The 57,671-nt window shown below is 48.1% G+C and carries 49 protein-coding genes and 1 pseudogene (2 of these 50 cut by a window edge); 27 read left to right on the forward strand and 23 right to left on the reverse strand.

The features are described from left to right. On the forward strand, positions 1 to 83 hold the end of the coding sequence (locus A8O23_RS07560) for a GNAT family N-acetyltransferase (RefSeq protein ID WP_066618971.1). It extends 181 nt beyond the left edge of the window; 83 of the gene's 264 nt are visible here — the last part of the coding sequence; its start codon lies beyond the left edge, outside the window; it ends in the stop codon at positions 81 to 83. A gap of 247 nt (positions 84 to 330) precedes the next feature. Here the strand turns inward: A8O23_RS07560 and A8O23_RS07565 are convergent, their stop codons facing one another. After that, the gene (locus tag A8O23_RS07565) at positions 331 to 681 is read right to left on the reverse strand and encodes a LysM peptidoglycan-binding domain-containing protein (protein ID WP_239693362.1); all 351 of its coding nucleotides are present in this window, start codon (positions 679 to 681) and stop codon (positions 331 to 333) included. A gap of 116 nt (positions 682 to 797) precedes the next feature. On the opposite strand from A8O23_RS07565, the gene A8O23_RS07570 reads away from it, so the two are divergent. The 4 genes from A8O23_RS07570 (at position 798) to A8O23_RS07585 (ending at position 3,850) form a co-directional block, all read left to right on the forward strand. Further along, the gene (locus tag A8O23_RS07570; protein ID WP_066619544.1) at positions 798 to 1,223 is read left to right on the forward strand and encodes a lipocalin-like domain-containing protein; all 426 of its coding nucleotides are present in this window, start codon (positions 798 to 800) and stop codon (positions 1,221 to 1,223) included. A gap of 120 nt (positions 1,224 to 1,343) precedes the next feature. Next, positions 1,344 to 2,126, forward strand: coding sequence for a hypothetical protein (locus tag A8O23_RS07575; RefSeq protein WP_066618973.1), 783 nt, complete (start codon positions 1,344 to 1,346; stop codon positions 2,124 to 2,126). A gap of 8 nt (positions 2,127 to 2,134) precedes the next feature. Then, positions 2,135 to 3,013, forward strand: coding sequence for a UbiA family prenyltransferase (locus tag A8O23_RS07580; RefSeq protein ID WP_066618976.1), 879 nt, complete (start codon positions 2,135 to 2,137; stop codon positions 3,011 to 3,013). A gap of 231 nt (positions 3,014 to 3,244) precedes the next feature. Next, complete coding sequence (locus A8O23_RS07585; protein ID WP_153042114.1) at positions 3,245 to 3,850, forward strand: hypothetical protein; 606 nt, start codon at positions 3,245 to 3,247, stop codon at positions 3,848 to 3,850. 270 nt (positions 3,851 to 4,120) lie between these two features. On the opposite strand, the gene rho is transcribed toward A8O23_RS07585, so the two are convergent. Beyond that, on the reverse strand, positions 4,121 to 6,031 hold the full coding sequence (gene rho, locus A8O23_RS07590) for a transcription termination factor Rho (protein ID WP_066618982.1): 1,911 nt from the start codon (positions 6,029 to 6,031) through the stop codon (positions 4,121 to 4,123). A gap of 276 nt (positions 6,032 to 6,307) precedes the next feature. Between rho and serS the strand changes: the two genes are divergently transcribed. Continuing rightward, positions 6,308 to 7,585, forward strand: coding sequence for a serine--tRNA ligase (gene serS / locus A8O23_RS07595; protein ID WP_066618985.1), 1,278 nt, complete (start codon positions 6,308 to 6,310; stop codon positions 7,583 to 7,585). Positions 7,586 to 8,373: 788 nt separating this feature from the next. On the opposite strand, the gene A8O23_RS07600 is transcribed toward serS, so the two are convergent. The 4 genes from A8O23_RS07600 to A8O23_RS07620 form a co-directional block, all read right to left on the reverse strand. Then, on the reverse strand, positions 8,374 to 8,622 hold the full coding sequence (locus tag A8O23_RS07600) for a glutaredoxin family protein (RefSeq protein ID WP_066618991.1): 249 nt from the start codon (positions 8,620 to 8,622) through the stop codon (positions 8,374 to 8,376). A gap of 76 nt (positions 8,623 to 8,698) precedes the next feature. After that, entirely contained in the window at positions 8,699 to 9,721 is a 1,023-nt protein-coding gene (locus A8O23_RS07605) for a glycosyltransferase family 9 protein (protein ID WP_066618994.1), read from the reverse strand. Between the two features lie 83 nt (positions 9,722 to 9,804). After that, complete coding sequence (locus A8O23_RS07610) at positions 9,805 to 10,482, reverse strand: hypothetical protein (RefSeq protein WP_066618996.1); 678 nt, start codon at positions 10,480 to 10,482, stop codon at positions 9,805 to 9,807. A gap of 298 nt (positions 10,483 to 10,780) precedes the next feature. Then, positions 10,781 to 12,166, reverse strand: a complete 1,386-nt coding sequence (locus A8O23_RS07620) for a M20/M25/M40 family metallo-hydrolase (protein WP_066619553.1) — start codon at positions 12,164 to 12,166, stop codon at positions 10,781 to 10,783. Between the two features lie 349 nt (positions 12,167 to 12,515). Between A8O23_RS07620 and A8O23_RS07625 the strand changes: the two genes are divergently transcribed. Then, positions 12,516 to 12,776, forward strand: coding sequence for a hypothetical protein (locus tag A8O23_RS07625; protein ID WP_239693363.1), 261 nt, complete (start codon positions 12,516 to 12,518; stop codon positions 12,774 to 12,776). Between the two features lie 208 nt (positions 12,777 to 12,984). Then, the gene (locus tag A8O23_RS07630) at positions 12,985 to 13,626 is read left to right on the forward strand and encodes a hypothetical protein (protein ID WP_153042115.1); all 642 of its coding nucleotides are present in this window, start codon (positions 12,985 to 12,987) and stop codon (positions 13,624 to 13,626) included. A gap of 503 nt (positions 13,627 to 14,129) precedes the next feature. Here A8O23_RS07630 and A8O23_RS07635 read toward each other — a convergent pair. Together A8O23_RS07635 and surE are read right to left on the reverse strand one after the other, a co-directional pair. Then, complete coding sequence (locus A8O23_RS07635) at positions 14,130 to 15,713, reverse strand: glycoside hydrolase family 10 protein (protein ID WP_066619555.1); 1,584 nt, start codon at positions 15,711 to 15,713, stop codon at positions 14,130 to 14,132. Positions 15,714 to 15,984: 271 nt separating this feature from the next. Further along, a complete protein-coding gene (surE, locus tag A8O23_RS07640) occupies positions 15,985 to 16,821 on the reverse strand; it encodes a 5'/3'-nucleotidase SurE (RefSeq protein ID WP_066619008.1) in 837 nt (278 codons plus the stop codon). Positions 16,822 to 16,953: 132 nt separating this feature from the next. Here surE and A8O23_RS07645 point away from each other — a divergent pair, with 132 nt between their 5' ends. The 9 genes from A8O23_RS07645 (at position 16,954) to A8O23_RS07685 (ending at position 25,687) form a co-directional block, all read left to right on the forward strand. Next, positions 16,954 to 17,670, forward strand: a complete 717-nt coding sequence (locus A8O23_RS07645; RefSeq protein ID WP_066619013.1) for a membrane lipoprotein lipid attachment site-containing protein — start codon at positions 16,954 to 16,956, stop codon at positions 17,668 to 17,670. 104 nt (positions 17,671 to 17,774) lie between these two features. Next, entirely contained in the window at positions 17,775 to 18,212 is a 438-nt protein-coding gene (locus A8O23_RS07650; protein ID WP_066619016.1) for a DoxX family protein, read from the forward strand. Positions 18,213 to 18,314: 102 nt separating this feature from the next. Beyond that, positions 18,315 to 18,800, forward strand: a complete 486-nt coding sequence (locus A8O23_RS07655; RefSeq protein WP_161486705.1) for a hypothetical protein — start codon at positions 18,315 to 18,317, stop codon at positions 18,798 to 18,800. 394 nt (positions 18,801 to 19,194) lie between these two features. Next, complete coding sequence (locus A8O23_RS07660; protein WP_066619023.1) at positions 19,195 to 20,946, forward strand: M14 family metallopeptidase; 1,752 nt, start codon at positions 19,195 to 19,197, stop codon at positions 20,944 to 20,946. A gap of 31 nt (positions 20,947 to 20,977) precedes the next feature. Continuing rightward, positions 20,978 to 21,727 carry an MBL fold metallo-hydrolase gene (locus A8O23_RS07665; protein ID WP_082882947.1) on the forward strand — a complete coding sequence of 250 codons (750 nt, stop codon included), beginning with the start codon at positions 20,978 to 20,980 and terminating at the stop codon, positions 21,725 to 21,727. Positions 21,728 to 21,924: 197 nt separating this feature from the next. After that, positions 21,925 to 22,299: a BlaI/MecI/CopY family transcriptional regulator gene (locus tag A8O23_RS07670; protein WP_066619031.1), complete on the forward strand. Its 375-nt coding sequence runs from the start codon at positions 21,925 to 21,927 to the stop codon at positions 22,297 to 22,299. Beyond that, complete coding sequence (locus A8O23_RS07675) at positions 22,292 to 23,878, forward strand: M56 family metallopeptidase (protein WP_066619034.1); 1,587 nt, start codon at positions 22,292 to 22,294, stop codon at positions 23,876 to 23,878. The genes A8O23_RS07670 and A8O23_RS07675 overlap by 8 nt, the downstream gene beginning before the upstream one ends. 133 nt (positions 23,879 to 24,011) lie before the next feature. Then, the gene (locus A8O23_RS07680; RefSeq protein WP_066619037.1) at positions 24,012 to 24,914 is read left to right on the forward strand and encodes an ABC transporter ATP-binding protein; all 903 of its coding nucleotides are present in this window, start codon (positions 24,012 to 24,014) and stop codon (positions 24,912 to 24,914) included. Next, positions 24,911 to 25,687, forward strand: coding sequence for an ABC transporter permease subunit (locus A8O23_RS07685; RefSeq protein ID WP_066619040.1), 777 nt, complete (start codon positions 24,911 to 24,913; stop codon positions 25,685 to 25,687). Before A8O23_RS07680 ends, A8O23_RS07685 begins: the two co-directional genes overlap by 4 nt. 130 nt (positions 25,688 to 25,817) lie before the next feature. Here A8O23_RS07685 and A8O23_RS07690 read toward each other — a convergent pair whose 3' ends face one another. Next, positions 25,818 to 26,498 carry a hypothetical protein gene (locus A8O23_RS07690; RefSeq protein WP_153042116.1) on the reverse strand — a complete coding sequence of 227 codons (681 nt, stop codon included), beginning with the start codon at positions 26,496 to 26,498 and terminating at the stop codon, positions 25,818 to 25,820. 281 nt (positions 26,499 to 26,779) lie between these two features. Here A8O23_RS07690 and A8O23_RS07695 point away from each other — a divergent pair, with 281 nt between their 5' ends. After that, a complete protein-coding gene (locus tag A8O23_RS07695) occupies positions 26,780 to 27,301 on the forward strand; it encodes a hypothetical protein (RefSeq protein WP_066619046.1) in 522 nt (173 codons plus the stop codon). Positions 27,302 to 27,356: 55 nt separating this feature from the next. Here the strand turns inward: A8O23_RS07695 and A8O23_RS07700 are convergent, their stop codons facing one another. The 6 genes from A8O23_RS07700 to A8O23_RS07725 all read right to left on the reverse strand — a co-directional run bounded on the left by A8O23_RS07700 (position 27,357) and on the right by A8O23_RS07725 (position 35,299). Further along, positions 27,357 to 28,559 (reverse strand): bifunctional 3,4-dihydroxy-2-butanone-4-phosphate synthase/GTP cyclohydrolase II, encoded by a 1,203-nt coding sequence (locus tag A8O23_RS07700; RefSeq protein ID WP_066619049.1) that lies wholly within the window; start codon positions 28,557 to 28,559, stop codon positions 27,357 to 27,359. Positions 28,560 to 28,784: 225 nt separating this feature from the next. Continuing rightward, positions 28,785 to 29,912 (reverse strand): porin, encoded by a 1,128-nt coding sequence (locus A8O23_RS07705; RefSeq protein WP_066619052.1) that lies wholly within the window; start codon positions 29,910 to 29,912, stop codon positions 28,785 to 28,787. A gap of 303 nt (positions 29,913 to 30,215) precedes the next feature. Further along, the gene (locus A8O23_RS07710) at positions 30,216 to 31,520 is read right to left on the reverse strand and encodes an ammonium transporter (protein WP_082882948.1); all 1,305 of its coding nucleotides are present in this window, start codon (positions 31,518 to 31,520) and stop codon (positions 30,216 to 30,218) included. A gap of 75 nt (positions 31,521 to 31,595) precedes the next feature. Beyond that, complete coding sequence (locus A8O23_RS07715) at positions 31,596 to 31,934, reverse strand: P-II family nitrogen regulator (protein WP_066619055.1); 339 nt, start codon at positions 31,932 to 31,934, stop codon at positions 31,596 to 31,598. Between the two features lie 709 nt (positions 31,935 to 32,643). Next, the gene (gene dnaG, locus A8O23_RS07720; RefSeq protein WP_066619058.1) at positions 32,644 to 34,611 is read right to left on the reverse strand and encodes a DNA primase; all 1,968 of its coding nucleotides are present in this window, start codon (positions 34,609 to 34,611) and stop codon (positions 32,644 to 32,646) included. Between the two features lie 313 nt (positions 34,612 to 34,924). After that, positions 34,925 to 35,299: an META domain-containing protein gene (locus A8O23_RS07725; RefSeq protein WP_066619064.1), complete on the reverse strand. Its 375-nt coding sequence runs from the start codon at positions 35,297 to 35,299 to the stop codon at positions 34,925 to 34,927. 300 nt (positions 35,300 to 35,599) lie between these two features. On the opposite strand from A8O23_RS07725, the gene A8O23_RS07730 reads away from it, so the two are divergent. From A8O23_RS07730 to A8O23_RS07745, 4 genes are all read left to right on the forward strand, one after another. Beyond that, positions 35,600 to 36,703 carry an Mrp/NBP35 family ATP-binding protein gene (locus A8O23_RS07730; protein WP_066619068.1) on the forward strand — a complete coding sequence of 368 codons (1,104 nt, stop codon included), beginning with the start codon at positions 35,600 to 35,602 and terminating at the stop codon, positions 36,701 to 36,703. A 4-nt stretch (positions 36,704 to 36,707) separates the two neighbouring features. Further along, positions 36,708 to 36,977, forward strand: a complete 270-nt coding sequence (locus A8O23_RS07735; RefSeq protein WP_066619073.1) for a NifU family protein — start codon at positions 36,708 to 36,710, stop codon at positions 36,975 to 36,977. 864 nt (positions 36,978 to 37,841) lie between these two features. Continuing rightward, a complete protein-coding gene (fahA, locus tag A8O23_RS07740) occupies positions 37,842 to 39,116 on the forward strand; it encodes a fumarylacetoacetase (RefSeq protein WP_192849037.1) in 1,275 nt (424 codons plus the stop codon). Positions 39,117 to 39,323: 207 nt separating this feature from the next. Beyond that, a complete protein-coding gene (locus A8O23_RS07745) occupies positions 39,324 to 40,235 on the forward strand; it encodes a flavin reductase family protein (RefSeq protein WP_066619082.1) in 912 nt (303 codons plus the stop codon). A gap of 95 nt (positions 40,236 to 40,330) precedes the next feature. Here the strand turns inward: A8O23_RS07745 and A8O23_RS07750 are convergent, their stop codons facing one another. The 4 genes and pseudogenes from A8O23_RS07750 to porX all read right to left on the reverse strand — a co-directional run bounded on the left by A8O23_RS07750 (position 40,331) and on the right by porX (position 44,401). Further along, a complete protein-coding gene (locus A8O23_RS07750; protein WP_066619085.1) occupies positions 40,331 to 40,822 on the reverse strand; it encodes a hypothetical protein in 492 nt (163 codons plus the stop codon). 341 nt (positions 40,823 to 41,163) lie between these two features. Beyond that, entirely contained in the window at positions 41,164 to 42,393 is a 1,230-nt protein-coding gene (locus tag A8O23_RS07755) for an alanine dehydrogenase (protein ID WP_066619559.1), read from the reverse strand. Continuing rightward, positions 42,368 to 42,846, reverse strand: a pseudogene (gene tsaE, locus A8O23_RS22090) (tRNA (adenosine(37)-N6)-threonylcarbamoyltransferase complex ATPase subunit type 1 TsaE). The gene A8O23_RS07755 and the pseudogene tsaE overlap by 26 nt, the downstream one beginning before the upstream one ends. After that, positions 42,839 to 44,401, reverse strand: a complete 1,563-nt coding sequence (gene porX / locus A8O23_RS07765; protein ID WP_066619088.1) for a T9SS response regulator signal transducer PorX — start codon at positions 44,399 to 44,401, stop codon at positions 42,839 to 42,841. Before porX ends, tsaE begins: the two are co-directional and overlap by 8 nt. A 135-nt stretch (positions 44,402 to 44,536) precedes the next feature. Here porX and A8O23_RS07770 point away from each other — a divergent pair, with 135 nt between their 5' ends. Together A8O23_RS07770 and A8O23_RS07775 are read left to right on the forward strand one after the other, a co-directional pair. Beyond that, the gene (locus A8O23_RS07770) at positions 44,537 to 45,775 is read left to right on the forward strand and encodes an HD domain-containing protein (RefSeq protein ID WP_066619090.1); all 1,239 of its coding nucleotides are present in this window, start codon (positions 44,537 to 44,539) and stop codon (positions 45,773 to 45,775) included. A gap of 147 nt (positions 45,776 to 45,922) precedes the next feature. Then, positions 45,923 to 46,336: an STAS/SEC14 domain-containing protein gene (locus tag A8O23_RS07775; protein ID WP_066619098.1), complete on the forward strand. Its 414-nt coding sequence runs from the start codon at positions 45,923 to 45,925 to the stop codon at positions 46,334 to 46,336. A 348-nt stretch (positions 46,337 to 46,684) separates the two neighbouring features. Here the strand turns inward: A8O23_RS07775 and A8O23_RS07780 are convergent, their stop codons facing one another. From A8O23_RS07780 to A8O23_RS07795, 4 genes are all read right to left on the reverse strand, one after another. Beyond that, positions 46,685 to 49,105: a glycosyl hydrolase family 95 catalytic domain-containing protein gene (locus A8O23_RS07780; RefSeq protein WP_074988340.1), complete on the reverse strand. Its 2,421-nt coding sequence runs from the start codon at positions 49,103 to 49,105 to the stop codon at positions 46,685 to 46,687. Between the two features lie 124 nt (positions 49,106 to 49,229). Next, positions 49,230 to 49,901: a GDSL-type esterase/lipase family protein gene (locus tag A8O23_RS07785; protein ID WP_066619113.1), complete on the reverse strand. Its 672-nt coding sequence runs from the start codon at positions 49,899 to 49,901 to the stop codon at positions 49,230 to 49,232. Between the two features lie 90 nt (positions 49,902 to 49,991). Further along, complete coding sequence (gene galB, locus A8O23_RS07790; RefSeq protein ID WP_066619561.1) at positions 49,992 to 52,418, reverse strand: beta-galactosidase GalB; 2,427 nt, start codon at positions 52,416 to 52,418, stop codon at positions 49,992 to 49,994. A 211-nt stretch (positions 52,419 to 52,629) separates the two neighbouring features. Continuing rightward, positions 52,630 to 55,503 (reverse strand): TIM-barrel domain-containing protein, encoded by a 2,874-nt coding sequence (locus A8O23_RS07795; RefSeq protein ID WP_066619115.1) that lies wholly within the window; start codon positions 55,501 to 55,503, stop codon positions 52,630 to 52,632. Positions 55,504 to 55,566: 63 nt separating this feature from the next. Between A8O23_RS07795 and A8O23_RS07800 the strand changes: the two genes are divergently transcribed. The 3 genes in view from A8O23_RS07800 to A8O23_RS07810 are tightly spaced (at most 31 nt apart) and all read left to right on the forward strand, a layout consistent with a single transcriptional unit that may run on beyond the window. Then, positions 55,567 to 55,860, forward strand: coding sequence for a hypothetical protein (locus A8O23_RS07800; protein WP_153042117.1), 294 nt, complete (start codon positions 55,567 to 55,569; stop codon positions 55,858 to 55,860). A gap of 9 nt (positions 55,861 to 55,869) precedes the next feature. Further along, positions 55,870 to 56,892, forward strand: a complete 1,023-nt coding sequence (gene lpxD / locus A8O23_RS07805; protein WP_066619118.1) for a UDP-3-O-(3-hydroxymyristoyl)glucosamine N-acyltransferase — start codon at positions 55,870 to 55,872, stop codon at positions 56,890 to 56,892. Between the two features lie 31 nt (positions 56,893 to 56,923). Continuing rightward, positions 56,924 to 57,671 carry the 5' portion of a bifunctional UDP-3-O-[3-hydroxymyristoyl] N-acetylglucosamine deacetylase/3-hydroxyacyl-ACP dehydratase gene (locus A8O23_RS07810; RefSeq protein ID WP_066619120.1) on the forward strand. Its footprint extends 647 nt past the window's final position, so 748 of the gene's 1,395 nt are visible here — the first part of the coding sequence; the start codon lies at positions 56,924 to 56,926; its stop codon lies off the right edge, out of view.

Raw genomic sequence — 57,671 nt, forward strand, 5'->3', positions numbered from 1 at the left:
TAGATTATGCATCTGAGCAGGGTCTGCAGGTAAAAGCCACTTGCCGGGCAGTAGCCAGTTATCTGGAAAGATACCCACAGTAAATTCAGGTCGATAACGAAACAGAAAGCCGTTCAATTAACTGCCACAACAGCTTGAACGGCTTACTGTTTTCAGGCTTTTTTTCGGGAAACAGCTTGAAAGCAGAACTGTATCCCCGGCAAATTCTTTCTTCGTTCAACTACTAAATATAGTTCAGAATCAAAACACGCCATTACGTAAAGGCTCTAATAGAAAAAGAGCCCTGACTCAGGCGCCAAGACTCTTTTCTCTACAAACAAACCAAAAAGTTTACCCTCTCGGGATAATGATCTGTTGGCCCGGGTGAATCAGATTAGGATCTTTAATCTGGTCTTTATTGGCCTCGTGTATTTTGTGCCATTGCTGTGCGTCTCCGTAGAAATTCTTCGCAATTTTTGAGAGCGAATCACCACTCTTAATGGTGTAGGTGTCATGCGCAGCCGGAGCAGCCGGAGCAGCCGGAGCAGCCTGCGCTGCAGGTGCGGTGGTAGTATGTGCCGTTGGTTTGGCAGCAGGTTGTTGCACCGGCTTCTCCTCCCCTTTCTTCAAAAAATCAAATAGTCCCATAGTTTCGTAAGGTTTCAGCGTCTGGCGCTGTTTTAGCCCATTGTCTTTATTCATACGCCCGTTACTTCAGTAGGTTTATATTTTTTCTTATAACAGTGCGAGAAAAATGGCGTATGAAAAACGGGTTTGCCTACAGGCATTCTGCGTTCACCATACCAAAAACTAGAACTATGAAAGTGATTTTTGAATCCGGAACTAACCGGTTGTTGACCTTTTTACTTATGACCTTGCTAAGCATTGGTTCTTTTAGCTGTGGCAACAAGAGCAATGAAGGGGGAAATGCCCAAATGATCTCCGGCTCTACGAGCAAAGTCTGGAAAGCCAATAAAGAAACCAACTCCGTCGGTGATAAAGAAAAACTGTCTAAGGCCGAAAAGCAGGAGCAAATTCAATTCTTTTCCAACGGAAACTTTACCCAAACTTCTGCTACGCAGTCAGATAATGGCACCTGGACCTATGATCCGCAGACCAAAACGCTGAGCCTTACCTATGCCAACAACTCTGTAAGTGAAAACTTCTCTGTTACAGAACTAGACGAGGACAACCTGAAACTACAGGCACCTGATGGTTCTACCTTAGAACTAGAGGCTCAATAAAATTTTGTATATTGAATAAAAACCCGTGCTGCCAGACCCTGCACGGGTTTTCTATTACTGTTGCCATTGGTATCGAGCTCCAGATGGCACAATCTTATTCAATCAAACGACTTACTAAACATGAAATTCCGTTGGCACCTGTTTGAGCTGGAAGACCAGACTTGGTTTCCGCATGTGGTGCGGCAGGGCATGATGGATGTGCTACGGTTCATGATTACTAAGTTAGGCATCTACAAACCAACAGTACCATTGCTGGCGCAAGCCTTACAGCAGCAAAAGCAGCAGCATGTAATTGACTTATGTTCAGGCTCAGGAGGTGGCATCTTGCAAGTATGGCGGGAGCTACAAAAATTTAGTGACCAGCCCGTTCAGATTACCCTCACTGATAAATTCCCAAACATAAGTTCATACCAATACCTTCACGAAACATCAGGCGGAGCACTTCTTTATGAAAAAGATTCTGTAGACGCCACCGCCGTACCAACTAGTTTAGCTGGCTTTAGAACTATTTTCTCTGCGTTTCACCACTTCAAGCCTATCACTGCTCAAGCCATTCTGAAAGATGCCGTGAACCAAGGCCAGGGAGTGGGCATTTTTGAGGGGGCCGGTAAAAGCTGGCATGAGTTGTTGTTGGTGTGGCTGATCTTTCCTTGGGTGATTCTGCTCATTACTCCATTCATAAGACCATTCCGTTGGAGCCGTCTGTTTTTCACGTATGTAGTACCACTTATTCCTTTGGGTACTGTGTGGGACGGCACCGTTTCCTTGCTCCGAATGTACACGCCCCAGCATCTTCGGCAAATGGTACAACAGCTAGACGCTCCCCACTACACCTGGCACATTGGTAGAGCCCGGCACTGGAGCGGAACCGGAGTGTTGTATTTAATCGGATATCCTTCGTAAACTGCGGCATGAATTCTTCCTGGTCTTCGGCCTGGCGCCTGCTCCGTATTCCTTTTTCGCTCTACTTGATGCCCATCTTCTGGTTCGCGCTTAGTGCCACGCCAGAAATAGAGATATGGAAAGCCGCAGCTGTTTTCTTTATCCTGCACATATTGGTGTACCCAGCCAGCAACGGCTACAACTCTTACTATGACCGTGACGAAGGCAGCATTGGTGGCCTCAAAAACCCACCTAAAGTAACTGAGGCGCTGTATTGGCTGGTTCTCACATTTGATATTCTGGCGGTGGTGCTAGCTGCTTTTTTGTCTTGGAGTTTTGCAGGCCTGGTGCTCCTGTACCTGCTAATTTCTAAGGCCTATAGTTATGAAGGAATCAGGCTGAAGAAATTCCCAATCATCAGCACGTTGGTGGTGGTGGTATTTCAAGGGGCGTTTACTTTTCTGATGGTACAAGTAGGCATAGGCACAGAAGAGGCAGGTATATCAGAAAAAACGAACCTGCTTTTGGCTATGGTCAGCACCCTCTTTCTGTGTGGCTCCTACCCGCTTACCCAGGTGTACCAGCACAAAGAAGATGCGCAGCGGGGCGACCAGACCCTTAGCCTCACACTTGGCCTCTGGGGTACATTTTTATTTGCGGGCATCAGTTTGCTTTTGGGCACTGCGGTGTTACTATATACCTACTGGCTCAGAAATGAACTCACTTATGCCGCTGTTTTTCTGGTTGCCACGCTACCGGTGGTGATCGTCTTTAGCTTATGGGTTTGGCAGGTGAAGAAAAGTGCAGCTGCCGCCAATTTTGACAATACCATGCGCATGAACAAAGTCTCCTCACTCAGTCTCAGCTTTGCGTTCATTCTCATGTGCCTGCTCCGTTTCTGGAGCTAAAGCTTCTATCTGAAGAACATCATCCTTTGGTACCCGTACTTGTTTATGAGCACGTTTAAACTTTTGGTTTGCAGGCGAAACTTTTCCAGAATGAGGTTCTGACGAAGCAGTTTTTGAGCCTCGTAGCAGCGCTACGAAGGCGATAAAAGTGCGAAGGCAGGTTCTCGTTATGGAAAGTTGCAGCGCAAAATCAGAAGTTTAAACATGCTCACAGGCTACTTTTCTAAAAACATGCTTAAAACAAGAATACTCTGGCTACTTGTGCTTTTGATAGGGTGCAAGCAGTCTACTGATACTACCACTACTGTTCAGGACGAACCAAACTTTACGACCACTTCTCCTACCACTACCGGAGAGAAAGTGTCTACGAAGCGGCTTCTTCACGTGGTGCAACGCACCCATCCGTTCTCAAAGCCTGAGCAACCTGACTACTTCCGGCTTTTGCTACGCGGCGATTCCATAACTGCCGGACAAGTGCAATTCACCATTACCACCCGCGAAGGTACCGTTATACATAATGAAGTTTTTCAGGCTGCTGACTTGGAGGCTGCTTTGGTGAATGAAATGGAGAAGCCCGCTGCGACTACCCGTGAACGTGAAGCTTTTATCATCAAGCGCATGGAAGAGTTTGTGCAACCTGCCGATTTTGTCACACCAGCCATTGCCGCTAATATGCCTCCAGATACTGCTTTTGTCACTCTCTCCTACTGGAACCAACTTCAGGAGCGGGAAAATACTATTGGCTTCAAATATCTATTAGGCAAAGAAGACGGACGGCTGCTGGTATTTGACCCGGAAAAGAAGAAAGCAGTTAGATATGGTAGTTTTGGCGGGTGATTTTTTTCGTTGATCGTTATCCATTGTTAGTTACTCTATTTTCATTTTAGATAAACAAACGAGCTACGCTGGCGCGAGCTGAGCAATTTTTAAGGCACGGAAGTAACTTCCGCACCATAGAGGAAAAGCCAGTTTGTTTTAGGCTTCTTTTATGAAAAACAGCCCAAAAACGACTTCCTCAAAAACAGAAAAATCCCCAACAGTTACCTGCTGGGGATTTTCTTATTGTTCTCATTAAATAACGAACAACGAATAACTATCAACAGCAACCTAGCTGTTCATTGAGATCAGGAACTCGTCATTGTCTTTGGTGCCTTTCATGCGGTCTTTCAGGAATTCCATGGCTTCCACGGAATTCATGTCAGACATAAACTTGCGCAGAATCCAAACGCGGCTGAGTTCGTCGCGGTCCATGAGCAGGTCTTCGCGGCGGGTGCCTGAGGCCGGAACATCAATGGCTGGGTACACGCGCTTGTTGGCCAGTTTTCTATCCAGCTGAAGCTCCATGTTACCGGTACCTTTGAATTCTTCAAAGATTACCTCATCCATTTTAGAACCAGTTTCTATCAAGGCGGTGGCGATAATGGTCAAGGAACCACCGTTCTCAACATTACGGGCCGCTCCGAAGAAACGTTTCGGTTTGTGCAAGGCATTGGCGTCAACCCCACCCGATAGGATTTTACCGGAAGACGGAACCACGGTGTTATAAGCACGGGCCAGACGAGTGATAGAATCTAACAGAATTACCACATCGTGACCACACTCCACCATGCGCTTGGCTTTGTCTAACACAATGCTCGAGATTTTTACGTGACGCTCGGCTTGCTCATCAAAAGTAGAAGCAATTACCTCAGCGTTTACGCTACGGGCCATATCAGTCACCTCTTCAGGGCGCTCATCAATGAGCAGAATCATGAGGTATACCTCTGGGTGGTTTTCAGTGATAGCGTTGGCTATCTCTTTCAACAACACCGTTTTACCAGTCTTCGGCTGAGCCACAATCAAACCACGCTGTCCTTTACCAATTGGCGCGAACAGATCCATGATACGGGTAGAGTATTGGCTTGACTTGGTAGTCAGTTTCAGGCGCTCCTCTGGAAACAAAGGAGTTAAATGCTGGAACGGAATCCGGTCACGTATCTCCTCAGTGGTACGGCCATTCACAGAATCTACCTTCAACAAGGCAAAATACTTCTCACCTTCTTTGGGCGCGCGCACGGTACCTTTCACGGTATCACCGGTCTTCAGGCCAAATAATTTTATCTGCGAAGGAGAAACATAAATATCGTCAGGGCTGGCCAGGTAATGGTAATGTGCTGAACGCAGGAAACCATAACCGTCTTGCATTAACTCTAATACGCCTTCGTTAGCAATTACACCATCAAACTCTCTGAAGTTAAAGCTATTGGCATTGGCTTGCTGTTGCGGACGGTTTTGCTGCTGTTGACCTTGGTTTTGGTCGCGGCGGTTTTGCCAGTTAGGATTATTCTCTCTTTGCTCGCGGTTATTATTATTGTTGTTGTTGTTCTCGCGCTGTTCACGAGGGGCATTGTCACGGGGCTGGTTTTCACGCTGCTGTGGCTCACGCTGCTCACGAGTGGTATTCTCACGTGGCTCTCTGTTCTGAAACTCACGCTGTTGCGGACGGTTGTCGCCACGCTGCTCGCGGTTTTGGTTCTCGTCACGGTTAGGGCGTGGGCGCTGCTCTCTGTCTTTGGCATCGCGGTTGTCGGTGCGCACTTCGCGAACCTCGGCACGGGCGGCGGCTTTGGCTTCCTGCAGGTCCAGAGGCTGTTGTGCCGGGTCTGCTGCCTCACGAGTGGTGCGGGCACGCGGTCCCTTGGCCTCGCGGGCAGGGGCAGGTGCGCGCTCTGCACGAGCCGGACGGGCAGTGCGTTCTGCTCTTTCTGCCGGAGCTGCTTCCGGAGCCGATGTTTCCGCTAATGCCTCTGGGGCAGGCGTTTCGGCTGGGGCATCTTCCGTTTCCTGTGAATCTTTCGCCTTAGGTGAACTTTTATATTTTTTGGGGAGCTTTTCTTCGGGGGTGATAGCTTGCTGGTCAAGAATCTTGTAAATAAGGTCTTGCTTACTTAGCTTCTTGAAGTTGGTGACGCCGAGGTTCTCAGCAATTTCTTTGAGCTCTGAAAGAAGAGAATCTTTCAACTCGTCAATGTTGTACATAAATAGAAATAATTAACTATTCGGTTTTAAAGCTTAGCGGTTGCAGAACGCAACAGACAGACGAATAATACAGGAAAATAGTGAGTATGGTAAAATTGAAGAACCAGGATGGCGGTCGTTCTGAAAATGTACTGCAATGTTAGACAGCCGAGTTCTAATTTACAAGTAATACGAATCTTTTTAGATAAAAAGTTACACTATTTTTTATAAAAAAGTTGGCGTTGCTGCGGCCTGTCCAAAATATTCTATTTTTGCGGTACATTTAACACATGCATCATGTTACAGATACCCGTTTTACGTGAACAGACTGAGCTGGTCATTGCCGGCCTGGAGAAGAGGAATTTCCGCGACGCCGCCCAACAAATACAGTCCATTTTAGACCTGGACCAGAAACGCCGCTCGCTGCAAACGGAACGTGATGAACTGCAGTCCCGCGCCAACAACCTGGCCAAAGAAATAGGCGGCCTCATGAAAAGCGGCCAAAAAGAGCAGGCCGAGCAGCTAAAGTCTGAAACATCTGACCTGAAGCAGCGCACCAAAACCCTTGACGAGGAAGTACAGCAACTAGAGTCTCAACTGCAGGAAGCGCTATACAAAATACCGAATATTCCGCACGAGAGCGTACCTGCCGGTAAGTCTTCTGAAGACAACGAAGTTGTGTTAGAGCACGGCGCGGTGCCGCAATTGCCAGAGAACGCCCAACCGCACTGGGAACTGATAAAGCAGTATAACATTATTGACTTTGAACTGGGCATTAAAATTACCGGTGCCGGTTTTCCGGTTTATAAAGGAAAGGGAGCCCGCCTGCAGCGCGCGCTCATCAACTTCTTTTTAGATGAAGCCCTGAAAGCCGGATATGATGAAGTTCAGCCACCTATTCTGGTAAACGAAGCCTCTGGCATAGGCACTGGTCAGCTTCCAGACAAAGAAGGCCAGATGTATCACGATGCCGCCGATAACCTGTACCTCATCCCTACCGCTGAGGTACCTATTACTAACCTGTACCGCGACGAGATTGTCTCTGCCGATAAACTGCCTATCAAGAATGTGGGGTACACACCATGTTTCAGAAGAGAAGCAGGCTCTTGGGGTGCCGATGTGCGTGGCCTGAACCGCCTGCATCAGTTTGACAAGGTAGAGATTGTGCAGATTCAGACGCCGGAGAATTCTTATGCCGCACTGGAGGAAATGAGCCAGCACATTCAAGGTCTACTGCAGAAGCTGGAACTGCCTTACCGCGTGCTTCGCCTCTGCGGCGGAGACATGGGCTTCACCTCTGCCCTCACCTATGACATGGAAGTGTACTCAGCCGCCCAAGGCCGCTGGCTGGAGGTAAGCTCCGTTTCCAACTTTGAGACGTATCAGGCAAATAGACTGAAGCTTCGTCAGCGTACGGAAGGTGGTAAGCCACAGCTGTTGCACACTTTGAATGGTAGCGCTTTGGCGTTGCCGCGTATTGTAGCTGCTTTGCTGGAGAACAACCAGACGCCAGAGGGAATTAAGTTGCCAAAGGTGCTGCACAGCTACAGCGGGTTTGAAATGATCACAAAGTAGATTAAGGTTTTACCTTTAGGTTGAGCGTTTTGGAGCTGATTTTCATGAATCAGCTCCAAAACGCTTTTTTTCTTCCATAGAATTAGCCTTTGCCGAATAGCTACCACAGTTTACTCATTGTTGATACTCCCCCTTTTAAGGGGGCGAAGGGGGATGTTTACACCTGCCGGTCCAAGCCTTCCTGATCCTACTACTCCTTTACAGTCATCCCGAGCATCGCCGAGGGATCTAACGAAGACGCATTTCTTCTACCAGAAAAATAACGCCTGCCTCCGCTTTACCCTCTGCCGTTGTTGTGTGTTCTCACCAACAACTTCAATGCTGTTTCTCCCACAACTGCTTTTGCCTTATTTCTACCTGCCTCGCTCCCTGCTGAGGTTTGTCACTTTTCTCCTTGATGAGAAAAATAACCAAAAGAATCAAGAAGCCCTTAAACTCGCTGCCGCTCAAACAGTAAGGGCTTCAGTTAAATTACCACCTAGCAGATGTGCGCTGTTTCATTGTTTCGGCGGCTACTGCTGGCTTGAACCTGCGTCTCGTGCTCCCGCTAAGCGCTGCGTGCCCTTGGCACTGCGTTGCCCGCTCCCGCAGGAACAGCTAAGGAGGGTATAGAGCCTGTTTACTAAATTATTGTGGACTCATTACTTATTAGAGCGGGGGTGGGTTCGGGAGGGTTCTCTTCACATTAGCGCCTGCTCAAATGCCCTTGCAGCGTTTTTTATGCCAGCGAGCAGCTGTAACATTTGCTTCGTTACTCAAACATCAATAATCATTAAGGCAATGCCACCTTAGTGATGCTGGCCCAGTGCGTCATCTAACTCTTCCGGCGAGGGGTTCTTCATGGGCTTTTGTTCTCCTACCACCACCATCGGGAAACGGACGCGGCCCCGGTTCATGTCTTTGATGGCTTGCATGGCTTCTTCGCTTTCGTCTACATTAATATAGTCGTAGTCCACTTGGCGGGATTTGAAGTAGTCTTGAATGGCGATGGTTTTCTTGCACCAATCGGCGCCGTATAGAATGGGTTTTGAAGCCATAGTAGAGGTAGATGGTTCTGCCGTTTTGTACGTCTTTTCTGAAAAACAGGCCGAAAACGCAGCCTCCTGAAAATGGCTACTTCACCTCTTGCCCCACCACCGGCAGTTTAAACTCGAACTTAATTTCGCGGGTGCAGCGGAAGTGTTTTTCGGGGCACTTGGGATAGCCAATCTTTGAACAGGGGCGACAGTAAAGATCTTTTACTTCCATTACTTCAAAATCCTGGGTGTAAGGGTACATACCAAACTCGGGTACCGTATTGCCCCAGATGCTGAAAATCTTCTTCTTAAACGCCGCAGCAATGTGCATGAGGCCAGTGTCATGGCTGAAGATGGCTTTGGCTTGGCGTACCAACGAAGCCGAGCCGTTCAGGTTATATTTCCCACAGGCGTTGTAAATAGCCAAGTTCTGGTGCGTGGTGGCTCCCTTGTCACCTAAAAAAGGCTCTACCTGAAAGTACTTTTCTATCATAGTGCCCACCTCCACATCTTCTTTGCCGCCTAGCAGTATAATTGGGGCATTTATTTTCTCGCACAGTTCTATGAGGCGGTCAATGGGCAGACGTTTGGTGTAATGCTGCGCACCAATAGCCATGGCGTAATAGCCGTTGCGGTGGGCTTCCGGCAGGGTGTTTACGTCCACCTCGTCTTTCTCCGGTATGAAATAATCTAGCCCTTGCCCATCGTTCTGCACACCCAGCGTGGAAGCGGTTTCTAAGTAACGGTCAACTATGTGCACATCGGGCATGCGGTTAATCTTGAACTTCACCAGCAGCCATTTGCGGTAGTTCAGCTTATTGAAGCTTCGGGCTGGTTTTCCCAACCGCGCCTTTAATATACGGGTGCGGAGGTTGTTGTGCAGGTCCAGCACCAAGTCATAGTTCTCCGCTTTCAGCTGCTGCAGCAGGTCACCCAGCGACTTCTCCAGCGTAAAAACCTTGTCCACATAAGGGTTGCTGGCGATGATGTTCCGGAAGGCGGCCTTGGTACAGAAATGAACCTCGGCGTCCGGCTCCTGCTGTTTCACACAACGGATTACTGGTGTGGTGAGCACAATGTCGCCAATAGACGAGAACCGAATGATGAGGATTTTTTTCAAGCTTCTACCGTTTTACCGTTGCAAAGGTACTGCTCTTAACGGGAGTTTCCCAGCGGGAAATGCGGCAGCTATGAGTTAGCGTTTTAGCGCTGTTTTCTGAAAAAGGCAATGAAAACGGCTATGATGGAAAGTGCTAGGGCGAGGTAAGAGAGGTAATTCTTGTTATCTGGTTCTGCTGGCTCAGAACTGAGATGGTTGTTGCGGTAGGCGTTAAGTAGGGCGTATTCATTTATCCAATTTTTGACTAATTGAATTTTCCGGTTCTGTAAATCAATTATATACTCATTTTGGTAATCTTTATACCTCTTCTTATCCTTTTCATTTGAAGATGGCAGAGGCGGAGGTGGTAAATCAGGGGGAATAACACCAGGATAAAGTGAGGAAAGATCCCTTGACATTCCACAACTGGAGTTAATTAAGAGCTCTACATAAACGTTATTCAAAATTTCCTTGATATAAAATATCCTTATACCTATTTCCCATTGTTCCAACTTTCTATCACTTATACCACTGATAAAATCTGGTTCAAAAAGAATGGTGTCCTTTGGATTGCCTTTAAAAACATCTACAACCTTTACTACCAAAAACTCTTCTTTCTTTCCTATTACTTCACCAATAAATATCGAATGACTTTTCTCTATATAATCTTGAACTACAGGAATCCAATTGTTTTCATCTGCTGGACGGCAACTGGTGGCTTTTACATTTTGACTACAAACCAAAGAATAAAGTAATAGGAAAAAGAAAAGAGCTTGTTTCATAGTTTTAAAATATTAGCCACTTTTTGAATTTGTAAAAAGCCTTCCCTATCCCCCTTTTTGTCATCCTGAAAGGATCTCGGTTGCGAACGGAAGCAGTTAAGAACAAACCCTTTTCTAGTTCGCCCACAAGATCCTTTCAGGATGACAGGAGAGTGGTTTTTCAATTTGGTAGACACTGGAAAGCTATTGTAGTTCTTTAGGTTTATTACCAAAAAACTGAAAAGGAAAAGACCAGCACCTCCAGCCTCTCTTCAACCAAATACCTAAACACGAATAACGAGCAACGAACAACTAACCCCTACAGCCCATATTTATCAATCAAATACACCAAGGCCGCCATAGAGGCACCGCCTAACTCCAACTCGCGCTTGTTTACTTTGTCAAAGGTGTCGTTGGCGGTGTGGTGGATGTCGAAGTAGCGCTGGGAGTCGGGGCGGAAGCCAATGAGGGCTACGCGATCGTCTTTCAGTGGACCAATGTCAGCTCCGCCGCCGCCGCGCTCGATGTCGTGCAGGCCATATGGGGCCAGCAGCGGTTTCCAGGCGAACAGCTTCTGGAAGGTGGGTTCATTGGGTGCGGTGATTCCGAAACCGCGAGGGGTAAAACCTCCGGCATCAGATTCAATGGCAGCAATGTGTTTCTCGCCACGCTGCTTGGCTACCTCGGCGTATTTGGTGCCGCCGCGAAGGCCGTTTTCTTCGTTCATGAACATGACGGCTCTTATAGTGCGCTTAGGTTTATAGCCCATTTGCTTGAGCAGGCGCAACACTTCCATAGATTGCACCACTCCGGTACCGTCATCATGGGCACCCTCGCCAATGTCCCAGCTGTCTAAGTGACCACCCACCACAATAATTTCATCTGGTTTCTCAGAACCCTTTATTTCGCCAATAACGTTATAACTCAGCACATCGGGTAGCCACTGCGGGTTCAGGCGCATATGGAACCGTAACTTCTCATCCTCTTTTAAAAGACTGCTCAACAGGTCGGCGCCCTTGGTGCTAATGGCCACGGCTGGTATGCGTGGAGCATCATCGGCGTAGCGCAAGCCGCCGGTGTGCGGGAAATCATCTGTGTTGGAGGCCATGGAACGAACCACCACGCCCACTGCACCCAATTTACCAGCCTCAGATGGTCCGCTGGAGCGTTGGTCTACTGCGCCGCCGTAGGCCCGGCCGGTAACAATATGCGTTTGATCGAAAGGTCTGTTGAAGAATACAATCTTGCCCTGCACCTTTTTCTTGCCCAGTTTCTTGAGTTCGTCAATGCCCTGCACCTCTACCACTTCGGCAGTAAGGCCATTGGCCGGAGTAGCTACTGAACCACCTAAGGCCAATACATTTACTTCACGGGCTGGGGTTATTCTTGAGTTGACAATAGCCGCGTATTCTTTGTCGCCGCGCACCCAGTGGGGCACCATTACCTCTTGCAGGTACACGCGGTCTAAGCCCATTTTCTCCATTTCCTGCCGGCTCCATTCTACGGCTGCCGCAGCTTGCGGAGAGCCGCTCAGGCGGGCACCAATGTTTTGGGTGAGGTAACGGAGCTGCTCATAGCTGTTGCCTTGTGTAAGCGCTATGTTGTATAGTTTCCTGATGAAAAGGGAGTCTTGGTTTTGGGCTAGTGCTCCTAATGGTAAAGCCAAAGCAGCTGCCAGGGCCACATGTTTAAGTTTAGTCAGCATGAAGTGTGAGATTTTAGCCGAAGGCTGATACGTAAACCAAATGTAAGCACTGGCCGCGGCATATGCCAAGTCTACAGATCATCTATAGAATGTTGTTGCTGCTTTTGACCTATTTTTAGAAAATCAGCCAAAAAATGATGACTATGGTTAGAAGAGCAGTGTTTCACACAAAGACTGCTAACCCCCTGACACTTACCTATCTGCGGCATTTTTAGTATGAAATAATAAATTTTTAAGAACTAGCGTAACGTAACAAAATTAAGGCTAACTTTGGATTCAGACGAAATAAACCCTTTCCCAATATTATTATTTAATGAAACGTTTGTTAAAAAAAGCAATTAAGCCTTTTTTGCCTTCTTACGAGGTTGTGTGCACTACTTACCAGATCATTCCTGGCCTGCCTATCACCAAAAACTTTTCACGGCACTCTTTTGAAAAAGGTGCCTCTAAAGATGCCAAAGAATTCTACGGCAAAGTGATTACCTCAGAGTTTACCAAAAAATTAGCTCCGGTAGAAGTACATTTAAAAGTGGCCGGCATTACCATCAAAAAAGCGCATTTTGGCCCGGTAGAAAACCTGAACAAGAAAAAGATAACTGCCGTAGGTTAATCTTTCACCATAAGCTAAAGAATACTCCCTCATTGAAAAGTGTGGGAGTATTTTTTTGCCCTTTGCAGAACAACCTTCCGTTGAAATAAGTAAGCCTTAAGGTGACAAGGCAAACTCTAAAATCGAATAGACGCAACGTAGCTGCCCGTAGAAATTGCAGAGGCCATTCCAATTTCAAAGTGCCAATAAACCTCCCGACTTCATGCGCATGAAATCTCCCTTTAAACAAGAGATAAATTTTTCGGTGCACCTAACCGTACCGGAAGTCATTATGCGCTTGCAAGACCTCATTGAAACGCAGAATAGCACTTACTACGGCTCCGTGAAAGAGCAGCTAGACCGGGTAAAAAAAGCGTTCAACGGAATTCCGTCAGTCTATACTTACCCCTCCCACCACGAAACCCTGCTTACCGGCGGTCACCGTAAATGGTACGGAGGCAGCGTGCACGAGACTACTTTCAATATGTACATGCTGTACAGAACGTACTACCGGCTGGTTGAAGGCAAAAAAATAAAATCAAGAGCTCCGCTTACCCCTGCAGAGTCTATTTTTCCGGTACAGGGGAAATTAATAGAAGATCCGAACGGCACTAAGTTAGTGGCTAGCGCCCGTATGCCTTTCTATCATATTGCGTTTGTACTGTTCTTTTACCTGCTGTGTGGCATAGGCATAATTGGTACGTTAATGTTTGCTACACGTGAAGGCTTTACCCAAAGTACCTTGGTAGCGTTTGCCTTTCTGGCTGGCTTCATGTCCCTTCCCTATTTTATGGTTTTCCGGAGCTTTAAAGCCAATGTTAAAAATATAGAAGAAGACCTAAAGCGGCTCTTTGCTGATAAGCTGGTGTAGATTTATTTGAAGTTGGTAGGAGTGTCTACTCTGTAAAAAGCATCTCAATAAAAGTAAGAGTGGCATGCGTAGCCCAGCAGGCGTAAACACTCCTATTCACTCCTTATAAGAGCTAATCCTACACCATATTATTATGCACGCGTCCGTCCCCCTTTGAAGGGGGTAGGGGGATAACAAGGGCGCTGAAGTCATAGATAGCTTCGCAAAATGTAGATATAACGACAATGAAAGCAACCAAAAAGAGCTAGGGAACGCCATCATCAACACGAGTAATCATCCACCTACCCCTTCAAAGGGGGACGAAAAAGTTGCATCAGTCCCTAATAAATTGAGCCTTAAGGGGAGAATCTGCCTAAAAACTCAAGGGCTGATTTTCTATTTATCCTTGTCACTCTTTCAATTAAAACATCTTTTGTTTTAGGCTTCCTTTTCCAAAAAGAGGCCTAAAACGCAAAGCCTCGGCAGAATCTGCCGAGGCTTTGCGTCTAAAATGCTTGGTGAGGCTACCTCTTTATTTCCTCTTCCTTCCGAGGCCCTTCATTGCCGGTACGGTCTACTGCCGCTACGGCTACTCTAGTTAACGGAATAGGCGCAGGTTGAACTGCTGTGCTGTCTGAATCATTTCTTTGCCTTAGCGGGCCTGTGGCTCTACCCAGTGGAAACACAATTTCGCGGTCTTTGCGGTTCAAGATTTTGTAGTTCCAGACATTACCGTATTGGTAATACACCACCCACCTGAAGGTATCTTTTTCATCGTTGGCTACCCAGCTAACTTTTACTGAATCCCCTAAAAGCAAAGTGGTAACCTCAGGGGCTTTAGGCGCTTCGTTGTCTAGCCAAGGGCTGGTAGGCACCAAGGCGGGCTGGCGGTACGGTCCCTGCAACAACGCTTTGGCCATTGGCGGGTTTTTGGTTACCTGCGAAATGCTCCAATGCACCACACCCGGGCTCTGAGGCAACATACCGCGGCTAATCATAATCTGGCTTTTAATTTCATTGATGTTGATAGCGCTGCTGTCGCGCCCAATGCTGATGCCCGGCCACAGGTGGCGTTTCATCAGGTTCTGCTCTTCCCACCAGCCCAGCAACACCGGATAACTTTGCGGGATCTGATTGATTTTCCAATACAGCTGCGGCGAGAAATAATCTACCCAGCCCTTATTCAGCCACAGCTTAGCGTCGGCATACAAGGCATTGTACTGGTCCAGACCTTGAATAGACTCTGGATGGCCCGGCCGCCAAATTCCGAAGGGGCTCAGTCCGAACTTCACGTACGGCTTCTCTTTTTTGATGCCCGTGTACAATCTTTCAATAAACTGGTTCACTGCCTGCCGCCGCCAATCATCGCGCGACAACTGCCCACCCGACTGCTGGTAAGCCGCCCAGGTAGCATCATCCGGAAAATCTTCTTCGTTGTTGTAAGAAGAGTACGGGTAGAAATAATCATCGAAGTGCACCCCGTCAAGGTCATAGCGTTTCACGAGGTCCATCACCACCTCATAAGAATGGTCTTGGGTGCCTTGGTGCGCAGGGTCTAGCCAATAATAGCCCTGCTTTAGTTTCACTACCAGTTCTGGCTTTTTATTTACAATAGACTGCTCACTGATGGGCCCGCCGCTGGTGTGGTGGGCGCGGTACGGGTTCAACCACACGTGCAGCTCCAGACCGCGGTCATGGGCTTCCTCAATCCAGAATTCCAACGGGTCATAATACGGCTCGGGGGCTTTGCCTTGTTCACCGGTCAGGTAATAAGACCATGGCTCCAAATCGCTTTTGTATAGAGCATCGGTAGCGGGACGTACCTGAAAAATAACAGCGTTGTAGTTGTGCTGCTGAAGAAAGTCCAGCAGAGCGATAGCTTCTTTCTGCTGCTCCTCGGTGCTAAGGCCGGGCTTGCTGGGCCAGTTGATATTGGCAACGGTAGCCACCCAAGCCGCTCTGAATTCTTTGGCTGCCTTGGGGCCTTTCACTTCTTCGGTTACGGCTGTGGGGGCGGCAGAAGCTGCGGTAGTGGACTCCTGAGTTTTGCAGCTCTGCAACCCAATTGCCACGAACAGGCTCGCCGCCGCCAAAATTTTTCTGTACATGTATTTTTTCTGATTATGGTTACTCTTCAACCCTTCTTCCATTGCCAGACCAATATGCAGCAATAAGTGCAGAAAGTAAATGTTTAGCACTTGACTTTTGAATTTTTATTACAGACAATATTATTCATCTTAAATTTTTTACAGCAACTATTCCTGCTGTTTTGCCTCAGCATGACCATACATTTGGTTAAAATAGCCAACTGAAAGGCACAAAAAAAGCAGCCCGGAAAGCTGTTTCCGGGCTGCTTTTCTGAAACAAGGGCTAAAACAGTTATCCTAGTCCCTCGCCTGCATTCTCATAATTCTTAGAACCCAAAACTGGCTCTGAAGAGGGGTTCAAGTTCCAGTCGTTGTTGAGGGTAGTGATGGTGTGGTGGGCGGTCATGTCAAACTGGCAGGGCACAACACTCACGTAATTTTGGGCAAGTGCGGCTTCATCGGTATCATCGCCTTGGTCGTAGTTCACGAAGCTGCCCGTTAGCCAGAAATATCCGCGGCCGCGCGGGTCTTGGCGTTCATCAAACTCCTCCTCCCACTTTGCCCGCGCCTGCCGGCAAACTTTTATACCGGCTATAGGATTGTCTGATTTCTTGGGGAAGTTCACGTTCAAGGCCACTCCTTTAGGCACGCCATGCTCCAGCGCCTGCCGGGTAATGCGCTCTACAAATTCCTCGGTGTGGCTGAAGTCAATGTCATGGCCGTAGTCACAAAGCGAGAAACCAATAGCGGGCAATCCTTCAATGGCTGCCTCAATGGCCGCCGACATGGTGCCGGAGTACAGCACGCTTATGCTGGAGTTAGAGCCATGGTTGATTCCGCTTACCACCAGGTCAGGTTTACGGTCTTTGAGCACGTGGTGCTTGGCCAGTTTTACGCAATCGGCGGGGGTGCCGGAGCACTCGTAAGATTCTACTTCGTCAAAGGCCAAAGATTTGTCTAACCGCAGGGTGTTGCCAATGGTAATAGCGTGACCCATGCCCGACTGAGGCCCGTCTGGGGCTACTACCACTACTTCACCTATCCGTTGCATCACCTTTACCAAAACATGAATACCGGGGGCCGTGATTCCGTCATCGTTCGACACCAAAATGAGGGGCTTCTTTTCCATAGTTGTACTTACTGTGTGGAGGCAAATTACCCTTAAAACCGGCTAACGCCAAAAAACCTGTGGGTAACCTGCGCGTACTACTTGCGTTATGTCTTTAGAACTAGTACCTATGCCCTTCCAAATCAACCTTACATGAAAAAGATTGCTTTTTTGTTTTGCTCCGTTCTGGCACTGGCTAGCTGTAACCAAGATTCTAACACAGCCCAAACCGAACAAGAAACAAAACTGGAAGAAACGGCTGCTGAAGTGTACGAAGATGCTCAGGAGTTAGGTTCTCCAGATCCAGCCGCCCCTACCACCAATGACTTCGGCTCTGACCCAGAAGAAACGCTTCCCGGCGCCACTTCTACGGCCTCTTCATCGCCTACCAATGCCAATCCACTGTTCAATTACACCCTGCAACAGAAACAGGCCGGAGCGGTTAAAATTGGCATGACCATTAAAGAATTGCGCAAACAGTACGGCGAAAATAAGCTGCGTGAGATTGAGCACATGCAGGAAGGCATGACCACCATAGCCTACGAGGTACTTGGCGAGCGCAAACGTACCGATTTACGTGTGGAGCAGGAATGTACTGGCGACGCTTGCCATGTTTGGCGAATCACTGTTTTGAACCCCGCCTACAAAACCGCTGAAGGCATTGGTATTGGCAGCACCTTTGGTGAGCTAAAAAATAATATAAACATAACGCAGGTAACACCCGGCGAAGAACATTTTGTGGCTATAGCGGGCAAAGCAGGCATGAGTTTCTTTCTTGACCTGGGCGATATTCCGGCAGAGCGTTGGTCAAAACTTAAGATAAAAGACGTGCCTAATTCAGCTACCGTAACCGGTGTGCTTATTTATTAATGAGTGAATGATTGAATGTATATATGAAAGTGTAACTCATTTTTGTTCAAGTTTTTGCCTTACTTTTTGAAAAACAGGCCTAATACAACTAATTTCTGGCAAACATGAGTTTTCTCCGCAACCTGTACCCGCACCGTAATTTTGGCTTGCTCGTTTTGCGCATTGGCATAGGCTTCATGTTTATGGTGCACGGATGGCCTAAGATTACCGGAGGAGCTGAAAAATGGGAGATGGTGGGCAGCGCCATGGGCAATTTGGGTATTGATTTTGGGCACGCTTTTTTTGGGTTTATGGCGGCCTTTTCCGAAACTATAGGCGGTCTGTTCCTGATGTTAGGCCTTATGTTTAGACCAACCACCTTGCTGTTGTTTATTACTATGGTGGTGGCAGCATTGCGCCACTACCTAGGCGGCGATGGTTTTGGCGGTTACTCCCACGCGGTAGAAGCAGCCATTCTTTTTTTAGGCCTTTATTTTATAGGACCTGGGCGCTTCAGCCTGGATGACAAAATGTTCGGGAGCGAGTTAAACCACCGCTACTAACAGAAAATGGCCAATCTCCAAGTTTACTGGCGGAGAGCAAATCATGCTTTTTTAATAAGCATTTGTATTGTTTGTGCTTCGGGTTGCAAACTGTTTGAGCAAGTGGGACAAATCATTTATGCCCCTATCATAGATACAATGCAACTGCCGATTATGCTCACTCAGCATTTGGTTCTACATTCTATTCAAGAAAATGGCCATTGGGTACCCGACTCTGCCTCCTACTCACTTTTTATTTCCTCAGATTCTCTACCGGAAGCTAATGTTTTCTCCTCCCTCTCCTTCCAAGACTTTCAGGACTCGCTGTGGATTGACTTCAAAGTATCACCCGCTTTCTATGATAGTGCCAGAATTACTTTTGTAGATGCACCTGACTCTGTTTCTACCGCTCAAAGCATCCATTTGCCTTTCAGTTCGGAAGTACTTTCTTACCAAAACCTGCGGTCCAAAAGTTCAGAACCATCTCCCGCCACTGCTGGTCACATAACCGTTACCAAACCCTCAGATTCCACGTTGTTGTTCCGCATTAATACCAACGTCTATAAAATGGAGCAGAAAGTATACCTGAGGCAGGAAACAAATAAGTAGTTTATTCATGGTACGGCTTTTGGCGCAGACACTCGCAAGTCTTGGAGACACTTCGAGGTCTTTTGAGCGGACATCACTGCAACGGCAGAGATTTGGGTTCTGCTTCAAGTTTAGCGGTAGCGTAACTTGGATCTTTTCATGTAGAAAGTTTTCAACTTTCGTGGCTAGGCAGCAGAACTTGGGAAATTTTTAAACTTCCGCCAAGGCAGCCACAAGTTATGCTACCGCTAAACTTGCGACAGTGTTCGCGTTTCCGGCGCGTTTTCAGCAAAACTGCTCTAAAACGCATCAACGGAACCCCCTCTCTCTGTTGGAGAGAGGCTGGGGTTGAGGCTTTTTCCTTTTCTGCGGTTTAATCCCTAACATTGACTTCTAAATCTATACCTCGCGCACCATGCTTCTTACCTTTTTTAGCTTTCTCAGCAGCCTTCTTTTCTCTACCACCGCACCTGATTGGAATACGCCCTATGAGAAAAGCAAGGGTACTAAAACCGCTACTTACCAAGAATGTATTGACTACTACCAGCGCTTAGACGAAGCGTATTCTGAAATAAAAATGTCTGCCGTAGGCATGACCGATGCCGGCAAACCGCTACACACCGTGGTAATTTCTACCGATGGTGATTTTGACCCACAATCCATTCACCGGAAGGGCAAGGCGGTGCTGCTGGTGCAGAACGGCATTCACCCTGGCGAGCCTGAGGGCATTGACGCAACTATGATGCTGGCCCGTGACCTCATGCAGAACAAAAAGCTTAAAGCACAGCTAGATAAGGTGGTGCTGGTGATAATTCCAATCTACAACGTGGGCGGCGCCCTGAACCGCAACAGCCACACCCGCACGAACCAGAACGGGCCCGAGAGCTACGGCTTCAGAGGCAATGCACGCAACCTGGACCTCAACCGAGATTTCATCAAAGCCGATTCCCGCAACGCCCTCACGTTTGCCACTATTTTCCGGACCTGGGACCCTGAGGTATTCGTGGATAACCATACCAGCAACGGCGCCGATTACCAGTACACCATGACCCTTATTCCTACGCAGCATAACAAATTGGGCGGGGCCTTGGGTCATTTACTGAAGAACAGCATGCTGCCCGCTCTTTACAAAGGCATGGAGAAGCGGAAGTGGCCGCTGGTGCCCTACGTAAATTCCAGAGGAGAGCTACCGGAGTCTGGCATCTTCGGGTTTATGGAGTCGCCGCGGTACGCCACGGGCTACACGGCCTTATACCAAACCTTGGGCTTTGTGCCCGAAACGCACATGCTCAAGCCCTTTGACCAGCGCGTGCAGTCTACCTATGACCTTATGCTGGAGTTTCTGGACTTCACGGCTAAAAACGTGAACAACATTAGAGCCGCACGCGCCAAAGACCGCTCCGCCGTTCGGCAGCAGCAGGAGTTCGTATTGAATTGGGCTCCGGACACTACCGAGTTTGAGCTTCTCCAATTTCAGGGGTATGAGGCCAAGTACAAGCCCAGCGAAGTGAGCGGGCAGTCCCGCCTGTACTACGACCGCAAGGCACCATTCACCCGCACGGTAAAGTTCTTCGACACCTTCCGCCCCACCATTACGGTAAAAAAACCAAAGGCCTATATTATTCCGCAGGCCTGGCACGAGGTGATTGCGCGGCTAGAGCAGAATCAGGTAGACCTGAAGCGCCTGACCAAAGACACCGTGCTTACCACCGAAGTCTACTACATCACCGACTACAAAACCCTGCCCCGCCCCTATGAGGGCCATTACCTGCACACTGACGTGCAGGTGCGCCAGGAGCAGCTGCCCATCCAGTACTTTGCGGGAGACTACGTGGTAGAGCTGAACCAGATCAGCAACCGTTTTCTGGTAGAGACGCTGGAGCCGCAGGGGCTGGACTCTTATTTCGCCTGGAACTTCTTTGATTCCATTCTGGGGCAGAAAGAGCATTTCTCAGCATATGTGTTTGAAGACTTAGCGGCGGAATACCTGAAGAAAGACCCCAAGCTGAAAGCCGCTCTGGAAGAAGCCAAGGCCAAAGACCCTGCCTTAGCCAAAAGCGCCCGGGCCCAGCTGAACTTTGTGTACCAGAACACCCCGCACTTTGAGAACACTTATTTGCGCTACCCCGTTACCCGCTGGCAAGGCGGCAAACTACCCGTAAAGTAGTCTTCTGTGACACAACCGCGATTAAAAGATCATGAAGGCATACCCTCTTAACATTACTTTTAGCCACCAAGGCCGCGAAGAAACCATTCATCCGGTTTTAATGGAAAACGAAACAGAGCTTGTGCTGATAGATTGTGGCTATCCGGGTTTCAAACCACTGTTAGAAGAGACTCTGCAGCAGATTGGCTATTCGCTTTCTGACCTCACCGGCATTTTAATTACCCACCATGACATTGACCATGTAGGTGCCTTGGCCGAAATAAAAGAGCAATTTCCGCACCTGACCGTGTATGCCTCAGAAACGGAAGCAAGCTTTATAAATGGCAGCCAAAAACCTGCCCGGTTACAACAGGCAGAAGATTTACAAGACTCATTGCCCGAAGAACAGAAACCTGGCGGACTGGCTTTTCAGCAATTCCTGAAAACAGTACAACCCGTTGCCGTGGATGTTGTTTTGCCAGAAACAGAGAAAACTTTACTTTTTAGTGACGTACTTATCATCCCGACGCCGGGGCACACGCCGGGACATATTTCAGTGTATGTGCCATCATCTAAAACTTTGATAGCCGCCGATGCGCTAGTGGTAGAAAACGAAGAGTTGGCACTTGCCAATCCTGAGTTCACCCTTGATTTACCTGCGGCATTGATCTCTGTACAGAAACTAGCTACGTTTGACATTGAACATCTTATTTGTTTTCATGGCGGTTATTTGGCAGGCAATCTGCCAGAACGAATACAGCAGATTGGCAAGAAATATTCATTTGCAGAAAACAGTCAGTAGCCCCCCACCTGTTTTAGCCCTCTTTTCCGGAAAACAGCACAAAAACAGCATCATTAAAAAAGCCTCTTCTGCCATAGAAATAGGCTTTTTTAATTTTTAGAAAAATATTCTCGAATAAAATCGCTACTTATTACGAAATTTTCGTAGTAATACTAAGAGTTCGTAACAATCCGAAATATTCGTAAGCAGAAGTAGCTATGGAAAAACTGACACAGCAGGAAGAGGAGGCCATGCAGGTAATTTGGGAAACCGGCGGAGGCTTTATCAAAGATTTCCTGCAGAAACTCCCCGACCCCAAGCCTCCTTACACCACCTTGGCATCTACGGTCAAGAACCTTGAGAAAAAGGAATATGTGCAGGGCGAGAAGCTGGGGAACACTTACCGCTACTTCCCAATTATAAAAGCGCAGGAATACAAGAAGCGGTTCATGAAGAGCTTTGTGGGCGATTATTTCCAGAACTCTTACAAAGAACTGGTCGCGTTTTTCGTGAAGGAAAAGCAACTGAGCCCGGAGGAGCTGAAGGAGATTGTACAAATGATTGAAAACCAAAATCCTGACAAAGATGTCTGAAATCCTCCTACACCTTTTTAAAGCCAATCTGGCCTTGGTGCTGTTGTACGGCCTCTATTTTCTGGCGCTCCGTCGGCTCACGTTTTACAACTTCAACCGGGCATACCTTTGGTTTACGGTGCTATTCTCAGCTGTTTACCCTGCCCTTGATTTAACTTGGTTTAGCCAACAGAAACCTACTTTTTTGCCTGCTCTACCTAGCCCGTCGGTATATTGGCCTCAACCTGAAGCTTTCCCAGTCGCCTCTGAAAATATCATTGATTATGGTGAAGTGGCAATACTTCTTTTCTGTACTGGGGCAGCTCTTATGTTTGTCCGGTTACTGGTGCAATTCTTTTCACTCTACCGGCTGCACCGAAAATCTAAACCTTCAAAAGTTCAACACATCCCTTTCCGAAAGGTGGCGGAACAGATTAGTCCTTTTTCTTTTGGCCGAAACATTTACCTGAATCCCGCTCCCTTTGAAGCCCAGGAACTGAAGTTGATTCTGGAGCACGAGCAGGTCCACGTAAAGCAGGCCCACACTTTAGATGTATTGCTGGCAGAGCTGCTCACGGTGTTTGGTTGGTTAAACCCTATGGCCTGGAAGATGCGGCAGTCCATTAAAGAAAACCTGGAGTTCATTGCCGACCGGCAGCTGCTGCACAAAGGCGCTGACCGCAAAATCTACCAATACTCGCTTCTACGGGCCGTTAGCCCCTCGTCTCTTCTGGTGGTACACCCGTTCAATGCCATACCCCTTAAAAACCGAATCATGATGATGAACCAACCCCAAAGTACTCGCTCTCACCTGCTGAAGAGCCTGCTCGCGCTGCCCCTTATAGCAGGCTTGCTGCTCTTTTCAGGCACTGACTCGTTAAGTGAAATTCCGGAGAAGCTACAGTCTACCGCTCAGCAGGCCGTTGCCGTAGCCCAACAACAATCTACTCCGGCCAAGAAAAAGCAGGAAGTAAAATCTTCTTCAAGCCCTGCCGCCAACAAAGAAAAAGCGACTACTAAATTCACTCCTCCGGTTGTCAAAAGAGACAAGCAAACGGTAAAGTTTATGCCGCCTGTGGTAAAGAAAGACGAGGAACCTGTGCAGGAGAAGCAAGACTTGCCAGCAGATTATAAAGCTTTTCTGAAACGGAACCCCTCTGTAAAACGGCTAACTTGGGCAAATGAGACATTGTCTATCCATCTGAAATCTGGCAAGACAGAGCAGTACCCTAGTACAGTAAAAGGCATGGCCGCCGCTGAGAAGAAATACGGTAAGCTGCCTGCTTTGCCAGCTCCACCGCCACCGGCACCACCCGCCCCAGATGCGCCTCAGGCCAAACTACCACCACCACCACCCTTCACCACTGACTTGCCCCAAGAGTTCAAGGAGCGAAACCCAACTGTAAAAGGATTGAGCAGCGATGAAGGAACCTTGTATGTCATCTTTAAGTCTGGCGAGGTGGAGAGTTTCGACCAAACCCCCGAAGGCAGAACTGCCTTTGAAAAGAAGTTTGGAACTTTGCCTCCTCCCCCGCCGCCGGTGCGGGTGAAGAAAGACCTTCCGCCACCTCCGCCGCCCACAAGAAATAAGCTCAATTAGCCCTGTTTTTTGAAAAACTGCTCCAAAACGCCTTCCTCCCCGGAAGGCGTTTTCTTTTGCCCGAGCGTAACCAGTAGGTTTTCAGGCAAATCCTTCTAGCTTTGTAGAAACCAAACCTCAACCAAACATCATTTTGGCAAACGTATTAGACATTCAGGGGCTGAGCAAGCGCTACGGCAGAGTGCAGGCCCTGGACCAACTGAGCATTGGCGTTCCGCAGGGCAGCATTTACGGGCTGCTAGGACCCAACGGCAGCGGCAAAACCACCACGCTAGGCATTGTGCTGGATGTGATCAACCCCTCGGGCGGCACCTTCCAATGGTTCGGGCAAACCATGTCCAAGAGCACCAAGCGGCGCATTGGCGCGTTGCTGGAAACTCCCAATTTTTACCCCTACCTCAGCGGCGAACAGAACCTCAGAATTTCAGCCGACATAAAGAAAGTAGATCACGCACATATTCAAAGGGTGCTGGACATGGTAGGCCTTTCGCACCGGAAGCAGAACAAGTTCAAGGGCTATTCTTTGGGTATGAAACAACGGCTGGCCATTGCCTCGGCGCTGCTAGGCGACCCAGAGGTGCTGGTGCTGGATGAACCCACCAATGGTTTAGACCCCGAGGGCATTGCCGAAGTACGTCAGCTCATTTTAGACGTGGCGGCGCAGGGCAAAACTATTTTATTGGCCAGTCACTTACTTGATGAAGTGGAGAAAGTCTGCACCCACATGGCAGTACTGCGCAACGGCAAATTGAAAGCAGAGGGACCGGTTTCCTCCATCATGTCCACCAACGATCAAGTGTTCATCAGCGGCGGGGCACCTCTGGAGCAGCTATTAGTATTGGCGCAGCAGTTACCCTTTGTGACTGAGGCGCGGGTACAGCAGAACCAGGTGCAGTTGGTGCTGCAATCTGGCACAGACAGCTCAGAATTGAACAGCGCGTTTTTTGCACAGGGCGTGGCGCTAGGGCAGCTGACTGTTAAAAAGAAAAGCCTTGAAAGCCAGTTTATGGAAATCATTAAAGCCGAAACCGTATGACCTCTTCGTTACTTAGCATAGAACTCCGCAAGCTGCTACCCTACCGCACGTTCTGGGTTATTTTAGCCGTGTACGTAGCCCTGCTGGTGCTTATTCTGTACTTCAGCAGCCACGTGACCATTAACGGTCAAAAAGCCGGCGAATCTTTTTACCAGTTCCCCGACCTCTGGGTTAAGCTCACCTACATTGCCAGCTATTTTAACCTGCTGCTGGGCATATTAGTGATTATTGCCGTGACCGATGAATACGCCTTCAGAACCATCAGGCAGCAGGTAATTGACGGCTACACCCGTGCCAACGTAGTGCAGGCCAAATATTCAGTAGTGCTTTTGTTGGGAGTGGTGTGCGCCTTATTGGTGTTCCTATTAGGCATTATCTTCGGAAACATCTTCAGTCCGGCCTCTAACACGGCTAACATGTTCACTGACTCGCACTACGTGTTCTTTTACTTTATACAGGCGGTAGGGTACATGACGCTGGCCATGCTGTTCGGTTTCCTGATTAAGAAAAGCGGATTAGCCATTATTGCTTTTTTGATTTACGCTAAAATTGTAGAGCCCATTATTCATTACCAACTTCCTGATTCGGTAGACAAGTATTTCCCCATGAAAGCCCTGTCTACCCTCACGCCTATTCCAAATAAAGAGCTGTTTGAAATGGTCACCGGAGCTTCTGAAAGCCTTGGCATTTGGGGAGCCGCCGCACAATCAGTTATTTACATCATGCTCTTTTGCTTGCTAAGTTACATTCTGCTACGGTCAAGAGATTTATAAGCTCGTTTTAGGCCTATTTTTTACAAAACAGGCCTAAAACAACAACCAAGAGCCCCGTTGCAAAAAGCAACGGGGCTCTTGGTTTTTAACCACTCATTGAACGCTTGCGTTTTTTTGCTGCTTCTTTTCTTTAAGTAGATTTTACATCTGAGGCAGAAATGCTTCCAAAATAAGCTACTATTTTAGCTAAATCTGGCAGGTGCGTGTACCTGAGCTTGTTCTGCTTGATGTACGCTTTCATTTGACCTTTTTTCTTGCCGTATATCGTTTCCAAATCCTTTTTCACGTTGCGTAGTTCTTTTACTTTGCCGCTAGGCAGCAGAATAAAATACGAATCAACACGCTGCTCTACATAGTAAGGCCTGTTGGCCATAGGGTATCCGTATGGACTGTAGCCTCCGCGGTACATGGCATCACGGCTTACGTCGCGGCGGGTCATGGTTTCGCGGCGGAGCAGCCCGTAATTACCAAAGACAATCTGTTCAAAAAAGGCCGGAGCCAGAAAATCACTGTAGTCATTGCCCATGTTCCAGCGCTGTGTCACAAACACGCGGCGGAACCTTCCGTCTTTTTCAACGGCCTCAAAGCCACGTACCGTCACAGGAGCATAAGCCGCTACCGTTCCATCGGTTTTGGTGATCTTAATTAAATCTTCGGAACGGTGGTAAGTAATTTTACCCATGACTGAATCGCCAGAGGCTAGGTATACTCTGCCCATCGCCCATTCATCTACCAGACCAGACGCTTGCGCCATGGCATTGCCCGCTATTAAAAGCAAGGCTGTTAAAAGACCAAATACTTTTCTTTCCATCTTCATCACTCCTATTGCTTAAGTCTTCCGTCAATATATAGAACAATTTCTATACTAAGAAAAACATCAGAAAGTTTTCTAGCATAGCGTTTTATAACGAAAAAAGTAATTGGCTATTATGTTAGCTCCAGCTGACAGCACCTCCAGAATTATTTTTCACCCAATGCAACGCTTTCCGCACTTTAGGTATCTATGAGTAAGGAATAACCCAAACCGGTTGCTTCTGTGGCTGGCAAATAGCCTCTATTTTATAACCTATTTTATCTCTTTATTGTTCAAACATGCATTACCTTAAAAACCTCCTCCTGCTGCTAAGTTTCAGCTTCTTCCTGTTTTCTTGCTCCGATGACGATGCCGGTAATCCGGCACCCGTTTCACCTTACCAGAACTACCTGAAAATAGACAACGAATTCTATGAGTTGAACAGCGCTCAGGCATTTTATGATGAAGACTACCCCACCCTTTTTACCTTATGGTTGCTGAAAGATGATGATGAGCAACTAATATCATTTGACTTTTTGAGAAGCGCTGAAGAAGCCGATCTTTCTAACGGCACCTATTCTTTTAAACAGCCGGTAAGCGGCAATGCCTCCAACTTTGAGCAGGGCAAGTTTTATTATGTTCTTGCCAAGGCCAATGCCGAAACCAGCATCAACTCAGGAGAGACCCAGGTGGTGCAAGGGGAGACAAAAATTAAAAAGCTGGGCGAGGGCAACTATGAAATTACTTACAAAGTTAAGTTCCAGAACAAAACAGTGGAAGGATATTATAAAGGCGAAGTAGAGATCATGGAATCATGGTAAGTCTCTTTTGAAGTAGAACAAAAAAGGCGGAAGATTTTCTTCCGCCTTTTTTGTTCTACTTCTTCAAAATCTCGTGCCCCAGCTTATCACGTTTAGTAGTGAGGTAACGCTGGTTAAACTCATTGGGCTCTATCTCAATTGGCAACTGTTCCACTATCTCCAGTCCATAGCCTATAAGGCCGGTACGCTTGCGGGGATTGTTAGACAGCAGGCGCATTTTAGTGACACCCAAGTCTCTCAGTATTTGCGCTCCCACGCCATAATCTCGCTCATCTGTCCCAAAACCTAACTGAATGTTAGCTTCAACGGTATCTAAGCCCTGCTCCTGCAGTTTGTAGGCTTTCAATTTGTTGAGCAGCCCAATGCCGCGGCCTTCCTGGTTCATGTAGACAACCACGCCTTTTCCTGCCTCTTCCACCATTTGCATGGCCTTGTGCAGTTGCGGACCGCAGTCACAGCGGCAAGAACCAAATATATCACCCGTTACGCAGGAAGAGTGCACGCGCACTAAAATTGCTTCGCCTTCTTCCCAAGTACCTTTTACCAAGGCCAGATGTTTGGCGTTGTTGCTGCGCTGTGTGTAGGCGTACAAATCAAACTTGCCCCAGTCAGTGGGTAGCTCCACGGCAATTTCGCGGTCTATAAGACTTTCTTTCTGCAGGCGGTACTGTATCAGGTCTTTGATGGAAATGAGCTTGAGGTTAAAGCGCTCCGCCACCTTTTCCAGGTCAGGCATACGGGCCATGGTTCCGTCCTCGTTCATGATTTCCACCAACACGCCGGCTGGCGCCAGTCCCGCCAGTTTGGCTAAATCAACGGCAGCCTCGGTATGCCCAGCTCTACGAATCACGCCTTCTTTGCGAGCCCGTAGCGGGAAAATGTGCCCAGGACGGCCTAAAGTAGCAGGGTCTGTTTTAGGGTCAGCCAGGGCCATAATGGTTTTGGCACGGTCAGAGGCCGAGATACCGGTAGTGCAACCGTTGCCCAGCAAATCGACAGATACTGTGAACGGTGTGGCATGTACGGCAGTGTTACGACCTACCATCAACTCCAGCCCCAGTTCATCGCAACGCTCTTCGGTTAGAGGTGCGCAGATAAGTCCTCGGCCGTGGGTGGCCATAAAGTTTACTATTTCAGGGGTAATTTTTTCAGCGGCGCAGATAAAATCGCCTTCGTTCTCACGGTCATCATCATCTACCACAATCACTACTTTCCCTGCCCTGATATCTTCTATTGCGTCTTCTATATTGTCTAGCATAGTATTAGCATCTGGTAAAGGCTAGTTCTGGCCACAATGGCCAAAGACTACTCTTGCCTTTTGATGCACAAAGATAGCGGATTTTGACTGTTTCTGCCGGTTACCTGCCTGAAACCCGTATCTGATTAAAAGAGAATGCGTTTTCAGTCTGTTTTTCAGAAAACAGGCCGAAAACGCACCTCAATTGTAAGCTTTCTTCTTTGGTTTGTTTGCAGAGAGTATGGGTTAATTAAGAGAGAACATGTATACAAAAGCTGCCCCCACAGTTGTTTGGTTTTTCTTGGTGAACATACCTACATTGTCTTCAAAGAACGCATCTTTGGCTTGGTCTATGCGCACCTCTGGTTTAAACAACAGGTTTCCTTTCGCCATTTTAACGTTTCCGGTAACGGTGTAAGACGTTACCTCTAATGGTCCCGAGTATCTTACTCCTTCTGGGTCAGAAAAATATTCACCTCGGAAGCCTAAGCCAAATTTATCAGTAAGGTCATAGTTAAAGTAAAGGGCGGCTCCTTTCCAGGTAGCGTCTTTTGACCAACGGTCGGTGGCGTCTTCCACTACAGCTCCTGTATAGAAAGAACCGTAGGCGGCATTTACACCTACTTTGAAAACATCCGTCAGTTGGTAAGAAGTAGTCAGATCAAACAAGCTGGTGTAGCTCCCTTTTGTGTCGCCAAAGGCGGAGAGAGATTTATATTCATCGCCCCCAATCCAGTTAATGTACATGTCCATGCCTTCAGCTGGTGAAAGGCGCAGCTGTGTGGTGATAGACTTCTGCTCATTGAAATCGCTGAGGCAATCCCAGCCATTTACAACACCCACCATCAGCCCCAGACGCTCATTAATGGAATAATCTAGTTTGGCGCCGGTGTGGTAAAAAGGTCCGTTGCCGAACAAGTAAGAAAGGCTGTAGTTGTAGTTTAAGGGAGCGTCTACCAGTTCGTAGCCAATGTGCGTACCGTATTGCCCCACAGTCAGCTTTAGCCGGTCATTGAAATCATAGGCAATGTAAGCTTGTTTGATAAGTCTTGCTGAGCTTCCGTTGCCAAAATTTGCCAGATCAGCGTTAGGACCCACTGTAATGTCTGCCACGGCAGTAACCTTGTCTTTTGAGTAAGTTAACACTGTTTGCACCAGCCCTAAGGAAATGTTGTTATGGTAGAGGTCAAATATGCGACCTTGATTGGCCCCTGACTCTGGCCGGTTTAGGTTATACTGGTAAAAGGCATCTACATAACCATTTACATTAAAGCTGCCTTTACTTTCTGGAACTGATGTTTCCTGGGCTAGCGCCGAATTGACTATATTTGCCATAGCGAAGAGCGCCGCCGATGTGCGTAAAATCTTTTTCATACTTATTCGGTTAATTGTTAGAAATATTTTGGGAAAAGTATTCTGATAGGACATACCGGTTCTGCCTCCTCAAATTGCCGTTTGAGGAAAAATGGCTGAAACAGGAATGGTACTATTACTAATAAAAACGGGTAAGCGGAAAAGAAACGACACGGTTGTTCTTTGTGAAGGTGAAGACAGGGGTAATGCGCTAACATTACCTCCTGTTTTTACCAACCATGTCTTCAGAATTCTATTGGTTTGTCAGAATTGAACTAAAGGCTTTTTCATTCGCCCAATCACAAACCAATCATACAAGGGAAATTAGACCAGCGCCTCTACTCTGCCGGGAACGGCCGTCACTACTACTTCTTCTTTTTCTGGCATGCTCAGCTCATAGGCCGGCCCATTTATGTCTGGGTAAGCGTGCATCTTGTGCTCATGAATATCCAGGCCTTCCAGTTCTTCCTGCTCAGTTACTCTAATGCCCGTAGTCACTTTCAAGACAAACCACACTACAAAAGCAAAGGTAAAACTAAAAGCGCCCACCGCGCCCACGCCAATGAGCTGACTTACAAACTGACCTGTTCCGGCAAGCTTACCAAACAAACCAACCGCCAGCGTTCCCCAAACACCACAAATCAAGTGCACCGACAAAGCACCAACCGGGTCATCAATCTTAAGGCGGTCAAACAGCATCACGCCTACTACAACCAAAGAACCGGCCACTAAACCTATAATCACGGAGTCAACTACGCCCATTTGGTCTGCTCCGGCAGTAATGCCCACTAAACCTGCTAAAATTCCGTTCAATACCATAGTGAGGTCACTTGCTTTGAACAGAATCTGAGACATAAGGCACCCACCCACCGCTCCGGCAGCGGCAGCCAAGGTAGTCATTACCAAAACTCTGGACACGGCACCCGGATCAGCGGAAAGAACTGAACCACCGTTAAACCCAAACCAGCCTAACCATAATATGAATACACCAATAGTAGCCAACGGAATGCTGTGGCCCGGAATTGGCTTGGCTTTACCGTCTACAAACTTGCCAATTCTTGGACCTAACAATATAATACCGGCCAATGCGCCCCAGCCACCTACAGAGTGTACTATAGTAGAACCGGCAAAGTCATAAAAAGGAGTAGCCAAGGTATTTAAAAAGCCTCCGCCCCACTTCCACATGCCTACTATAGGGTAGCACAGCCCCACAAACAGCAAAGAGAAAATCATAAACGAAGATAGCTTTATACGCTCGGCCACCGCGCCAGAGACAATAGTGGCGGCCGTGGCGGCAAACATCCCCTGAAACAGGAAATCAGTCCAGAAGGTGTAGCCTGGGTTATAAGCAGAGGTTTCCCCGCCCTCTGGCAACGGAATACCAAAACCAGAGAAACCAAACAACGCACCCGCAAAGTTTTCGCCTGGGTACATCATTGAAAATCCCCAAAGTGTGTAGGTAATCAACCCAATAGGAAGAATCATGCTGTTCTTAAACAAGACATTAACTGTGTTTTTAGACCTGGCTAAGCCAGATTCCAGCGTGGCAAACCCAAGGTGCATGGCAAATACCAGAAAGATGGAGACCATCATCCAGACATTGTTGACAACAAATAGTTCTTGTGACATGGTGTAAAGTTTTAATGAATAATGAACAATGATTAATGAGTAATGAGGGAAAGAGAGAAATAAACTATTCCAGCGTTACAAGGCCATTTGCCCCACTTCGCCGTTTCTGATTCTAATGACTTCCTCTACATCCAGTATGAAGATTTTACCATCGCCTACTTTACCTGTATTGGCAATGCGTAGAATAGTAGAGACAACGTCATCTACATGATCATCGGTGGCAACGATCTCTATTTTGGTTCTGGGAATAAACCCCACGCTATAGGTAGCCCCGCGGTACACTTGAGCCGATCCGTGCTCCAGCCCAAACCCTTTAACATCATAAGTAGACATAAAAGGAATGCCAATTTGAGATAATGCCTCATACACCTCCTCAAATTTGGATGTTCTAATGATTGCTTCAATCTTTTTCATTAAGTATTATTTTATAAACAGTGTATTTCAAGAGGGGATATTTTTCAAAAACAATATAAATATACACTCCACCCCCTAAAAAGCAAGGGGGTATTAATAAATTTTTATATGTTTTTACAGAACACCCCCTTCATTATTAAACACACCCCTTTAAAATATACCACCTTATTATTATATTAAATATTATATAAGACCACCATTTTTAACACTATCTTATTTTCATATATGGCGCAGAACCTTCTATTAAAATTTTAGAATATTATCAGAGTTTTTCTTAACACTTTCACATGTCTTGCGCATGCAGCCTATCTGATTACTAAAATCAGATAGGCTGCCCTTAGCCAAGTGCTGCTAGGTTTAAAAAATTTTGAGAGATGGATTAAAAATTTAGATGATGGGCAGCAGAAGCAAACAGATGTGACTGAGTCTTACTTTTGCTTGCACAAGAGAATTTCTGCTACGAAAGGTCTTGCCTGAATTGTACTGAACATTTACAGCTCATTACAAGGCTTTCTCAAAATAGGTTTACGTATAGAAACACAGCCAAACCAGGCTTACCTGAATTCAGCAGTGCATCAGGTACCTAATAGAAAAGCAGAGGGGCTGTTTTAGACCTGTTTCCGAGAAAACAGGCTTAAAACAGCCCCTCTGCTTATTAACCCAAGATAAAATTTTCAGCTATCACTGGGCATTAGTCACCACACCTAACTTAGCTCACCACAATACCTAACATATCAGCTATTTGTTTCTCTAGCTCTTTCAGTGTTTTGATGGTGCGCAAGCATTTGTCTAGCTCCTGATCATTATGGATGTTGGGCAGCTCGTTCATGTGGTTCTTGATCATCAGCTGCACGTTGCGCCATTTTAGCCGCAGCACCTCGCGCTCGGTACCATACACAATCAGGTCGCTTTCATGGGGCACAAAAATTTCATGCGTGGCCCAGCCGTCGCTGATTTCGTATTTCTCGCTCACCAGGTCAATTACCTCATGGCGTATTTCCTTGTCTTCATGCTGCATAAACTCTGAGGCTGACGGCACAAAGCCCTGCTCCAGCTTCAGCTTACACATTTCAAAGAGGCGCTTATAGATAGGTGTTCTGAATTCAATATCTTCCAGCTCGCTTAGAATAAACTGGCTGGCGGTAAGCCCTTCGTCCACCTCTTTGTCAGCGTAATTGAGCACCCACCGGATAACCTCCCGCTCCCGTAACTTCAATACACTGGTTTGGTCCGCCTCCTGCTGGTCCTCCTCCTCATACATGGCGGCCTCTGCCGCGGCCGCGGCTTCTGCCTCAGCCGCCATTTCATCAAAAGATGAGCCATAGGAAGTAGGCTGCGGCGGCTGGTTACGTGAGGCTTTTTGCTCTGATAGGTGAATCTTATTGTACTCCGAAATAAGCACCTGCTCGTCAATGCCGAATTGAATACTGCACTGCTTCAGGAATACTGAGCGCTTAATAGCATCTGGTATCTTGGCAATAGATACAACCATCTCCCGGATGGCCTCCGCCTTTTTAACCGGATTATCTTTGGCCTCTTTGGCGAACAGCTCCGACTTGAAAGAGATAAAGTCTTGGCTGTGGGCTTTCAGGTATTCTCTAAAAGCCGTGTCGCCTACCTTTCTTATATAAGAGTCAGGGTCGTCACCGTCTGGGAACAGAACTACGTTCACATTCAGGCCGCCTTCTAAAATCAAGTCAATTCCGCGGAGCGAGGCTTTGATACCGGCAGGGTCACCGTCGTACAGAACGGTAATGTTCTTGGTGTAGCGGCCAATGAGTTTGATTTGGTTCTCTGTCAAAGACGTACCCGAAGACGCCACCACGTTTTCAATGCCGCCCTGGTGCAGTGAGAGCACATCCAAATACCCTTCTACCAAAAAGCATTCGTCTTCTTGCCTAATGGCCTGCTTGGCCTGGAACATGCCGTAGAGCACGTCGCTCTTGTGGTAAATGCGAGACTCCGGCGAGTTAACGTACTTAGGAGATTTCTTGTCGTTGCTTTTGAGCGTACGGGCCCCAAAGCCAATGGTACGACCACTTACGTTGTGGATAGGAAACATGACCCTTCCGCGGAAACGGTCATACTGCTTGCTCTCTTCTTGCTTGACAATGGTGAGCCCTGTTTCCTCCAGGTATTTCAGCTGATAACCTTTCTCTAGGGCCGCCTTGGTGAAATCATCCCAGCTGTCTAAGCTGTAACCTAGTTCAAATTTTTGAATGGTAGCCGCTGAAAGACCGCGCTGCTTGAAGTAGGGCATGCCAATGCTCTGGCCCTCGTCGTTCTTATGCAGGGCGTTGACAAAGTATTTCTTGGCGAAGTCAGAGAGAATATACAGACTGTCGCGCTCGTTCTGGGCCTGCACCGCCGCCGGGCTCTGGTCTTCCTCAATGTCAATGCTGTACTTCTTGGCCAGGTACCGGAGCGCCTCTACATAGCTGGTGCCCTCCACGTCCATGATGAACTGAACAGAGTTACCAGCCTTTCCGCAACCGAAGCATTTGTAAATACCTTTTTTAGGAGCTACACTGAAGGACGGAGACTTTTCGTGGTGAAAAGGACAACACGCCCACATGTTCTGGCCCTTCTTCTTCAAATCCACGAAATCACCCACCACCTCTACAATGTCGGCTTGCTGGATGATCTGGTCAACAACTTCTTTCTTTATCAGGGCCATGGGTAAACGGTAAGCGGTGCGTAGACAAAGATACAGAATTCGCTGTTGGTTGTTAGCGACTCGTTATTAGATGTTCAGGATTTGCGGCCGAAAAGCTCAGGAATGGGTAAAAATGAAAGAAGAGCTAGTCGGGGGAAACTAGCTCTCCAAAAGGGGATGTGTTTTAGGCTTGTTTTTCAAAAAAGAACTGTAAAACAGACTAAGTATTTTTGCTATGGCGAAACCATTCTGCCATTTAAGACGCAATATACGGCAAGCCCATGAAAAAGGTTTACAAAAATTATAGTATGGGAGGCCCACAGCTAGAGGCGCCTCATACAAATACCAGAGTTACTATACCCTCAGCTGAACGAAGCGTTAACACATCATCTTTCACTTCGTACGAATCAACTGACTTCAAAGCAGCCATATAATATGATTCAAACTGCATTTGCTTGGCCATTCCGCCTACTTTTGTGTAAGCTAGATTGACAAATTTTATTGTTCCGCTCAACCTCAAAAGAGCATCATCAGTAACCTGAAAATTTCCGAAGTAGTTGTTAATAGGCATTTTGCCGCTCATTTTATATCCCCATAGCTTGCTGGAGTGCTCCGGCTCCTCTTCTTCTGTCAGAACCAACGTAGCACACATTTCTGACCACGTCTTGCTTTCATTATTACCCGCCGCGGGCTCAATGGCAGAAAACATCTAGGAACCCGTTAATTTTTGATCCAACTCTGAACCATCAGGGGTGCAAGCCGAAAAGAAGGCGACACTGATAACAGTAGTCAGGATAAGCAAATAATTTGAATGAACGCAGGCAACTTAGGTTTTCATATAAAACACAACTTAGGTTATTACTATGACCCAGCCCTCACCCAATAATTGCACCACCGAAAAACCTATTTTTGACTTACTTTCTGTAAACCAAGCCAAAACGGCTTTTGATAGGGAGTTACCCATATAGTTTGTACCTTTGCCATAGCGAATTATTACGCTGTTTTACTTATGGCCATTACCCAAGAAGAAGTATTAAGAGCCCTCAGTTATGTAGAGGAACCAGATCTGGGCAAAGATTTGGTGACTCTTAACATGATTGAGGATGTACAGATAAATGGGTTAGATGTAACTTTCACGGTTATTCTAACTACCCCCGCTTGCCCACTCAAAGACCTTATCCGGAACGCCTGTATCCGCGCCATACATACTATGGTGGACAAAGATGCGAACGTAACGGTGAATATGACCTCCCGCGTAACCTCGGCCCGTCAAGACAACCAGGCGCTGCTGAAAGGCGTGAAAAACATTATTGCTGTGGCCTCAGGCAAAGGTGGTGTGGGCAAATCTACGCTTACCGCTAACCTGGCTGTGGCACTGGCACAATCTGGCGCAAAGGTTGGTCTGGTTGATGCTGATATTTCTGGCCCTTCAGTACCCACTATGTTTGGGGTGGAAGATGCCCGCCCTCACGTGTACCGCACCCCTGATGGACGTAATTTAATTGAGCCTATTGAGAAATACGGTATAAAGTTAATATCTATAGGTTTTCTGGCGCCTTCAGAGCATGCTGTGGTATGGCGTGGCCCCATGGCTAGCTCCGCCTTAAAGCAGTTTATAACGGAGGTAGATTGGGGTGAGCTAGATTATTTGCTTATTGACCTGCCTCCGGGAACCAGCGACATTCACCTGACGTTGGTACAAACGGTACCCGTAACGGGAGCTATTATTGTGACTACCCCGCAAAAGGTGGCCATTGCCGATGCTGTTAAAGGTTTGCAGATGTTCCGTCAGCCGCAAATCAACGTGCCGATCTTAGGACTGGTAGAAAACATGGCTTATTTCACGCCGGCCGAGTTACCTGATAATAAATATTATATCTTCGGGCAAGGCGGCGGACGTGAGCTGGCAGAACGCTACGGCGTTCCGTTTATTGGTGAAGTACCGCTGGTACAGAGCATCCGCGAAAGCGGCGACCAGGGAACCCCGCAGATTTTGCAGTCGGGCAACCCGGCCTCTGAGGCATTTGAACAGGTAGCCCAGGAAGTGGCCCGTCAGGTTTCTGTACGGAACGCCAGCCTAGGCAAAACCAAAGTAGTAGAAATTAAAGCGTAAGAATATGGCAGAGAACGCACTAAACGAAATTTTACTCCAGCAAGTGGAGGCCGCCCTTGACACCATTCGCCCCTACCTGAAAACCGACGGTGGTGACGTAAAGGTGCTGGACATTACTGAAGAAAAGGTAGTGCAGCTGGAACTGATGGGTGCCTGCGGCTCCTGCCCTATGTCGGCTATGACTTTTAAAGGCGGTATTGAGCAGGCTATCATGCGTGCCGTGCCTGAAATTAAAGGCATTGAGGCCGTGAACTTGACTCCTATGGACGTATAGATAAAATTTAAATTTTGTACAGCCCGCCAATGGTAGAAGCTTTTGCCTCTGCTGTTGGCGGGCTTTGCGTTTTAGGGCTATTTTAGCAAAAACAGCCCTAAAACGGAAGTAAGAAAAGCCTCAACTTCTCTTATCATTACTTCAAAGCAGAATCCCCCTTTGAAGGGGGCGAAGGGGGATGTTTACACCAGCAGATCCACGCATTCCAGATCCTAATCTTTGTTGCGGTCATCCTGAGCGCCAGCCGAAGGATCTAACGAAGACGCAGTCCTTCTACCTTTTAAGTAAACCCCACCACCACTTTATCACCCGCCGTTGTTGCATGTTTTCACCAACAACAAAAATACCTTTTGCTCCCAATACAGCTTCTGCCTTATTTCAGTCTGCATCTCTCCTTGCATGGTTTTGTCACTTTTCTCCTTGATGTTCAACCTAACCAAAAGAATCAAGAAGCCCTTAAACTCGCTGCCGCTCAAACAGTAAGGGCTTCATTAAATTTACCACCTGGCCGATGTGCGCTGTTCCATTGCGGAAGTGGCTACTGCTAACTTGAACCTGTATCTCGTGCTCCCGCTAAGCGCCTCGGCGCCTTCGGCTTCTGCGTTGCCCGCTCCCGCAGGAAACAGTAAGGAGGGTGTGGTAATTAAATTTGTTTTTTTTGACTCAGGACTCGCGACTCAAGACTCAGAACTCATTTATAATAAGTGGGCACAGTCAGTTTGCCTACGTTTCACCGCTTGCTAATTGGCCTCTTTGAATCCTGAGTGCTCCTGATTATCTGACCGGAAGTACCAAACCAAAACACTCCCCCTTTCATTTCGCGTATAGGTTTCTATCTTTGTTTGCTACCTAACTAAGCCCACTATGAAAGCCAATGATCCCTCTATCCACTCTTGGATACAGATTGCGCCAGACTGTGATTTTCAACTACAGAACCTCCCTTTCGGAATTTTCCAGACGGTTGACCGTGACCCACGCGTGGGCGTTGCCATTGGTGACTATATAGTTGATGTGTATGCCCTTACTCAGCATCGCCTCTTCGACATGCTGGACATAGATGACCCCACCGTTTTCCACCGGCCCTACCTAAACGATTTTATGGCTCTTGGACGGCCTATTTGGCGCCAGGTGCGGGAGCGTATTTCTGAGTTACTCCGCAACGACAATCCTGAAATAAGGGACAACCGGGAGCTGATGTACGAGTGCCTGGTTAAGCAAAAAGATGCTCAGATGCTCATGCCGGTCAAGGTACCTAATTATACTGATTTTTACTCTAGCATTGACCACGCCACTAATGTAGGCTCTATGTTCCGTGATCCGGCCAATGCCCTTTTACCTAACTGGAAGCACCTGCCGGTGGGCTACCATGGCCGCGCCTCCTCCATTATACCCTCTGGTGCCCCCATCAGGCGACCCAAAGGACAGACCAAACCCGCCGATGCCGATGCCCCCGTCTTTGGACCGACCAAACAGCTGGACTTTGAGCTGGAGGTAGCTTTCATCACTGGGCAGGCCACCGTTTTGGGCACTAGCCTCACTACATTGGAGGCAGAAGAATACATTTTCGGATTAGTGTTGTTCAATGACTGGTCAGCCCGCGATATTCAAGCTTGGGAGTACGTGCCGCTGGGACCTTTTCTGGCCAAAAACTTTGCATCGTCTATCTCTCCCTGGGTGGTGACCTTAGACGCTTTGGAGCCTTTCAGAGTACTGGGGCCAAAGCAAGACCCTAAAGTTCTTCCTTATCTGGAGTACAGCGGCGACGGTAACTTTGATATACAACTGGATGTAACGCTCCAGGCACCAGGTCTGGAGCAGGAAATAAGTATTTGCCGCTCAAACTACAAGTACCTGTACTGGAACATGAACCAACAGCTGGCGCACCATACCGTGAACGGCTGCAACATTGAAGTAGGTGATATGTATGCCTCGGGCACCATCAGCGGCCCTACTCCAGATTCATATGGCTCTATGCTGGAGCTCACTTGGCGCGGCACCAAACCCCTGCAGCTCCCCGACGGTACTGAGCGTAAGTTCCTGCACGACGGCGACATTATTACCATGCGTGGTTACGCTGAGAAAAATGGAATCAGGGTTGGTTTTGGTGAAGTCCGGACAGAAATTATGCGCGCTCTTTAGAATTTGAAGATGTGGAAATGAAAAGATGTGGAAATTTAAAATTTTAGGAATACTTATTAAGATAGATTTATGGCGCAAGCGTCCGCTTGTTTCCGCACGCATTGGTGATCAGGAATGCGTGCGGACTTAAGCGGACGCTTGCGCCATGGAATAATTCTCACAGTTTCAAATCCACCCAACCTTCATTACGTCTCCTAACCTAATTGTATGAAAACTTTCAATCCTAAAGAAATACCCACCAATGAGTTTCATCCTTTGATGTTGGGAGCCATAGCGCCACGGCCCATTGCATTTGCCAGCACGGTAGACAACGAGGGAAATGTGAACCTCAGCCCGTTTAGTTTCTTTAACTGCTTTGGGTCAAATCCGCCGGTGCTGGTATTCTCGCCCTCGCGGCGGGTGCGGGATAATACGGGCAAACACACCTTAGATAATGTGCTGGAGACGGGTGAGGTAGTGATAAACATAGGAAACTATGCCATTGTGGAGCAAATGTCGTTGGCTAGCACCGAATATGATAAAGGCGTAAATGAATTCATAAAAGCAGGCCTTACTGCAGAAGCATCTACTTTGGTAAAACCACCGCGTGTGGCCGAAGCCCCAGCCGCTTTTGAGTGCAGGGTACTGGAGGTAAAACCCATAGGGAGTGGCGGTGGCGCGGCTAATCTGGTTATCTGCGAAGTGCTGTTGCTGCACGTTCGGGAAGACATCTTCAATGCTGACGGCAAAACCATAGACCCTTTTAAACTCGATGCCGTTGCTCGCTTGGGCGGAGATTGGTATCTGCGCGCCATCCCCGACAGCCTTTTTGAATTACTAAAACCCCTGCGCACTAAAGGCATGGGCGTAGATCAGCTTCCCGACCACATCCGAAACAGCTCTGTACTGACGGGCAACAACTTGGCCCGCTTGGGTAACACCGAGACAATACCCACCGAGGCTGAGCTACAGGAATTCGCCAGTGAACCTATGTACCGCTATCTGGTACAAACCCATGAAAATAATAAGGAGGAAAAGGAACGCCAGATTCACCTGCTGGCCCAGCGGCTGTTAGAAGAGGGCCGTGTGCACGAGGCCTGGAAAGCATTGCTGGTGTGCGGCAGAGAAATGGAAAACTAGGATGCTGTTTTCAGGCTACTTTAGCAAAAACAGACTGAAAACACATTTACATGGCGTTGAAAAACTATACTAGAAAAGAAGAATAGCTTTTACGTCTAATGGCTAGGTTTTCTCTTTTTAAACCAAGGCACATGCTTTTTCAATGTCCAGGTGCCTTTTACTTTTTTCTTCTGCAATTTGCCTTTGTTATTGATGTGGAGTAATCTGTCTTTGCTGTAAAAGAGCTTTTCCGGAATTTTCCTGATGTTTTGCCCTCCACTAAACAAGCCGTGAAGCGAGTAATGTTCTGGTGAGATAACCTCTGGCAAAAGATCTAACGACAACACCAAAGAGTCTCTGCGGTTCTCTTGCCTTACCGTATCATAAACAGGTACTATTCTAAAATAGACAGTGTCGTCCACTACTCTCCAACTTCCCTGGGTCCAGCTAGAAGATAAGTCAAAGCGCCACGTGTGTAAAAACGTTGAATCCGGATTAAGCTCTATTTCCTCCCCAAAGTGGTTATAGTACACTCCCGAGTATTGCCTCTGGGCATATACCTGAATTACGGTAACACAAATCAAAATTAATAAACAGACTTTCTTCATACTAACCCTATACAGTAGCACTGGTCACACTTTGCTTTGTCTAAAAATACTGTTTTGAAGCTGTTTTCAGAAAAACAGCTTCAAAACAGTACAAACATTATTACAGGTCGATTTAGAGCAGCGCTATGCGCACTTTTGATAGCCAGTCTATTTTCGTCGTTGTTGCTGCCTTGGCAACAGCTACTGGCACAGACATAAGCAGGCCTGGAAAATACTTCTAAGTCATTTAACCAGACTACATCGCAGAAAAAAAAGAATCCGTTTAGGGGCTGTTTTATTAAAAACAGCCCCTAAACGGATTTCAAAAATCTTGTGTTTAATATTTAAAATCTGACTTCCTCTCAATTACGAACGGCAATCATCAGGCTTAACTCTTTATATCGCATATTAAATTTCTTGGCAATAGGTGCATTGGTCAGGCTGCCTTTGTAAATGTACACTCCACTGCGGTAATGCTCGTGGGTAAACAGCGCTTCGTTGATGCCGCCATATTTAGACACCTCCAGGAACATGGGCGTGAAAATATTGCTCAAGGCTTTGGTGGCAGTTCTTGGCACCCTTGACGGTATATTTGGTACGCAGTAATGAATCACATCATATTTGCGGTACACAGGCCGGTTGTGCGTGGTCATTTCTGACGTTTCAAAGCAACCGCCCTCGTCTATACTCACGTCTATAATCACGGAACCAGGATTCATTCCAGCTACCACGTCTTCGGAAATCATGCAGGGAACCTGGCCCTCGTCGGCGGTCACAGCACCAATAACTACGTCAGCATCTTGAATTTCTTTGTGCAGAATAGTATGGTCTAGGGTAGAAGTAAACAGCTGGGTACCTACGTTGTGTTTCAGGCGGCGAAGCTTGTAGAGGTGATCATCAAACACTTTTACCTCAGCCCCCAGACCCAATGCCGCACGGGTGGCATATTCGGCTACGGTACCGGCCCCTATGATCACTACCTTAGACGGAGGAACACCGGTGATTCCGCCTAGAATGACACCTTTCCCTTCGTTACTGCTGCTCAGGTATTCTGCGGCTATCAGCATGACGGTACTGCCAGCAATTTCACTCATGGCGCGTACTACAGGCTTTGATTCTGACTTGTCTTTGAGCAGTTCAAATGAAATGGCGTTGATGCGCTTGCGGCAGAGAGAGTTTATATAATCGGAGGTGAGACTACCTAATTGAAGCGCCGAAATAAGCGTTTGCCCCGGCCGGAAATACTCCATTTCATCATAGGTAGGCGGCGCAATCTTCAGAATAATATCCGCCTCGTACACTTCTCTGGCTGAGTACACAATCACGCCACCCGCCTCAGAGAATTCATGGTCTGAGTATTTAGAAGGCTCACCGGCCCCAGATTCGATCCAAATTTCATGGCCGTGGTCGGTGAGTTGCTTTACGGCTTCGGGGGTGAGGCCAATGCGGTTCTCCTGCAAAGAAGACTCTTTGGGAATGCCAATGAAGAGCGAGCGCTTGCGGGTCTCTACCGCCAGCATTGACTCTTTGGGCATCAGGCTCCGAGCGGTTGCTTTGGTAAGGGCCTCAAACCCGCTGGTCTTCTCCTTCATTTCCTCCATATACTCTCATTGTAATATTTCTAGCTTCGTCTGTAGGACCATGCTCAAGGGTTACTTCTACACGGTCCTGCGGAAGCAATTCTGCCACTTTTGAGGGCCATTCTATCAGACACAAATTTCCGGAGCCAAAATATTCCAGGGCACCCATGTCCAGGGCCTCTGCCGGATGATCTATCCGGTAAAAGTCAAATGGTAAATGAGTTCTTGGTTGGCTCCTTCGTATTCATTTACCAATGCAAAGGTAGGGCTGCTCACCGGCTCCTCCACACCTAAGGCTTCACATATAGCCTTTATGAATGTGGTTTTTCCGGCCGCCATTTCGCCCTCGAACAAAATTACCTTTTTTTCCTCTATAAATGACAGAAAATCAGCGGCTGCCTGAGGTAAATCTGCTTTAGACAATAGGGTTAGCTTCTGCTCTTTCAGCACCTCCTGCTCAGGCATTTTTAGGACTCAACGTTATAAATGGAATAATGCACTCTTCTAAAGATACGCCGCCGTGCTGGAACGTGTCTTTGTAGTGGTTCACGTAGTAGTTGTAATTGTTAGGGTACGCAAAGAAGTCATCATTCATAGCGAAGACGTAGGCCGTAGACACATTGCTTTTTGGCAAATGAAAACGCTCCGGCTTGCGCGCCACCAGCACATCTTTATCAGTGAAGCCCAGGTTCTTTCCGTGCTTGTACCGCAGGTTGGTGTTGGTGTTGCGGTCGCCCACAATTTTGAAAGGCTTCTTCACCCGTATGGTGCCGTGGTCGGTGGTGATGATGAGGCGGCCTTTCTTATCGGCTATGGCTTTTAAGGTGTCAAAAAGCGGCGAGTGCATAAACCATGAGCGGGTAAGCGAGCGGTAAGCAGCCTCGTCGGCGGCCAACTCCCGAATCATCTGCATGTCGGTACGGGCATGGCTGAGCATGTCCACGAAGTTGTAGACAATCACGTTCAGCTTGTTGTTATCAAGGTTGCTGAACTTGCTCAGCAGCTCACGGCCAGCCGTGTTGTGCAGAATCTTATGGTAGCTGAATTTCTCGTTGATTTTGTTCTGCTGCAACTGTATCTCCAGAAACTCTTCTTCGTGCAGGTTCTTGCCTTCCTCCTCATCGTCAGACACCCATAGGTTAGGGTAGCGCTTGGCAATGTCGGCGGGCAGCATGCCTGAAAAAATGGCGTTTCGGGCGTAGGCAGTGGTGGTAGGCAAGATAGAATAGTACATCTCCTCTTGGTCTACATTAAAGTAATCGGTGATGATGGGCTCCAGCACTTTCCATTGGTCGTAGCGCAGGTTGTCTATCAAGATGAAGTACACAGGCGTGTCGCTTTCTTTCATCATGGGGAACACCCGCTCTTTGAACAGACGGTGACTCATGAGCGGTGTTTCGTCGCTTTCATCGTTCACCCACTCCTCATAGCTGTCCATGATAAACTTGGCGAAGTTGGTGTTCGCCTCGTCTTTCTGCATATTGATGACTTCGGCCATGCTTTTCCCCTCGGTCTCGTAGATCTCCAGCTCCCAGTACACCAGCTTTTTGTACACATCGGCCCATTCCTGGTAATTGAGGCGGTCACCGAAGGCCATACCCAGGGTCCGGAAATCGCGCTGGTATGAACTGTTGGTTTTTTCATCTACCAGCCGGCGGTTGTCCAGTATCTTCTTCACCGAAAGCAGAATCTGGTTGGGGTTGATAGGCTTGATGAGGTAATCGGCTATTTTAGAGCCGATAGCCTCTTCCATAATGCTTTCTTCTTCGCTTTTGGTGATCATGACCACCGGCAAGCCGGGGCGCAGGGCTTTTATTTCACTCAGCGCTTCCAGACCGCTAAGGCCCGGCATATTTTCATCAAGGAAGACAATGTCATAGGTTTGCTCCTGTACCTGCTCAACGGCATCGGCGCCGCTGTTCACGGGGGTAACGTCGTAACCGCGTTCCTGCAGGAACAGAATATGGGGCTTGAGCAGGTCTATTTCATCATCGGCCCATAAAATACTATATCTTTGCATAGTTTATATTTTTCATAGTTTGGGTTGTGGCGCATTTTAAGTGAGCAAAATATACGTTCCGCCAAGGCAAAATTTGCGTATAGAAGCGCACCTAAATCATTTAACGACAACGGACACAAGAAGAACTAAGTTATCTTGAATAAGAAAAAAATCTTCAACGACCCTGTATACGGCTTTATCACCGTACCGTCAGACTTACTCTTTGACATTATTCAGCACCCCTACTTTCAGCGACTGCGCCGCATTAAGCAATTGGGGCTGACGGAGTTTGTTTACCCAGGGGCCTTGCATACACGTTTTCATCATGCTTTGGGAGCCATGCACCTAATGAGCATAGCACTACAGAGCCTGAGCGGTAAAGATAACCGTATTTCCGATAAAGAGTGCGAAGCCTCCATGGCCGCCATTCTGCTGCACGATGTAGGCCACGGCCCATTCTCCCACGCTCTGGAAACGGCCATTTTCAACCAGGTGCCGCACGAACAGATTTCTTTGCACATTATGGAGCTGCTGAACCAGCAGTTCAACGGCAGGCTGCAATTGGCCATTGATATTTTCACCGACAGCTATGAGCGGCGCTTCTTCCACCAACTGGTGAGCAGCCAGCTGGATGTGGACCGCCTGGACTACCTGAACCGCGACAGCTTTTACACTGGGGTGTCTGAGGGCAAGATAGGTGCAGACCGACTGCTCAAGATGCTGAACGTGCACGACGACCACCTGGTAGTAGAGGAAAAGGGCATTTATTCCATTGAAAGCTTTCTGGTAAGCCGCCGCCTCATGTACTGGCAGGTGTACATGCACAAAACCGTAACCAGTGCCGAGCAAATGGTCATGAAGATCATGCAGCGCGCCCGTGAGCTAACGCAACGCGGTGTAGAAGTACCCGCCAGCCCCAACCTACAGTACTTCCTGAAACAAACAGTCTCCATTCTGGACTTCGAGCGCGACCCGTCTATCATGAAGCGGTTTGTGTCACTAGATGACTACGATGTGTGGAGCGGCATTAAAGTGTGGGCCCATCACCCAGACAAGATCCTGAGCTACCTTTCTACCTGCATGCTGGAGCGCAAGCTGTTCAAAATTTGGCTTTCCCCTACTCCGTTCGACGAGGAATTTCTGGCGGGCGTGCGTGAGCTGGCGCAGGATCATTTCGACCTTAGCGAAGAGGAGGTGCATTACCTGGTGGTAGAGGGGAAAATCAGTAACAATGCCTACGAAAGTGGCGGAGAGAATATTAATGTTCTCACCAAAAGCAGCACAGTGGTAGACGTAGCGCACGCATCTGATTTACCTAATATTCAGGCTTTAAGTAAAAAAGTGGAGAAGTTTTACGTGTGTTACCCAAAGGAAATTGCTAGGCTGAGTTTGTAGGTTGAATTTTAATATACTTTTTGATATATTTAAAAGTTAAACCTTTTTGCTTTTTGTCTGTTTCAAGGAAACTACACGAAATAGCCATTATAAAAAAAGAACTTCGCCCGTAAACAATTTCACAAAGCACCACCTGATATTTTCTATATGATCATTTACCAAAGCGGTATCTTAACCTTAGATTACGACCCTGCTACTGACATTTTGTTTGTGGAATGGCCTGATATGCAACATGTCCTGCTGCCGGAAATACGACAGGCTCTTAAAGTGCTGGTAGACCATATTCGAAATTATGACATAAAGCGGCTTCTGATTGATTCAACCAAGGCTAATATTGACTTGGAGGGCGAGGAGTATAAAGAAGTTTTGAAGGAGTTTGGGCTGAACATCATGACTACCCGATTGCAAAAACTTGCCCGTGTTCTGACCAAAGACAAAAAGCGCGAGCAACAGGTTGAGCAAGTAAAGCAAGAAATAAACCTGACGGTGGAACTAAGAACCTTTACCCAAAGAACTGAAGCATTGGCGTGGCTAAAAGCCTCGGTAGCCGAGACCATTTAAGATATTCTGGTTGCTATTACTTTCCCGTCTGCTTTAGGGCTGTTTTTGTAAAAGCAGCCCTAAAGCAGACGGTTTTTATTTAAAAAGGAATGGGCAAACCTGCCGGTTATGCCAATCTATTGTTTTCTCTTTCTATCTATGGGTAGGTCTTGGCCAATCTGCTGTGGTTGCAGTGAATCACCCTTTTATGAAAATGAGCTTCGTTAGATCCCTCGGCGTTGCTCGGGATGACCGCAAAACAATCAGATCAACTGTGCGTGGCTTTCCTGTGTAAAAAACCCCTACCCTCTCCAAAAGCAGAATTAGCTAATAACAACTGCTTTACCAGGGGGAAAGACCTCCCTAAAGCTACTCTTTCGCAAACACTAGTTTTACTTCTTTACCGGCTGGCAACATTACTTTCACCTTACCTCCATCCTCCTCAGCTTTGCCGCCAGATACTAACCTCATACCGTTGGGCACTTGCACCGTTAGCATCTGCTTTTTGTCAGAATGTAAAACTGCTGTTACCTCTTTGGGAGCCCATTTCAACTCATTAACTAGTACTCCACCTCGCAGGAGCAGACCTGAAATGCTGCCGTTTTCCCAGGCTTCGGGTTTTGCAGGAAGTAGTTTTACCAGCCCCGGCTCTGAATACACCAGCGCCCGCATAATGACAGACGGATAGCCTCCGCTCAGGTCCATGTTGAAGAGGTTGCCGGGGTTATGGTAGGTGGCCAGGCCGTTGGTCCAGTAGTAGCGGGCGAGCCAGTCTATGAGTTGAGCAGTGGTGGTGGCGTCTTCGAGGTTGGCGGTGACAAAGGCCATTTGTGCCAGTCCGAACACCATTTCGCCGCCATTCTCTCGGTAGCGGAACTTCATTTTCTCTTCTATCACTTTACGCGCTCCTGCCAGCAGCTTGGGGTTATTTTTGAAATCGGGATTAATCTGGTCGTAGAGGCTGTAAAGGTGCGAGAGGTGGCGGTGCTGGTGGTTGTTTTGCAGCCCCGGCCAGAGCCATTCTTTCAGCGCTCCACTCTCATCCAGCTCGTAAGTGGGCATTTTGGTGAGCATTTCCTGCCACTTCTTCACCTGTACTTTGTCTGTTTTTAGTTCCTGCGCGGCGTTAATGCAATTCCGGAGCAGTTGCTTGGCAATCATGACGTCCATGGTCGCGTTGATGCTGGCTTGAGATTTGGAGTTGGTTGGGTTGTTTTCGGGGGAATATGATGGATTGAACATGTATTTACCGTCTTCGCCAACGGTCACAAAGTCTTCATAAAACAGGGCAGCTTCTTTCATGAACGGGTACGCCCGCTCTTTCAGGAATTTCCTGTCTCCGGTGTGCAGCCAATAGTCATGGTAGAAACTGGCGGTCCAGCCGGCCCCACCGGTCCAGAGGCTGAGGCACCAGATAGGGTCGAAGTGGTTGTCCCAGCCGTGGCTGCTGGTGTGCGAGGGCACGTGAATGCCTCGGGTGCCGAACATTCTCTTGGCATTGTCGCGGTAAAAGGGCAGGCGCTCATCGTGGTAATCAAAATAGGCCAGCATGAGCTCAGGCGTGCGACTGGTGAGCAAGGCCGAGATGGCTACTTCCACGTTACCGTCGTGGGTAAAATCTGCGGACCAGGGCGGAGTCCAGGAGCCGCCCCAGATGCCCTGCAGATTAGGAGGATTGGTGCCGGTGGCCGAGATGATGTGGTAGCGCGCGGCGTTAAACTGCTTTTCAATGATGGCCGGAGAAACCTTGCCGCTTTGGGTTTTAAGGTTCATGGTTTCGCTGTACAGCTCCGTTTCTTGCACTCCCCCACCCAAATTTAACTGCACCCGGTTGAACAGCTCGCCGTGCACGTTCCGGTGGCGGTTCACCAGCGTTTGGTAATCTGCGGGCAACCCCGATAAGTACTGCTTTATTTGGGCTACCTGAGATTGCGCGTAGTTGTAGTTGGCGTTGATCTTGATGAACACTAAAACCTCATCAGCATTCTGAATGACCATTTCCTGACCCTCGGTTAGGGAAGTTCCGCCTTTCACTTCTACCCTTCCAACCCCCTCATAGCCCTGCAAGCTGCCCGGCCAGCGCTTTTTATAGCCACTGCGGTAGCTGAGCCATTTGTTTTCAGAGGCCTCTATGTTGACACTTTCAATAGTGCTGTTGATGAGCTCCCACTGGGTCCATTCTACCGGGCGACGGGCAAAGGACAGCCTGCCGTTGATCTTGCCCGTGCCTTTCAGGGAAATCACTACCGCGCTGTCGGGCCTTGACACGAAGACTTTGCGGGTGTAGGTGCCGTTTTTATCGGTCCAGACTACTTTGACCTCACCGGTTTCAAAGTCAACCATGCGCACGTACTTTTCAATGTTGGTGGGCTCCAATTGAAGGCGCACGTCAAAGGCGGGCACGTACGGATCTGACCAGCGGTGGCCACCGTAGCCTTCTTTCAGGCTCTGCTCCACCGGAATTTTGGCCGCTTCTTCGTATTTGCCTTGCAGAATCAAAGACCGGATTTCGGCTAAACGGCTGGCTTGGTCAATGGGCGGCAGCGGCTGACTGTTGGGCAAATACAGCAGCGCGTGGTTCAGAATAATAGTCTCGTCATGCGGATTCCCCATGACCATGGCACCCATAGTCCCGTTGCCGCTCAATAGCGCGTGCTCCCAAGCCGGAGCCGGCAACCAACTGGCGAAGCCTTTTTTAGGAGCCGCAAACGGATCTGCTTGGGCAAAGGCTGACTCAGTACCCATCAAGAGGAGACAACTCAAAATCAAATACAGGAAACGACGGCACATGTGCTTTGAGTTAAATTAATCGTGTCCTGAAGAAAAGCCATATCATTGGTGGCGAATCTGATTCCAGCCACTTGTTTTGGAGCTGTTTTAAGGAAAACAGCTCCAAAACACACTATTGCTTGATTTACTTTTTCTTCTTTACCTTCTTTTTCGGGAGCCCTTTAAAGACTTCGGATGCCAGCAAGACAACTCCTTCTTCATTAGGGTGAATTTGATCGTAGGTCAGGTTGGCTTTCCCTAGAAAGGGAGTGTACAGATCTATGGTCTTCGCTTTGGTTTGTTTGGCCACTTCCTTTACCGCCGGAATCACTTCGTTTTTGACGATGTCCCCGTTGATGCCCCACTTTATTTCAAACGCTGGCATGGGCAAAGCTAAAAACACCTTTGGCTCAGATGGCAGTGCTTTAAAGGAATTCACGAAGGCCACGTAATTCGGGACGAACTCATCTTTGAACTTCCAGTTCTGCGGCTTGGTGTCGTTGGTGCCCAGTTTAATGATGACAATATCCGGCTGCCATGCCAGCACTTCCTTGTATTTGTCTTCGTTCCAATAAGGGTGGTCTCCCTGCTTGAGGAGGGTGCGTCCGCCTAACCCAAAGTTGCGGACCTCATAAGCATCACCCAACATCTGTTGCAGGGCCTGCGGGTACGTTACTTTGAGACCATACCCTTCGGTAATGCTGTTGCCTACGCAAGCTATTTTTATCCTATCCTGCGCCTGCGTCTGTAAGCCCACCAACAGCAGAATCAACAGAGCAAAGTAAGAGTGTAATCTGGCTTTAAAAGGATGTTTCATGATTAAGTTAAGTTTCTGTTTTGGGCCTAATTTCTAAAAAACAAGCCTAAAACAATGGTATTAGTAAAAATTCACCCTCCAAACAGACCACTATTCCTTCACCTGAATAACTACCGTAGCAGGTTCCAGGCCTTCTGAAGTAGCGGTTAATTTCACGGTGTCAGCTTCTTCCGTAGCTTGAATGATGGCCAAAGCCAAGCCGTTGAAAGTGCTGCGGTAGTTGGCTTTAAAGGGTTCCATACTGGTTTGAAGGCCATTGTCTACGCCGGCAATGGTGGCTTTGCCGTTTAGCTTGAAGTTTACAAGATTATCTGCCCTCGGCACCAGGTTGCCGTCTTTGTCCACTATTCTCACGGTCACGAACGAAAGGTCTTTGCCGTCTGCTTTTAGTTGGCTGCGGTCGGCTTCCAGAATGATCTTGGCGGGGGCGCCAGCGGTTTTGATTTCTTTGGTAAGAACTTCTTGGCCGTTGCGTCTGGAAACTGCCCGTAAGGTGCCCGGCTGGAAAGGCAGGCGCCACATCACGTGCAGGTCATCGCCCTGCTTCTTTTTTGTGCCTAAAGACTTACCGTTCAGGAAGAGTTCTACCTCCTCAGCGTTATTATAATAAGCCCATACGTCCACGATTTTGCCGGGCTCCCAGTTCCAGTGCGGGAAAATGTGCAGCACGGGTTTATCTGTCCACTCGCTTTGGTACATGTAGTAAGTGTCTTTGGGGATGCCGGCTAAATCAACCACGCCAAAGTAGGAACTTCGGGCGGGGAAGGTGTACGGCGTTGGCTCGCCCAAATAATCGAAACCGGTCCAGATAAACATACCCGAGAGGAACGGGTGCTTCTTCATGATTTTCCAGGTTTCTTCGTGGGTAGAGCCCCATGGCGTACTCACATTGTCATACGCCGACACAGTGAGGTCTTTGTTTCCGTCCACAAATTTCTCATCCCACTTGTAGGGCCAGCGGCGGATGCTGTCTGAAGGCATATCGTAGTGCCCGCGGGTGGCCAAGGCCGAGGTGGTTTCGGTGGCAATGAATTTCTGGCCCGGGAACGTCTGCGGGAACTTCTCGAAATCCTGGTGGTGGTAGTTGAAACCCACCAAATCCAACACACCGGCTTTAAAAATGCTGTTGTGCGGGTAAGGTTCATTTAAACCAGCGGTGATGGGTCTGGTAGGGTCTAAGCTTTTTACAATGGCGGCCAGTTCCTTGGCAATAGGCGTACCCTCCGGCCCCCACTGCTCTGGTATCTCGTTGCCTATGCTCCAAATGAAAACGCTTGGGTGGTTGCGATCGCGTTTGATGAAATCGGCTAAATCCTGCTGGTGCCACTCGTCCCACACCTGACTGTAGTCAAACTTGGTTTTGCTTTTCTTCCACATGTCAAAGACCTCATCCATGACAATGAAGCCCATGCGGTCGCACAAGTCCAGCAGTTCCGGGGCAGGCGGATTGTGAGAGGTTCTGATAGCATTTACCCCCATGCCGCGCATTATTTCCAGCTGACGCTCCAGCGCCCGTACGTTAATGGCCGCGCCCAGAGCCCCTAGGTCGTGGTGGTTGCAGACGCCCAGAATCTTCATGGGCTTTCCGTTCAGGAAGAATCCCTCTTTCGCATCAAACCGGAATTCTCGAATACCCAGCGGCGTCTCGTAATTGTCGATGGTGTTGCCATCTTTTTGCACCAGCGTGACTACTCTATATAAATAAGGCTGCTCCGGAGACCACAACTTAGGATTAGTAACGGTCAACTCCTGCTTTACCTCGGTGGCGGGGTTGGTCAGCGAAATTTTTTCAGCATCGGTTTTGGCTACTGTGTTTCCCTCGGCATCTAGCACCAGCGTCTGTAAAGAAAATTTACCTGCTTGCTGCCTAGGGTTGTTGATGCTGGTACTCACCGCCACTTTAGCCGATTGTTCCGACACCTCTGGGGTAGTCACAAAGGTGCCATACTGCGCCACGTGCACCGGATTGGTCTTCACCAACCACACGTTCCGGTAAATGCCGGAGCCGGAGTACCAGCGGGAGTTGGGCTGCTGTGAGTTATCCACTTTTACCGCCACTACATTCTCCTGCCCAAACTTTAGATGTGGCGTGAGGTCATACCTAAAGGAGATGTAGCCATTCGGCCGCTTGCCCAGATAATGCCCGTTCACCCAAACTTCAGAGTTGTGGTACACCCCATCAAAGTAAATGAAGAACAGCTTGTCTTTGTCCGCCTCAGAGACGGTAAAGGTTTTGCGGTACCAACCTATGCCGCCAGGCAAAGCACCGCCGTTGTAGCTGGCTGGGTGTTTCTCACTGAACTGGCCCTCAATGCTCCAGTCGTGCGGCAAGTTGAGTTTCCGCCATTGATTGTCATTGAAGTTGGTTTCTTTGGCCTGTGGATTTTCGCCCAGACTGAAGGCCCAATTTTTGGTGAACTCCTGCCGCTCCCGCACGCTGGTTTGCATGGTAGAGCAACTGGCTAAAAGCCCAAGTGCCAAGAAAAGAAGTAAGTGGGAGTGCAGTTTTTGCCGCATTATTTTTATAGCTGTTTGATTGAGCTTCTGTTTTGGACCTGTTTTCTCCAAAACAAGCCCAGAACATGTTTATTTGAATGTCAATTTAATGGCGCAAGCGTCCGCTTGTGCCGACTTTGCAGTGTTACAATGCGTGCGGACACAAGCGGACGCTTGCGCCAGAATCTGCTTACATGCATTTTGGAACTGGGACATCTCTTTGTAGTTGAACTTATTTCAATTTCACCGATTTCGCCTCACCATTATAGACAATGGTGGCATCTGGCTTGGCGTCAAAATCCATGGCTTTTGATTTGCCAGGCTGCACGAACACTACATGAAAAGTGCGGTTCTTTAACATTCCGTTGAACTCGCCCTGGCGCTTGCCAACCGTTAAGGTCTTAGTGGCTTCGTTGTAGGTGATCGGAATGGTGGAGAACTTTCCTTGCTCGTAGTTGTAGTTCGTGTTTTCATCTTCGTACAGCTCAAATTGGGCATCTTTGCCACCGTACACATAGAGCATAATGGTCTCTGCCGGTTTTTCTGTGGTGTACTGAATTTCCGGCCCGAACGGCAGAATGGAGCCCTCTTTCACGAAGAGCGGCATGCGCTCGTAAGGCGCATCGGCAGAAATCTGGCGACCGCCTTGCTGATAGGTTCCGTCATAAAGGTTGTACCAGCCGGTGTTAGCGGGTAGATACAAGTTGCGTTTGGTGGCCCCTTTTTCGTACACTGGATTCACCAGCAGGCTCGGCCCGAATAGGAACTGGTCGCCAATGTTCTGCACATTTTTATCTGCACTAAAATCCATCACCAACGGTCGCATGATAGTTCCGTTCTCATGGTACACTTTGCCGGTGAGCGAGTAGATGTACGGCATCAGACGGTACCGCAATTTATTGTAGTACACAATAGACTGGTAGGCCTTGTGGTCTTCAGGGGCAATGTTGAATACCTCGCGGAACGGGAACTGCCCGTGCGAGCGGTACAGCGGCGTGAACGTGCCGTACTGGTACCAGCGGGTATTGAGCTCGCGCCATTCTTCCTGCGCGGCTGGGGTCATGGGTCCTCGGTCGTACTTATTTTCCACAAAGAAGCCGCCAATATCAGTCGTCCAATACGGCAAGCCCGACAAGGAGAAGTTGAGGCCAGCAGGAATCTGACGACCCATTTCCTCAAAGGTGGCGGCAATGTCACCGCTCCAAGTGGCGGCCCCGTACCTTTGCAATCCTCCGAAAGCCGAGCGGGTCAAAATGAACACACGGTCTTTGGGGTTACTGCTGCGCTGGCCTTCGTAGATACCCTTGTTATGCTGCAGCACATACGCGTTGAAGTATTTGGTAGCAGGGCCGAGATACGTCGGGTTCATAAGTGCCTTACGGTGCGGGATAGATGCGTTGGAAAGAATATCTGGCTCCGAGGCGTCTTGCCACCAAGCGTCAATATCCAGGTGGTAGAGTTTTTCGTCAAGTAGTTTCCAGAACAACTTGCGCCCCTCTGGGTTAAAGGCATCATAAAACGTAGACACATAGCCTTGGCCAATCCAGTCCCTGATTTGCTCTTTGATGCTGGTTTTGTAAAGCAGGCCTTTTTCATCGAAGGCTTTGTATGCCTCAATTCCTTCATAAAACTTGGGCCAGGTGGAGATCATGAAGTGGGCATTTTGGTCGTGCACCTCTTTAATCATTCCTTTAGGGTCTGGAAAACGGGTTTCATCGAACTCTTGGCTCCCCCATTGGTCTTCTTTCCAGTAAGACCAATCCTGCACAATATTGTCTAGCCCAATCTTCCGTTTACGGAACTCTTTCACCACGTCCAGCAGCTCCTGCTGGGTTTTGTAGCGCTCGCGGCTTTGCCAGAAGCCCATGGCCCACTTAGGCATTACCTGCGCCTTGCCTGTCAACTGCCGGTAGCCGGAAATAACTTCGTCCATATTCTGACCGTGCACAAAATAGTAGTTCAGGATATCACCGGCCTCAGAAGAGAAGGCAATTTTGTTCAGGTCAGCGGCCGGAATGGGTGGCAAATACCGAAGCGCCAGATAAGACACGTTGCCGTCTGGGTTCCACTCAAGCTTGAAAGCATGCTTCTGTCCTTTCTTCAGCTCATGCTTAAACACTGACAGCCCCGGATTCCATGCTTCGCGCCAGCGGTCCAGCAGCAGTTTGCCGTCTATCCATACTTTCACGTAGCCGCTGGATGGCATCTCGAAACGGTGCACACCAGAAGCATCACTTTCCAGAAAGCCCTCCCAGGTCATGAGACCACCTTCCAACTTATATCCTGCGGGGTACTCTGTCTGATCTTCTAAGAACTCATAGCTGATTTCCTGCTCCTGCCGCACAATGGGCGCCTTGCCCGTATTAAGGTCAAAAGCATAGGTAGCCGTGAGGCCACTTGGCTGCTGATCTTTGCCATAGAGTTTCAGCGCTGACAATTGCCGGTACGGGCGCACATCGCCAAACTTAGTGATGGAATAGTTGTCCCAGAGAATGCCATAGTTTTTGCTGGACACCAGAAATGGCACCACCGCCACTGAATTGTACTGCGTTAAATCCACCTGCCAGTCGCGGTAGTTCATGAGCCCCGCCTGGTGTTGGCCCAATCCGTAGAAAGCTTCGTCTGCCGCCACATTGAACCCTTGGTGCAATTGGTAGCTTTGCGAATTGTCCAGCTTTACGGGCACAAAAACCTTTTGTCCCTGGTTATTCTCCTGCAGTAGCTTCTTGCCGTTTTTGTCATAGAACGTTACCGCCCCAGTCTCAGCAGATACCTCTGCCCGAAGTTTATTAGTGGAAAGCACTAGCGTCTTTCCTTTCTCCTGCAGCTGCCATTTTGGTGCAGCACCTTTGTTTTCCAGTACCATCAGGCTGGGCTCTTGGTCAAAGTTCTCTTCCGGCGTAGCCGATACGTGAATAATGTTATCTGCGACAACGCGCACTTTAACAGCCCGAGGCGCTCCGGCGGATTTCGTACTCAGATTCACCAACACACCATCTTTTAACTTCTCATAGTTTTTGCCGGTTGGTTTTTGGAAAGAGAACAGCCCAATGAGCAACGTAAAGCAAATGATGTTTTTGAACTTCAGTAGCATAAATTTATTCATGGAATGGCTAATCTTTTGGCAGAAACAGTTATTTCTTGCAGCTCTGCAAAAACAGATAATTTAATGAGCCTAAAGATAAGTAGGATAGAAAAAGCAGGCAGGCACCAAATGTTTCCTATGGGGGCTGAATTGGTTAACAGCTACAAAGGAGATTCGCACCTTTGGGATTACAGGTTAACTCCTCCCTCACTTACGGCACAATTGGTATGGCTCTGTTTTGGGCCTGTAATTCAGAAAGCAAGCCAAAAGCAAGTAGGCATAGCACCTGTCATCTCTCCTATATCGCGCTACCCACTCCGGCAGACTCTTTGCGCTTTGGGCATTGTGGGGTGGGCACCATATCATTTGTTTCTGTAACTTTGCCCCATGGAATTTACGGTACAACAAATTGCTGATTTACTCCAGGGCCAGGTACAAGGAGACGGGAACGCCAAAGTAAACAGACTCGCCAAGATAGAGGAAGGTGCCCCGGGCGCTCTTTCTTTTCTTTCAAACGCCAAATACGAGCACTTTCTCTACACTACCGGTGCCACGGCCGTGATTGTGTCAAAGAATCTGGAGCTCAAGCAGGCTGTAAATACCAATCTTATTCAGGTAGAAGACCCTTACACGGCCTTCTCTGCTTTGCTAGAGGTGTACCAGAATGCACTTGCCGCCATGCGCGAGGGTGTGGAGGAACCTTGCTTCATAGGCGATAATTCCACCATCGGGGAAAAACATTACCGCGGCGCCTTCTCTTATATAGGTAAAAACTGTAAAATTGGTAGCGGCGTGCATATTTACCCGCATGTGTACATTGGTGACAACGTGACCATTGGCAATAACACAGTGCTTTACGCTGGTGTGAAAGTGTATCCTGATTCGGTTATTGGGAGCTACTGCACGCTACATGCCGGGGCGGTGATTGGCTCTGACGGCTTCGGGTTTGCGCCTCAGAAAGACGGCAGTTACAAAGCCATTCCACAGATCGGCAACGTAGTACTGGAAGATAATGTACGCATTGGCGCCAACACCACTGTTGACTGTGCCACTATGGGTTCCACCATTATAAGGGAGGGCACCAAAATCGACAACTTGGTACAGGTAGCCCATAATGTGGAAATTGGGCGCCACACCGTAGTAGCCGCCCAAACCGCTTTTGCGGGTTCATCTAAAGTAGGGAATTACTGCACCATTGCCGGACAGGTGGGCGTGGTAGGCCATATCTCTATTGCCGACAGAACCATTGTTGGGGCAAAATCAGGCATTTCTAAGAACATAAAAGAAGAGGGAACCTTTGTGCAGGGAGCCCCTGCGTTTGATTATAAACAGAATCTCAGGGCTATGGCCGTGTTCCGGAAACTGCCTGAGTTGCAGAAACAGATAGAGGAACTCAGAGAAAAGCTTTAACTTTAACCCCTCTTTACCTATTACGTGCTTCATGAACGATAAACAGCATACCATTAAGGCGCCGGTGACGGTATCTGGTATTGGATTGCATACCGGGGTAGTGTCTAACATGACTTTCATGCCTGCCCCCATCAACCACGGGTACAAATTCCAACGCATCGATTTGCCTGACCAGCCCATTGTAGATGCTGACGTAGATAATGTGGTAGACCTTTCCCGCGGAACCACCATTGAGCAGAACGGAGCACGCGTAAACACGGTTGAGCACGTTTTGGCTGCCTTGGTTGGCTTGGAAATAGACAACGTGCTCATTCAAATTGACGGCCCCGAGCCCCCAATCATGGATGGTTCTTCTATTCTTTTTGTGCAGCCGCTTTTAGACGTTGGTTTGGAAGAACAGAACGCGCTTCGCAACTTCTTTGAGGTACCCGAAGAAATCAGGTTCAAAGACGGCTCCCGCGAAACAGAAATCGCCATTCTGCCTTTAGACGATTACCGCGTAACCGTTATGGTAGACTACCATTCTCCGGTTTTGGGCAGCCAGCATGCCTCTTTAACGGACCTGAACCAGTTCAAAGATGAGATAGCCTCTTGCCGCACCTTCTGCTTTCTGCACGAGCTGGAAATGCTTTACAAGCAAAACCTTATCAAAGGTGGCGATTTGAGCAATGCCATTGTAGTGGTAGACCGCGTGGTGGAAGAAAACGAGCTGGATTATTTATCTGATCTGCTCAAGAAGCCTAAGGTTAGAGTAAAGAAAGAAGGCATTCTGAACAACG

This window comes from Rufibacter roseus (assembly GCF_001647285.1).
GTDB classification, from domain to species: Bacteria; Bacteroidota; Bacteroidia; order Cytophagales; family Hymenobacteraceae; genus Nibribacter; species Nibribacter roseus.

Excerpts from the sequence above, each read along its gene's own strand:
- A8O23_RS07730 (WP_066619068.1), top strand. The coding sequence starts at position 35,600 with ATGGCCATTACCCAAGAAGAAGTATTAAGAGCCCTCAGTTATGTAGAG.
- rho (WP_066618982.1), bottom strand. The coding sequence starts at position 6,031 with ATGTACAACATTGACGAGTTGAAAGATTCTCTTCTTTCAGAGCTCAAA.
- galB (WP_066619561.1), bottom strand. The coding sequence starts at position 52,418 with ATGCGGCAAAAACTGCACTCCCACTTACTTCTTTTCTTGGCACTTGGG.
- porX (WP_066619088.1), bottom strand. The coding sequence starts at position 44,401 with ATGCAAAGATATAGTATTTTATGGGCCGATGATGAAATAGACCTGCTC.
- A8O23_RS07610 (WP_066618996.1), bottom strand. The coding sequence starts at position 10,482 with ATGAAACAAGCTCTTTTCTTTTTCCTATTACTTTATTCTTTGGTTTGT.
- A8O23_RS07570 (WP_066619544.1), top strand. The coding sequence starts at position 798 with ATGAAAGTGATTTTTGAATCCGGAACTAACCGGTTGTTGACCTTTTTA.
- A8O23_RS07665 (WP_082882947.1), top strand. The coding sequence starts at position 20,978 with ATGAAGGCATACCCTCTTAACATTACTTTTAGCCACCAAGGCCGCGAA.
- fahA (WP_192849037.1), top strand. The coding sequence starts at position 37,842 with ATGAAAGCCAATGATCCCTCTATCCACTCTTGGATACAGATTGCGCCA.
- serS (WP_066618985.1), top strand. The coding sequence starts at position 6,308 with ATGTTACAGATACCCGTTTTACGTGAACAGACTGAGCTGGTCATTGCC.
- A8O23_RS07580 (WP_066618976.1), top strand. The coding sequence starts at position 2,135 with ATGAATTCTTCCTGGTCTTCGGCCTGGCGCCTGCTCCGTATTCCTTTT.
- A8O23_RS07635 (WP_066619555.1), bottom strand. The coding sequence starts at position 15,713 with ATGTACAGAAAAATTTTGGCGGCGGCGAGCCTGTTCGTGGCAATTGGG.
- A8O23_RS07695 (WP_066619046.1), top strand. The coding sequence starts at position 26,780 with ATGCATTACCTTAAAAACCTCCTCCTGCTGCTAAGTTTCAGCTTCTTC.
- A8O23_RS07775 (WP_066619098.1), top strand. The coding sequence starts at position 45,923 with ATGATCATTTACCAAAGCGGTATCTTAACCTTAGATTACGACCCTGCT.
- A8O23_RS07650 (WP_066619016.1), top strand. The coding sequence starts at position 17,775 with ATGAGTTTTCTCCGCAACCTGTACCCGCACCGTAATTTTGGCTTGCTC.
- A8O23_RS07750 (WP_066619085.1), bottom strand. The coding sequence starts at position 40,822 with ATGAAGAAAGTCTGTTTATTAATTTTGATTTGTGTTACCGTAATTCAG.
- A8O23_RS07755 (WP_066619559.1), bottom strand. The coding sequence starts at position 42,393 with ATGAAGGAGAAGACCAGCGGGTTTGAGGCCCTTACCAAAGCAACCGCT.
- A8O23_RS07780 (WP_074988340.1), bottom strand. The coding sequence starts at position 49,105 with ATGTGCCGTCGTTTCCTGTATTTGATTTTGAGTTGTCTCCTCTTGATG.
- A8O23_RS07700 (WP_066619049.1), bottom strand. The coding sequence starts at position 28,559 with ATGCTAGACAATATAGAAGACGCAATAGAAGATATCAGGGCAGGGAAA.
- A8O23_RS07585 (WP_153042114.1), top strand. The coding sequence starts at position 3,245 with ATGCTTAAAACAAGAATACTCTGGCTACTTGTGCTTTTGATAGGGTGC.
- A8O23_RS07685 (WP_066619040.1), top strand. The coding sequence starts at position 24,911 with ATGACCTCTTCGTTACTTAGCATAGAACTCCGCAAGCTGCTACCCTAC.
- A8O23_RS07690 (WP_153042116.1), bottom strand. The coding sequence starts at position 26,498 with ATGGAAAGAAAAGTATTTGGTCTTTTAACAGCCTTGCTTTTAATAGCG.
- lpxD (WP_066619118.1), top strand. The coding sequence starts at position 55,870 with ATGGAATTTACGGTACAACAAATTGCTGATTTACTCCAGGGCCAGGTA.
- A8O23_RS07630 (WP_153042115.1), top strand. The coding sequence starts at position 12,985 with ATGAAATCTCCCTTTAAACAAGAGATAAATTTTTCGGTGCACCTAACC.
- A8O23_RS07725 (WP_066619064.1), bottom strand. The coding sequence starts at position 35,299 with ATGTTTTCTGCCATTGAGCCCGCGGCGGGTAATAATGAAAGCAAGACG.
- A8O23_RS07670 (WP_066619031.1), top strand. The coding sequence starts at position 21,925 with ATGGAAAAACTGACACAGCAGGAAGAGGAGGCCATGCAGGTAATTTGG.
- A8O23_RS07745 (WP_066619082.1), top strand. The coding sequence starts at position 39,324 with ATGAAAACTTTCAATCCTAAAGAAATACCCACCAATGAGTTTCATCCT.
- A8O23_RS07620 (WP_066619553.1), bottom strand. The coding sequence starts at position 12,166 with ATGCTGACTAAACTTAAACATGTGGCCCTGGCAGCTGCTTTGGCTTTA.
- A8O23_RS07710 (WP_082882948.1), bottom strand. The coding sequence starts at position 31,520 with ATGTCACAAGAACTATTTGTTGTCAACAATGTCTGGATGATGGTCTCC.
- A8O23_RS07675 (WP_066619034.1), top strand. The coding sequence starts at position 22,292 with ATGTCTGAAATCCTCCTACACCTTTTTAAAGCCAATCTGGCCTTGGTG.
- A8O23_RS07565 (WP_239693362.1), bottom strand. The coding sequence starts at position 681 with ATGAATAAAGACAATGGGCTAAAACAGCGCCAGACGCTGAAACCTTAC.
- A8O23_RS07795 (WP_066619115.1), bottom strand. The coding sequence starts at position 55,503 with ATGAATAAATTTATGCTACTGAAGTTCAAAAACATCATTTGCTTTACG.
- A8O23_RS07600 (WP_066618991.1), bottom strand. The coding sequence starts at position 8,622 with ATGGCTTCAAAACCCATTCTATACGGCGCCGATTGGTGCAAGAAAACC.
- A8O23_RS07785 (WP_066619113.1), bottom strand. The coding sequence starts at position 49,901 with ATGAAACATCCTTTTAAAGCCAGATTACACTCTTACTTTGCTCTGTTG.
- A8O23_RS07575 (WP_066618973.1), top strand. The coding sequence starts at position 1,344 with ATGAAATTCCGTTGGCACCTGTTTGAGCTGGAAGACCAGACTTGGTTT.
- dnaG (WP_066619058.1), bottom strand. The coding sequence starts at position 34,611 with ATGGCCCTGATAAAGAAAGAAGTTGTTGACCAGATCATCCAGCAAGCC.
- A8O23_RS07645 (WP_066619013.1), top strand. The coding sequence starts at position 16,954 with ATGAAAAAGATTGCTTTTTTGTTTTGCTCCGTTCTGGCACTGGCTAGC.
- A8O23_RS07715 (WP_066619055.1), bottom strand. The coding sequence starts at position 31,934 with ATGAAAAAGATTGAAGCAATCATTAGAACATCCAAATTTGAGGAGGTG.
- A8O23_RS07705 (WP_066619052.1), bottom strand. The coding sequence starts at position 29,912 with ATGAAAAAGATTTTACGCACATCGGCGGCGCTCTTCGCTATGGCAAAT.
- A8O23_RS07735 (WP_066619073.1), top strand. The coding sequence starts at position 36,708 with ATGGCAGAGAACGCACTAAACGAAATTTTACTCCAGCAAGTGGAGGCC.
- A8O23_RS07660 (WP_066619023.1), top strand. The coding sequence starts at position 19,195 with ATGCTTCTTACCTTTTTTAGCTTTCTCAGCAGCCTTCTTTTCTCTACC.
- surE (WP_066619008.1), bottom strand. The coding sequence starts at position 16,821 with ATGGAAAAGAAGCCCCTCATTTTGGTGTCGAACGATGACGGAATCACG.
- A8O23_RS07800 (WP_153042117.1), top strand. The coding sequence starts at position 55,567 with ATGAGCCTAAAGATAAGTAGGATAGAAAAAGCAGGCAGGCACCAAATG.